The sequence below is a fragment of the Chryseobacterium sp. 14P4.3.2 genome, from assembly GCF_057799275.1.
This window is the reverse complement of record NZ_JBYOKO010000014.1, coordinates 57672-115342: the sequence shown is the minus strand read 5'-3', so window position 1 is coordinate 115342 and position 57671 is coordinate 57672. Positions and strand designations below refer to the sequence as shown.

At 36.0% G+C, this 57671-nt stretch carries 47 protein-coding genes and 1 tRNA gene (2 of these 48 cut by a window edge); 21 read left to right on the top strand and 27 right to left on the bottom strand.

Annotated features, from left to right (window positions below):
- From AC27VX_RS18420 to AC27VX_RS18410, 3 genes are all read right to left on the bottom strand, one after another.
- Positions 1–1281 carry the 5' portion of a TolC family protein gene (locus AC27VX_RS18420; protein ID WP_236855016.1) on the bottom strand. 138 nt of this gene lie to the left of the window's left edge, so only the first 1281 of its 1419 coding nucleotides appear in the window; it begins with the start codon at positions 1279–1281; its stop codon lies off the left edge, out of view.
- A gap of 513 nt (positions 1282–1794) precedes the next feature.
- Complete coding sequence (eco, locus tag AC27VX_RS18415; protein WP_236855017.1) at positions 1795–2283, bottom strand: serine protease inhibitor ecotin; 489 nt, start codon at positions 2281–2283, stop codon at positions 1795–1797.
- 153 nt (positions 2284–2436) lie between these two features.
- Positions 2437–8343 carry an alpha-2-macroglobulin family protein gene (locus AC27VX_RS18410; protein WP_488697172.1) on the bottom strand — a complete coding sequence of 1969 codons (5907 nt, stop codon included), beginning with the start codon at positions 8341–8343 and terminating at the stop codon, positions 2437–2439.
- Between the two features lie 18 nt (positions 8344–8361).
- Here AC27VX_RS18410 and AC27VX_RS18405 point away from each other — a divergent pair, with 18 nt between their 5' ends.
- The 4 genes from AC27VX_RS18405 to AC27VX_RS18390 all read left to right on the top strand — a co-directional run bounded on the left by AC27VX_RS18405 (position 8362) and on the right by AC27VX_RS18390 (position 10980).
- On the top strand, positions 8362–9117 hold the full coding sequence (locus AC27VX_RS18405) for a UbiA prenyltransferase family protein (RefSeq protein ID WP_488697170.1): 756 nt from the start codon (positions 8362–8364) through the stop codon (positions 9115–9117).
- Positions 9118–9120: 3 nt separating this feature from the next.
- Positions 9121–10200 (top strand): DNA replication/repair protein RecF, encoded by a 1080-nt coding sequence (gene recF / locus AC27VX_RS18400; RefSeq protein ID WP_236855021.1) that lies wholly within the window; start codon positions 9121–9123, stop codon positions 10198–10200.
- A 214-nt stretch (positions 10201–10414) separates the two neighbouring features.
- Positions 10415–10708 (top strand): hypothetical protein, encoded by a 294-nt coding sequence (locus AC27VX_RS18395; RefSeq protein ID WP_236855022.1) that lies wholly within the window; start codon positions 10415–10417, stop codon positions 10706–10708.
- Between the two features lie 107 nt (positions 10709–10815).
- On the top strand, positions 10816–10980 hold the full coding sequence (locus AC27VX_RS18390; RefSeq protein WP_410680094.1) for a bacteriocin-like protein: 165 nt from the start codon (positions 10816–10818) through the stop codon (positions 10978–10980).
- Between the two features lie 119 nt (positions 10981–11099).
- On the opposite strand, the gene AC27VX_RS18385 is transcribed toward AC27VX_RS18390, so the two are convergent.
- From AC27VX_RS18385 to AC27VX_RS18375, 3 genes are read right to left on the bottom strand one after another with little or no spacing between them, the layout of a single operon-like run.
- Entirely contained in the window at positions 11100–13130 is a 2031-nt protein-coding gene (locus AC27VX_RS18385; RefSeq protein ID WP_236855023.1) for a site-specific recombinase, read from the bottom strand.
- Positions 13131–13143: 13 nt separating this feature from the next.
- Positions 13144–13788 (bottom strand): monofunctional biosynthetic peptidoglycan transglycosylase, encoded by a 645-nt coding sequence (gene mtgA / locus AC27VX_RS18380; protein ID WP_236855024.1) that lies wholly within the window; start codon positions 13786–13788, stop codon positions 13144–13146.
- Positions 13789–13831: 43 nt separating this feature from the next.
- Positions 13832–14878 carry an ABC transporter substrate-binding protein gene (locus AC27VX_RS18375; protein WP_488697166.1) on the bottom strand — a complete coding sequence of 349 codons (1047 nt, stop codon included), beginning with the start codon at positions 14876–14878 and terminating at the stop codon, positions 13832–13834.
- 59 nt (positions 14879–14937) lie between these two features.
- On the opposite strand from AC27VX_RS18375, the gene AC27VX_RS18370 reads away from it, so the two are divergent.
- Positions 14938–15011: transfer RNA gene (locus AC27VX_RS18370), tRNA-Arg, on the top strand.
- 241 nt (positions 15012–15252) lie between these two features.
- Here the strand turns inward: AC27VX_RS18370 and AC27VX_RS18365 are convergent.
- From AC27VX_RS18365 to AC27VX_RS18340, 6 genes are all read right to left on the bottom strand, one after another.
- A complete protein-coding gene (locus AC27VX_RS18365; protein WP_236855036.1) occupies positions 15253–15522 on the bottom strand; it encodes a hypothetical protein in 270 nt (89 codons plus the stop codon).
- Between the two features lie 420 nt (positions 15523–15942).
- Positions 15943–17436, bottom strand: a complete 1494-nt coding sequence (locus tag AC27VX_RS18360) for a S41 family peptidase (protein ID WP_488697164.1) — start codon at positions 17434–17436, stop codon at positions 15943–15945.
- Positions 17437–17699: 263 nt separating this feature from the next.
- A complete protein-coding gene (locus tag AC27VX_RS18355; RefSeq protein WP_236855038.1) occupies positions 17700–18125 on the bottom strand; it encodes a hypothetical protein in 426 nt (141 codons plus the stop codon).
- 58 nt (positions 18126–18183) lie between these two features.
- On the bottom strand, positions 18184–18621 hold the full coding sequence (locus AC27VX_RS18350; RefSeq protein ID WP_236855039.1) for a hypothetical protein: 438 nt from the start codon (positions 18619–18621) through the stop codon (positions 18184–18186).
- Positions 18618–19223: an RNA polymerase sigma factor gene (locus tag AC27VX_RS18345; protein ID WP_236855040.1), complete on the bottom strand. Its 606-nt coding sequence runs from the start codon at positions 19221–19223 to the stop codon at positions 18618–18620. The genes AC27VX_RS18350 and AC27VX_RS18345 overlap by 4 nt, the downstream gene beginning before the upstream one ends.
- A gap of 701 nt (positions 19224–19924) precedes the next feature.
- On the bottom strand, positions 19925–20416 hold the full coding sequence (locus AC27VX_RS18340) for an ISL3 family transposase (protein WP_488697161.1): 492 nt from the start codon (positions 20414–20416) through the stop codon (positions 19925–19927).
- 18 nt (positions 20417–20434) lie between these two features.
- On the opposite strand from AC27VX_RS18340, the gene AC27VX_RS18335 reads away from it, so the two are divergent.
- The 7 genes from AC27VX_RS18335 (at position 20435) to AC27VX_RS18305 (ending at position 25423) form a co-directional block, all read left to right on the top strand.
- A complete protein-coding gene (locus AC27VX_RS18335; RefSeq protein WP_236855042.1) occupies positions 20435–21004 on the top strand; it encodes an SdpA family antimicrobial peptide system protein in 570 nt (189 codons plus the stop codon).
- 1 nt (position 21005) lies between these two features.
- On the top strand, positions 21006–21896 hold the full coding sequence (locus AC27VX_RS18330; protein WP_488697159.1) for a sporulation-delaying protein SdpB family protein: 891 nt from the start codon (positions 21006–21008) through the stop codon (positions 21894–21896).
- Positions 21883–22086 carry a DUF5808 domain-containing protein gene (locus AC27VX_RS18325; protein ID WP_488697157.1) on the top strand — a complete coding sequence of 68 codons (204 nt, stop codon included), beginning with the start codon at positions 21883–21885 and terminating at the stop codon, positions 22084–22086. Before AC27VX_RS18330 ends, AC27VX_RS18325 begins: the two co-directional genes overlap by 14 nt.
- A gap of 309 nt (positions 22087–22395) precedes the next feature.
- The gene (locus AC27VX_RS18320) at positions 22396–22527 is read left to right on the top strand and encodes a hypothetical protein (RefSeq protein ID WP_262912474.1); all 132 of its coding nucleotides are present in this window, start codon (positions 22396–22398) and stop codon (positions 22525–22527) included.
- Positions 22528–23335: 808 nt separating this feature from the next.
- The gene (locus AC27VX_RS18315; RefSeq protein ID WP_488697155.1) at positions 23336–24289 is read left to right on the top strand and encodes a serine hydrolase domain-containing protein; all 954 of its coding nucleotides are present in this window, start codon (positions 23336–23338) and stop codon (positions 24287–24289) included.
- Positions 24290–24429: 140 nt separating this feature from the next.
- A complete protein-coding gene (locus AC27VX_RS18310) occupies positions 24430–24663 on the top strand; it encodes a hypothetical protein (RefSeq protein WP_488697153.1) in 234 nt (77 codons plus the stop codon).
- A 328-nt stretch (positions 24664–24991) separates the two neighbouring features.
- Positions 24992–25423 carry an SDR family oxidoreductase gene (locus AC27VX_RS18305; RefSeq protein WP_488697152.1) on the top strand — a complete coding sequence of 144 codons (432 nt, stop codon included), beginning with the start codon at positions 24992–24994 and terminating at the stop codon, positions 25421–25423.
- Here AC27VX_RS18305 and AC27VX_RS18300 read toward each other — a convergent pair.
- The 4 genes from AC27VX_RS18300 to AC27VX_RS18285 form a co-directional block, all read right to left on the bottom strand.
- Complete coding sequence (locus AC27VX_RS18300) at positions 25372–26040, bottom strand: carboxymuconolactone decarboxylase family protein (RefSeq protein WP_488697150.1); 669 nt, start codon at positions 26038–26040, stop codon at positions 25372–25374. The genes AC27VX_RS18305 and AC27VX_RS18300 overlap by 52 nt on opposite strands.
- Before the next feature lie 61 nt (positions 26041–26101).
- On the bottom strand, positions 26102–26608 hold the full coding sequence (locus AC27VX_RS18295; RefSeq protein ID WP_488697148.1) for a (R)-mandelonitrile lyase: 507 nt from the start codon (positions 26606–26608) through the stop codon (positions 26102–26104).
- 18 nt (positions 26609–26626) lie between these two features.
- Entirely contained in the window at positions 26627–27823 is a 1197-nt protein-coding gene (locus AC27VX_RS18290; protein ID WP_488697146.1) for an aldo/keto reductase, read from the bottom strand.
- A gap of 29 nt (positions 27824–27852) precedes the next feature.
- Positions 27853–28614: an SDR family NAD(P)-dependent oxidoreductase gene (locus AC27VX_RS18285; RefSeq protein WP_488697144.1), complete on the bottom strand. Its 762-nt coding sequence runs from the start codon at positions 28612–28614 to the stop codon at positions 27853–27855.
- A 207-nt stretch (positions 28615–28821) separates the two neighbouring features.
- Between AC27VX_RS18285 and AC27VX_RS18280 the strand changes: the two genes are divergently transcribed.
- On the top strand, positions 28822–29724 hold the full coding sequence (locus AC27VX_RS18280) for a helix-turn-helix domain-containing protein (RefSeq protein ID WP_488697142.1): 903 nt from the start codon (positions 28822–28824) through the stop codon (positions 29722–29724).
- Between the two features lie 436 nt (positions 29725–30160).
- On the opposite strand, the gene AC27VX_RS18275 is transcribed toward AC27VX_RS18280, so the two are convergent.
- From AC27VX_RS18275 to AC27VX_RS18255, 5 genes are all read right to left on the bottom strand, one after another.
- Entirely contained in the window at positions 30161–30487 is a 327-nt protein-coding gene (locus AC27VX_RS18275) for a helix-turn-helix domain-containing protein (protein WP_300687935.1), read from the bottom strand.
- A gap of 52 nt (positions 30488–30539) precedes the next feature.
- Positions 30540–30965, bottom strand: a complete 426-nt coding sequence (locus AC27VX_RS18270; protein WP_488697140.1) for a transposase — start codon at positions 30963–30965, stop codon at positions 30540–30542.
- 96 nt (positions 30966–31061) lie between these two features.
- A complete protein-coding gene (locus AC27VX_RS18265) occupies positions 31062–37325 on the bottom strand; it encodes a DUF8202 domain-containing protein (RefSeq protein WP_488697138.1) in 6264 nt (2087 codons plus the stop codon).
- Positions 37326–37515: 190 nt separating this feature from the next.
- Entirely contained in the window at positions 37516–38043 is a 528-nt protein-coding gene (locus tag AC27VX_RS18260) for a hypothetical protein (RefSeq protein WP_488697136.1), read from the bottom strand.
- A 525-nt stretch (positions 38044–38568) separates the two neighbouring features.
- Positions 38569–39324: an SDR family oxidoreductase gene (locus tag AC27VX_RS18255; RefSeq protein ID WP_488697134.1), complete on the bottom strand. Its 756-nt coding sequence runs from the start codon at positions 39322–39324 to the stop codon at positions 38569–38571.
- 369 nt (positions 39325–39693) lie between these two features.
- Here AC27VX_RS18255 and AC27VX_RS18250 point away from each other — a divergent pair, with 369 nt between their 5' ends.
- Entirely contained in the window at positions 39694–41286 is a 1593-nt protein-coding gene (locus AC27VX_RS18250; protein ID WP_488697132.1) for a helix-turn-helix domain-containing protein, read from the top strand.
- Positions 41287–41578: 292 nt separating this feature from the next.
- On the opposite strand, the gene AC27VX_RS18245 is transcribed toward AC27VX_RS18250, so the two are convergent.
- Positions 41579–42610, bottom strand: a complete 1032-nt coding sequence (locus tag AC27VX_RS18245) for a LamG-like jellyroll fold domain-containing protein (RefSeq protein ID WP_488697130.1) — start codon at positions 42608–42610, stop codon at positions 41579–41581.
- 133 nt (positions 42611–42743) lie between these two features.
- On the opposite strand from AC27VX_RS18245, the gene AC27VX_RS18240 reads away from it, so the two are divergent.
- Complete coding sequence (locus AC27VX_RS18240) at positions 42744–44732, top strand: tetratricopeptide repeat-containing sensor histidine kinase (protein ID WP_488697128.1); 1989 nt, start codon at positions 42744–42746, stop codon at positions 44730–44732.
- Between the two features lie 4 nt (positions 44733–44736).
- A complete protein-coding gene (locus AC27VX_RS18235) occupies positions 44737–45363 on the top strand; it encodes a response regulator (RefSeq protein ID WP_488697126.1) in 627 nt (208 codons plus the stop codon).
- A 531-nt stretch (positions 45364–45894) separates the two neighbouring features.
- On the opposite strand, the gene AC27VX_RS18230 is transcribed toward AC27VX_RS18235, so the two are convergent.
- The 5 genes from AC27VX_RS18230 to AC27VX_RS18210 form a co-directional block, all read right to left on the bottom strand.
- Positions 45895–46413, bottom strand: coding sequence for a DUF2911 domain-containing protein (locus AC27VX_RS18230; RefSeq protein ID WP_488697124.1), 519 nt, complete (start codon positions 46411–46413; stop codon positions 45895–45897).
- A gap of 34 nt (positions 46414–46447) precedes the next feature.
- Positions 46448–48139, bottom strand: a complete 1692-nt coding sequence (locus tag AC27VX_RS18225; protein ID WP_488697122.1) for a sodium:solute symporter family protein — start codon at positions 48137–48139, stop codon at positions 46448–46450.
- 100 nt (positions 48140–48239) lie between these two features.
- Positions 48240–50744, bottom strand: a complete 2505-nt coding sequence (locus AC27VX_RS18220; RefSeq protein WP_488697120.1) for a PIG-L family deacetylase — start codon at positions 50742–50744, stop codon at positions 48240–48242.
- Between the two features lie 190 nt (positions 50745–50934).
- Complete coding sequence (locus AC27VX_RS18215; protein ID WP_488697118.1) at positions 50935–51606, bottom strand: hypothetical protein; 672 nt, start codon at positions 51604–51606, stop codon at positions 50935–50937.
- Positions 51607–51830: 224 nt separating this feature from the next.
- A complete protein-coding gene (locus AC27VX_RS18210) occupies positions 51831–52373 on the bottom strand; it encodes a hypothetical protein (protein ID WP_488697116.1) in 543 nt (180 codons plus the stop codon).
- 648 nt (positions 52374–53021) lie between these two features.
- On the opposite strand from AC27VX_RS18210, the gene AC27VX_RS18205 reads away from it, so the two are divergent.
- From AC27VX_RS18205 to AC27VX_RS18185, 5 genes are all read left to right on the top strand, one after another.
- Entirely contained in the window at positions 53022–53330 is a 309-nt protein-coding gene (locus AC27VX_RS18205; protein WP_488697114.1) for a helix-turn-helix domain-containing protein, read from the top strand.
- A gap of 97 nt (positions 53331–53427) precedes the next feature.
- Complete coding sequence (locus AC27VX_RS18200) at positions 53428–53604, top strand: DUF3606 domain-containing protein (protein ID WP_488697112.1); 177 nt, start codon at positions 53428–53430, stop codon at positions 53602–53604.
- A 296-nt stretch (positions 53605–53900) separates the two neighbouring features.
- A complete protein-coding gene (locus AC27VX_RS18195; RefSeq protein WP_488697110.1) occupies positions 53901–54068 on the top strand; it encodes a helix-turn-helix transcriptional regulator in 168 nt (55 codons plus the stop codon).
- Positions 54069–54336: 268 nt separating this feature from the next.
- Positions 54337–57456, top strand: coding sequence for an Eco57I restriction-modification methylase domain-containing protein (locus AC27VX_RS18190; RefSeq protein WP_488697108.1), 3120 nt, complete (start codon positions 54337–54339; stop codon positions 57454–57456).
- A gap of 4 nt (positions 57457–57460) precedes the next feature.
- On the top strand, positions 57461–57671 hold the beginning of the coding sequence (locus AC27VX_RS18185; protein WP_488697106.1) for an Eco57I restriction-modification methylase domain-containing protein. 1631 nt of this gene lie beyond the right edge of the window; only the first 211 of its 1842 coding nucleotides appear in the window; the start codon lies at positions 57461–57463; its stop codon lies beyond the right edge, outside the window.

The following is a 57671-nucleotide window of genomic DNA, read 5'->3' as shown; positions in this document are numbered from 1 at the left end:
CTGTGACGATTTGCTCATTCCGTATCTGAATTCTTTTTCAGCCTGTACCAAAGCGCTTTTTGCAAGCTCTTTTTCTTTGGCTTTCAAAGTAATCTGAGCAGAAGCAATGTCATAATTGGTTTGATTGTTAGCCAGATTCAGCGTAAGTTTTTTTAATGCATCTTCTTTCTGGTTCTGCAATACTTCTTTTCCGACTTTAGCGGTTTCTTCCGCATGTTTCCCTTCTTTTCCGTCAAAAAGTTCCCATTTGAATCCAACTCCTGCAGTGACAAATGGGAATACGTTGATATTATTGGGTCTCCAGTCCAGTTTCTTACCTTCATATCCAAGTAATGGCACTGCCGGGACTACATTTTCAGAACTCTTGATACGGTTTCCATAAAGTCCGATATAATAAGCGGAAGCCATCAGCTGTACTTTGGGGATTATCCATGTTCTTTCAGCTTTGATTTTATAATCAGCAGCGGTAATCCCATGTTCAAGGGCGCGGATTTCGGCTCTCTGCTCTATTCCTTTTTCGGAAGACAGCAATTCTACAGGGGATAATACAGGATCAATCATTCTGAGACGCTCTCTGTTGATGCCTGTTAAAATATACAGCTGGGTAAGAAGCAGTTCTTTTTTCCCTTCGTATTCTACTACCTTAGCGTTTAAAGTAGCCTGAGCCAATTCAATTTTCTTGTGATCATAAGGCGTGATCAAGCCATAGCCTAAAGCTTTATCGGCAGTCTTTCTGTTGATATCAAGTCTTTTTGTACTTTCATCCAGCACTTTTTTAGATTGATGAATCAATGCCAGCTGATCATAAGCTTTGGAAATAGCAGCAACAACTTCGTCTTTTGTTTTCTCCAGAAGAATATCTTCAGACTTCTTTTTTTCCTCAATGGCTTTCTTCAGATATTTAACCTTTCCTCCGGAGTACAGAAGCATTTTGGCATCTGCTTTTGCAATACCTGAAAATCCGGATACATTGAAGTTATTGTTAAAAGCACCTTCGGGAATATTGATAAAAGGGGCAAGGTTAATTTCCGGTGATGTAAGTCTTGCCGTCCCGTTAAGATAACCGGCTTTTCCGCTCAGTTCTAAGGTAGGAAGAAAAATATCTTTCAGTTTATGTTCGTCAAGATCGGTAAGTTTATTTTGAGTAATCTGCATTTTGAGATTCGAATCCCGAATCATAGCACTATCCAAAAGCTCCTTAAAACCGGGAGCTGACTGTGCCCAGCCAAAAGCAGGTAAAGCAAAAAAACTAAACGTAAAAATCAATAAATTGTTTTTCATGGTTTATGTTTATAACAAATATAATGCAAAAAATCTTTAAATCCTTAAAGATAATTCTACAAAGCAGTGAATTTAAATTTAGTTTAAAATGTGTTTAAGTATAATCTACTTTAAAATCAAGTTTTAACAAAACTGTTTAAATGTCAATTAAAAATTAAAAAACTTAAAAAAAATATATAACTCTACTTTATTGACTTACTTTTTCAAGTGTTTTTTATCGGAATACAAGGCGATATAAGAGTTTTTATCTAAAAAAAACAAACTATAGTACTTGCTGTTTTCTTCCGATACCCAGTTCCGATCTCTTAGAAAAAAAAGACAAAAACTTCATATTTTTATAATATGATAGAATATAAAGATCCCTTCTGAATGATAAAAATCACCCTCAATAATGAGTGCAGTTTTGCCTTCCTGCTAAAGATATTAAAACCTTAATTGACTTTAAACGCCTGCTTATAAGCAAAAACTCCCCACATTTCACTGTGAGGAGTTTTCTGCTTATAATAAGTAAGCTTATTTTTGAACGGCCTTTTTCATTGTGTTATCAGGTCTTAAAATTCTGTAACGCACTTCAATGTCTTTCGGCACATAAAATACCAATGGCAGTTTGCTGTTGTATCTTACAATTTCAGGTTTTAGGGTAACAAACTTTTTAGTCAGCTTCTTATCAAGGCAGCCCATTAGTGTTCCTGCTGTTTCACCTTTAGATTCTACTTCATAATAGTTATACCCCCATCCCTGAAGATCCTGGCTTTTCATTTCTCCCATTAAGAAGTAATTGTTACAATCCAGCATTTTTTCAGCACCCACAAAAAGTTCAACCTTCAAATCGTTTTCATTTTTTGCAATGGGAAGCTGAATATATACTTGTTTGTAGCCATCCTTTGCTTTTGGGAACATTTCAATCTGCAGTTTTTCAAACTTTTCAGCTTTCTTTTGAGCGAAAGCATTTACACCGGCCAACAATATCAATCCTGTCATTAATGTTTTTGAAAATTTCATCTTTTAATAATTTTTTTAATTTGTATTATCTTAATTCCAAAAACCATTCCAAAATTAAACAATTGTTTGGTTTTTTTTCATTTAATTATATTTTTACTTGAAATCTTTAAACAAAAACTGTAGTAAAATCACTACAGTTTTTATGCTTATCAGTTATTCTGAGACGGTTACATTATTCCCTTTTGTATGGGCATTCATCTGCGGTGCATAGTAATTCTGCATAGTAGTAATCCCGTTGGAGAATTTACCGGATGCATTGGCAACCACATCATATTCAAAAACGTATTTTCCTTTCGGCATATATTGGATATAGAAATTGGTAGATGCATCTTTGGCAGACTGGTAATATCCCAGATTATTCTTCCATTGGTATCCTGACAATGTATCCAGAGGCTCAAATCCTGCTGCACGCATATCTTTAATATGAAGAAATTCCATAGCTCGGTCTGTATTCAGAATCATTCTTACCGTTACTTTGTCACCCACTTTCAATGGTGTTTCAGTTGAGATTTTCTGAAGTTCTTCTCCGTTGGCAGTTTTCACTTTTTTGTAAAGCTCTTTGGTTACGGAAATGTAATTTTCAGAAGATTTTATTTTATCTAAATCCTCATAATACTGCCAGAACAGCCCTCCCTGAACAATTCCGGGACCTGGTTTTGTTACGGTAACAGTTGCCAGATTTTTGTCTACAGTATCTGTTTTCACTGTTGATTTCACATATCCCGTAGCCTGAGTCTGAGCAGCGAGTTCTTTGCCACCCCAAACAATTGTTGCTTTATCACTTTCTGTTCCCGTCCATGATTTTCCTGAATTTAATAGTGTAAAGATCACTTCGGCAGTTCCTCTTGAGCTTCCCCATGAATTGACTTCTTTCTGAGTGACCAGCCAGATCTTCATATCTTCAATGAATTTCTGATCATTAGCTTTAAGGGTATTAAAAGCTTCTAATGCTCCTGCATGGTTCACTATTTTAGAGCCAAACCAGCCCCAATCATTAAGGTTTTGCTTCCAATAGACCCCCTGTGTTTTTGTATCTGTAGAAGTCTCTTTAAGATAGGTCATCAATTTATCAGATACTGCTTTCAGCCCATAGTCATTCATTAATAATGCAGCACGGTGCAGCCCAAAGAAGGTGAAATCTGTGATTTTTGCGGTTTGTGCTTTCTGTTTTATCAGAGTTTTAAGTGTCGCTCCTTTTCCTTTTAAAGGATATTGTTTTTCCCAATAGTTTCGGGTATTAAGATAATCCAGTGTCCAGTTATTCCAGACATTTATTTTCTTCATATCGGCATATTTGCTGATCTCGTTATCTACATACTGGATCAGTTTTGCAACCATATTTTTCTGATCATCACTTTGATAATCTTTTACATTATCTTTTAACCACACATTGATTTTACCCAGATTTTTAAGGATATACAATGATGTCCCGTAAGAACTTGGATAACCCGCATACCACGAGAATCCACCGTCAGGATTCTGCAATTTCTTCAAGTCGTCCCAATCCTGATTAATAGAATTTCTCATCGTATTGGTATCAAACAGCATTGCCAGTTTCTGCATCTGCTCTCCTTCATTTTTACTTTCCAATACCCAAGGTGTTTCTTCTAATAACAATTGCTTAAGCTCCTGATTTTTTTCAAGGCTTGAATTTAATAATCCTTTGTTTTGATATTCTTCGAAAATCGTTTTCATTTTCGGATTGGCCTTAAATATTTCAGAAGCCAGCACATCCGCAAACCATTTGTTGAAGATAACATCGGCAGAATTATTCTGGTCGTTTTTCAAACTTGGAAGCGCAAACATTACTTCCCAGATTGGGTTGGTAGTCAGCTCCAGTGTATTGGAAACATTAGAAACCGTAGCAGATGTATGATCTTTAAGATGATCCAGTACGAATGTTTTCGTTTCTCCTTCTTTTACAAAAACCGGAACAGCATCTGTTACCAGCATTCTGTTTGGCAATACAGCAACAGCCTGTTGTTCACCATCTGAATAAGCTCCGGCTTTTGCCACTACTTTTAAAATGATAGAGGAAATATTATTGGGAACTTTTAACTTCCATGTTAATGCTCCGTTTTCAGTTTCACTTAAATTAAAGTTTTGCATTCCTGACGTTACACCAAATTTTGAAGAGATATTCTCATTGGTAAAAGCATCGAGGATTTGTAATTCTGCGGAACCGTTGAGTTTCTTATCCGTAAGGTTGGATAATTTGGACTGTAAATTCAGTTCATCTCCTTCTCTTAAAAATCGGGGATAATTTGGTGTTACAGAAAATTCTTTCTGGGTTATCACTTCTTTCTCCAAAGTTGCAGCTCTGGCATCTGCGGTATGAGCAAGGAACATTAGTTTCCATTTTGTGAGCGCTTCAGGGGATGTGAATTCAAAGTTTACGTTTCCTTCTACATCGGTTTTCAGATCCGGATAGAAGAATGCGGTTTCGTTCAGGTTTTTACGAACAGCTACTTTTTCCAGGTTTTCTCCAGAAGATCCTGGTGGAGGAGGAGTTTCTACTTTAGGAGCTTTTACAGCTTCAGGAACAACATTCTGCATCACCTCTATTTTATCTTCTGCCACGATACCATTTGTCACCATCATACTCTTTCTTGCCATTGCAACTGGTGGAGCCGGTGAATAACTTGATCTTTTTGTTCCTCCTACTACTACGCCAGCTGCATTTCCACGATAAAATGTAAATGTATTATCTCCATCAAACCAATTGAAAGAAGGAATCTCTACAGAATTTCCGCTGAAATAGTCAAGACTTTGCTGATACCCCCTCTCTTCGAGATAGTTTTGAATATCATATGACACTATTCTTCTAACAGGAGTATACAGCCTATTCCATCTGTAGTTATTTACGGCAAACTTATCCAGAGACATATCGTACATATTGGCAAGCACCTCGGCATTGATTTTCTCTTTATCGTTTCCGGTTACTTTTACGCTCCATTTCTCCTTTACATTAGGCTCAAGCTTGTCCCTGAAGGTGACCGTTTCAATTTTTAAAGGACGTTCTGTATCTTTTATTTTTAAACTTACCGTCTGGGTATTGACATCGTTGAATGCTACGATCTGAAACTGAAGATTCAGTTCGGATACATTTTTATCTTTGGGAATATCAATGGTATATTCCAGAATTCCTTTTTTCAGTGGATGGACTTCTGCAGTTGTTTTTCCCGATCCGTCCTGTACAAAAACATTGACCAGACCGTCAGGAATTGCAGAAAACACATATATTTTGGCCTTCTCTCCTCTTGAAAGTTCATCTTTAGGAGCAATAACGGTAAGGAATGTTTTCTGAGCAGGTTTTAAAGCTCCTTTATCCCAGACACTGAAATACTGGGAAGTTTTTATGGTATCTTTTCCTTCCATATTAAACAGCTCAAGCTGATAATCTCCTGCTTCTAATTTCCCAAGATCCAGGTTATTATCTGCTGATGGCTGCTGCTGTTTTTCAACAAGTATTTTTTCTGTTTTCCAGTTTTTGACCTCATCATTTTTGTCAAACAGATCGTGTGGAAATTTACTTATAAATTCTTCCTTTGAATATTTCGGAAGATCCTGAACCTCTGATTTGAAATTACTACGGAAAATTCTATCCGGCGCTGAAAGTTTTGACAGCTTCACCTGATAAGATTTTTGAAGATTCTGCTCATTGTAGTTTTTGGTTTCAACTTTCAGTTTAAGATTTTCATCAGTGAATACTTCATTCACATCATCTGCTTTTATGTAATGAGAAATAGAAGCCACCTTCAGTTGTGTATTGGCAGAGTGGGTTTCGCCATTAATATCTGTAAGGGAAGCATTAATCTCATAATTATCAATCTGGATTCCTTCTAATTTTTCATCTTTTTTAAGATCCAGCCGAATTGTGAATTCTCCTTTCTCATCGGTTTTAGCCTCTCCCAGAATTGAATTTTCATTTCCGGAATCCTGTGGATATCCTCTGAAGTACATCCATCTTATATTCCGTTTCTTAATTTCATAGTTTACGGTGGTATTGCTTAAGGCTACTCCAGAAAACATTTTAGCCTTTCCTTTAAGCTCTATGGTCTGTCCATACTTATATTCATCTTTTACAGGATCAAACGTCACTTCAAATTTTGGTCTTTTATACTCTTCTACTCTGACATCCTTATATCCACGCGGTTCTCCTACTGTTCTAAGGAAAAAAACACCGTTCAGCTTCCCTTTTGGTAGAATGAAACTGCCATGATAAGAACCAAATGCGTTGGTTGTAAAATCCTGCGAAGATACCTCCTGGTTATTGCCATCATATAAAGCTATTTTTTGCTTCAGTCCGGAAATCACAGATTCTGTTTCCTTTTCAATTTTAGTATTGATTACCTTAAAGTATAGTGTTTGTCCCGGACGATAGATCGCTCTGTCCGTAAAAATCTGTGCAGCAGTTCGGGTTTGTTTATTGGGATTATAATTTTCATCATAGGTTCCGTTGCCATATACCTGCATGATTTGGAAATCATTAGTATCAGGCTGCTGAATCAGAAAAGATCTGTAGTATTCTTTGTTTGCAGTGGCAGGAAACTTAAAACTTCCTTTTTCATCAGTTTTACCCTCTATTTTATTTAAGGTTTTATCGGAGACAAATTCATAAAAGGTAAGCTTTTCATTTGCAAGCGGTTTTCCGTTGTTACTGTTGACCAGTTTCAATTCATTTGAAAGTGTATTTCTATCAGTTTTTGACTGATAAATAATACGGTTTCCGGAAACTAAAAAGTAAAAATTATTGGGTGCCTCGCCATTCTTTGGACCTTCTCCTCCTACTGTATATTCCACGATATAGATTCCGGACGGAAGAGGTTTTATCTCCAGTGACGTTTTGTGAAGCTGGTAGTCTCTAGGATCAGAAAGCTGATAGGTTTCTTTTCTTATCAGATTCTTTTTCACTTTTCCAAAAGTATTGTCATAAGAATTCTGCACATACTGCATCAGCGAAACAAAATTGTCTTTCACTTCATAAATATTCAAAGTAAATGAAGAAACGTTTTTATATTCTGCCACAAAATGAACCGGCAGGTTATTCTGTGTCTGAGATTCATATTTAAAGTTCAGTACCGGGTTGATAATTTCCCTTTCTTTATTTTTAATATTTCCTATGTAGGAAGATTTCGGGTACTGGCTTTTTGCCTGGGCAGCAACAGCAAGTGCTTCTTTAGCCTTATTTTTTATAAGAAGCTCATCCATAATATCTTCTGTTATGATTACTTTATAATCTCCCTCTTCACTGGATTTCAGAAGATTCTGAAGCTGTTCAACCTTATCCTTACAGTTGTTCACCTCACAGTTGCTAACGATCTTCTCCTTCATGAAGTACAACTTAGGGTTCCCGCTATTTTGGGCAATCAGTTCATCATAAATAGTATTGATTTTGGTCCTGTTTTCTGCAGTTTCATTTTTTGTAAAGAGAAAGCCTGATTCTAAAAATTTTATTTTCTGAATAGAATACCAGTCGAATACCGTTGGAAAATAAGCGACATCTTTATCTTCAGAGAAAACTCCTTTATATTTTGCCAGGGAAATCTTTCTCATTTCCTGTTTCTGTGCATCAAGTTCCTGATAAGCTTTAGCCAGATAGTTTTTAAAATCAAGCTGAGTCCAGGTTTCAATCTGTGAGGCATCCTGAGAATTGATATTGGTTCTACCGTTTATCCTCCACAAATTCTGATTGTAATAATCCACCAGGAAATTACTCAGTAATACCTGGTATACCAACCTGTCATCTCCTTTCAGCTTTGCTTCAGTGTCTTTCAGCTTTTTGAAAAATTTTGATACAGAATTATTCTGATCATCATCCGCTGTCTGATTGACAATATTGAATTCTACTTTCAGGGATCGAATGAGCTGAAGTGCATTATTTTCTTTCATAGCTTGGTTTTGTATGGCTAGAATAATGGGAAGATTGAATTTATAAGCTCCCTTCGTCTGGTTTTCATTGATTTTTTTCCACTGGTCATCATAATATTTCTGTGCGAGGACCGTTGAAAAGCTAAGCATTATAAGCAAAAGCATAAAAATCTTGGAAAATATTTTCATATATATTATTTTTGATAAATGAACATCTTAAAAATACTCAAAAAATCGGTCATAGACAGTCAAATTTATGTCTCTTTAATGGGAACTCTTTTTGCAGTATTTTTTATGGAAGAGCAAAACACATTCCGTTTCCCCAGTGTTCTGCTTATTTTCATTACTTATTTCAGTGGTTATCTTTATACTAAATATCAATATACCCGGCATTTTTTCAAAATACTGACTTTAAATGCTATAGCAGGGATCTTCTGTGCTTTTCTGATCATCCATAATCACAATGAGATCAGACTTTTGAAATGGTTTATTATTGTGGTACTGGGACTTCTTTACAACAGTTTCTTTCTGGATATTTATATCAGGAAAATTCCTTTGCTGAAGGTTTTTTATGTAGGACTGGTCTGGGCATTGGTCAACTGCTGGCTTACCCTTCCGGAATTCAGTATTCCTATATTTCTGATCAGCTTTTTCTTTATCACGGCACTTGTTCTTCCTTTTGATATCCGGGATATGAAAAGTGATACTGTAAAGACATTTCCGATGTTTATTGGCGTACAGAACACAAAATATGTTGCTTATGCACTTATTTTCATGAGCAGTCTGATCAGCATTTTTTATCTCAAACCTATATATGCGTTTTCATTTTTTTTGGCTTCCATTATGAGTTATATTTTTATTTATTTCGCTGAAAATAAAAGAGATGACGCTTACTTTTCATTTGGAGTAGAAACTTGTTCTGCACTTCCTTTTTTATTTTTACTAATAATGGAGTATTTTTGACGAATGATTATCAAGAAGCTCTCCCTTTACAATTTCAAAAACCATTCAGAAAAGAAATTTGAATTTTCCCCCCAGATCAACTGTTTCGTAGGTAATAATGGGGTGGGAAAAACCAATATTCTGGATGCTCTGCATTATTTATCTGTAGGGAAAAGTTTTTTGGGTAACACTGATATCAACAACATCAAAAGTGAAGAAGATTTTTTCTCTCTTGATGCTGAAATTCAGAATGAAGACAGTGAAGACATCATCAGAATCACCCAGCCGAAGGAAGCCAAAAAGGTAATCAAAAAGAATGACAAAAGCTATGACAGACTTGCTGATCATATCGGTTACCTGCCAAGCGTCATGATTTCTCCTTATGATTCAAATCTTATTTCGGATTCCGGGGAAAGCAGGCGTAAGTTTCTGGATGCTATGATCTCTCAGACGGATTCCGAATATCTTTTTGATCTTATTCAGTATCAGAAAACCATTCAGCAACGAAATGCCTTACTAAAATATTTTGCTAAAAACAGAAACTGGGACAGGGATTCGCTGGATATTTATGATGAACCTATCACACGTTTTGGAACTAAAATATACAAGAAAAGAAAAGAATTTGTAGAGCAGCTTAACCCCATTGTTCAGAATTTTTATCAGATTATTTCGGGGGGCAAAGAGACTGTAGCTGTTATTTATGAATCTCATTTGTTTGAAAATACATTTGCGGAACTTTTAAGAGAAAGCATTGAAAAAGACCGTATGCTTACTTATACCTCCAAAGGAATTCATAAAGATGATCTACTTTTTGAGATGGATCATGTTCTGATCAAAAAAATAGGTTCACAGGGACAGCAGAAATCCTTTCTTATTTCTTTAAAACTGGCTCAGATGAGCCTTGTAAAAGAGCTTACCAAAAAAACTCCTATTCTTTTATTAGATGATATTTTTGATAAACTTGATGACACCCGCGTATCACAGCTGATCGAACTGGTGAACAAGGAAAGTTTCGGGCAGATATTCATTACAGATACGCATAGAGAACGTACAGAAAGTGTGGTAAAGAAAATCAATGAAGAAAGTATTATTTTTGAGATATGAATTGGATACAAGCTTCGGAAAACGACATTAAAACATTGATTTTAAGACACTTAATTTCTAATTCATGGAATAAATGGGATATCAGACTAACATAGTGAGGTAAAATCAATTTATATAAAAATTGGGTATAAGAAAATTGGAATATAAATAAATAATTTACATTTTTGCACTCCTTTTCAAATCACACAAAACCCAGAACCCACGCAACACAATTATGAAGAAGAAAAAACGTGAATATCAATCCTCCGAACTGGTAAAGTCTTTTGCCAGAATCCACGGATTTGAGGATAAGCTTGTTGCCTTTGAAATCAAAGACTTCCTTGAAGATTATCTGGATGAGAGTTTATTTAACGAAATCAGAAGTGTCAATCTTGAAAAGGGATGTATTATTATTAAAATTAACTCTCCATTACTGAAACATGACTTTACAATGCGTAAGAGTTTCTATCTGAAGAAGTTTCAGGATAAGTTTGGAGATGATAAATTCCGCGACATTCAAATATTATAGAGTTCTCTCTGTTTATCTATGTTACAAATGATTATTTATGAAAAAAAAACACATTATATCCAGTAAAAGTGATATATTTAAGACTCATAAAATAAACTATTTTTAACATGAAAAAAGTACTTACATCAAAAAAATTATCGAGAAAAAACATGAAGGCAATACAAGGTGCGGGACAGATGGTATGCTGTCTTGTGAGCTGTGGGGACCCTGGCCAATGTATCTTTTGGGAACAATTACCTGCAGAATGCCCGGAATTTCCTTATTGCATGTAAAAGATTATAAGCAGCCGGGTTCAAATAAAATGATATTTTAAATTATCTATAGCTGTCTTTGAAAAATAAAAAATGCTCCCGAAAGGAGCATTTTTGCTTCTATATGATAAGTAACACTCTTAATGCTCTTCAGATTTATTAGACATTCTGCTGCTCATCAGATCATCCGCTTTTTTATCCAGTCCGGAACTTAGCGGTATGAAGAACTTCAAAGGGTGTTTTATAAAATACCTGAAAATCTCTTTATAGATTTCACTTACCTGCCCGAAATTCATTTTTCTAGATCTGAATGCCAGAAACATTGACAGACTGAAACTAATCAGGAAGTTAAAGAATCCAATCAGAAATACAGTTACAAAGGAGATCCAGAAAGTATAGGAATCTACTGAAAAGTCTTTTCCGTAAAGCCCCAATGCAAAGTTTCCTGCGGCAAAAGTAATGTGTCTGATATCGAGATCAAGCCCAAAGAACATTCCTACCGGAGCGGTAGCCCCCAGAAAAACTCCAAACCAGAAATTGGAAACGATTCCCGGCCAGTTTTTAGCATAATATTTTGATAATCCTTTGGCAAACTTTTTTCCAAAGAAATTTCTGATCGAAAGGTTTTTGGCAATTCTTTCCGGAATCTGGTAGAACACGGAATTATTCCCGATGTTTCCGGAAATAATCCCGGAAATAAACAGATAGAAACCAGCGATACTGGCATGCAAAATAGCTTTGGATTTAAAAGGGTCAAGATCTTTTAATAATTTATCAGACCGCTCAACGGCCAGGTTCTGAGAGAAAAACACATCCAGTCCATAGATAATAGCAAGTGCGATGGGAAAGGCAAGCAATACATTTCCCACAAATGCAATAAACTGACTTCTGAATAATTTTGATACCAGATGGGCAAATTCAGTATTGTTTCTTTGGCCATTTCCTTCTTCAGAAAGCACCTTAGTCATGGTAGCAGCCGTCATTGCCGGCTGTTTTGTGGCCAATGTGAATCCCATAAGGTAAATCATGACAAATCCCATTGCATAGTTCATTGAGTACAAAAATGCGTGTGAAAAGTCACTTCCCGGAATATATCCGTACAGCATTTTCAGTACGCAGAGTGCCCCTACAATAATCCCACCACCACTTGCTTTGTAAAACATAGTCATATATTCCTTTCTGGTGGAGGTAATATAATGGGTGCCAGCTTCTGCGGTATGATTGGTAATAAGATGAGAAATCAGCCTCGTACTATCGTTGATAAGGTCTGCAATATTATTTTTATGAGATTTATAATTCAGAATATTAAAGACCAACTGCTTGGATTTAACAAGAACATCTTCATCATTATCAATGACCAGGAGCTGTACAATATCAAAAATTCTTTCGGTCTGCTGGCGGATCTTCAGCAACGATTGGTTAATCTTTCCTGAAATACCATATTTAGCTGAGTTTTTAAAAGCAATATTAACAAACTCAAGGCACTGCTCGGTATAGATTTTAATCTGTTTATAACGGCTGTCTTTGGAATGCAGCTGTACATCAGGATCTTTTACAAGGTCATCAGCTAATGTTTCCAGCTCATTTTGCAATGCCAGAAAAGGATTATCAAGATTCCTGTATTGGGGAGCCATTCTCACAACTTCCACTTCCATTGCCATACCCGTAACCCTCCAGGAAAGGATATTCATAGAGAAAATAAGCTCCTTTTTCACATTGGGCCTGATAATAAAATCTGAGGCACCCAGGATATTCAGAAACTCATTTATTTCATTCTCCGGAAGATTATGTAAATATTTTAAATCCTTCTTTGGCCTCATGCTGACATTATCAATCATGTACCATATCGTCTTCTCATTCTCTACAGGAGGAAGAACTTTGTTCAGGATTCTCTTTTTAAGTTCCGGAAAGAAGGCATTTTCCGAAAGAATATTAGCTTCCGTTAAAGAAAGATTAAAAGGTCTTCCTTTAAAAATATTGTGAATATAATGCTTAAAGTTTTCAGCAAAATTCGGATTACTTCTGAGAAAATTGAGTACATCTGTAAAGTCTGCCTTTTTGATGCTTTCTAAAAACTCGGCAAACGGTTCTAAAGAAAGAGTTTCGTTCTTAAAAGAAAAGTATTTTTTAAGAACTGACTCAAAATTTGTGCTGGAATTAAAGAATTTCATTAGTACAAAGATACTATTTCAAACTCACATTCCTCATCTGTCTCATAATCCAATTGTGCTTCTTTCTCAGATAAGGGGAAGGATTTTTGGGATCATACTTCTTAGGATTGGGCAATACAGCGGCAATCCAGGCTGCATCTGAAGCACTTAGCTCTTTAGATGATTTTCCAAAATAATATTGGGCTGCCGCTTCTACACCGAATACGCCCTGCCCCATTTCAATGGAATTCAAGTATCTTTCAAGGATAACATCTTTACCCCATACTTTTTCGATAATAAAGGTATAGACCGCTTCCAATCCTTTTCTTACCCAGCTTCTTCCCTGCCATAGAAAGACATTCTTTGCAGTTTGCTGTGAAATGGTGCTTCCTCCTCTGACTTTTTTTCCTTTCTCATTATATTTCATGGCTTTTTCAATGGCTGTATAATCGAAACCGTCATGATCAAAGAACTTCTGATCTTCAGAGGCTATTACTGCTTTTTTCACATTATTTCCCATTTCATCGTAGGAAATATAATCTCTGTGCAGTTTTCCGTATTCAAAAAGCCCTCCTATCTGGGTAATGGTAATGGGTGGATTAAAAAATCTACCCCAGATAATAAAAACTACATTCAGAACAAGAATGATAAAGATAAGCTGTTTAATTTTTTTCCACATAACTTTATAAAAAGGAAAGGCAAAAATAAGCAAATAGTCCGAGTTACTGCAACTCTTTCATATAGGTAAGCTGATATTCAGGCAAAAGCTCGGGGTGAAAGATCTTTATGTAATCTTTAAGGATCAAATCAGCCCTTACCACTCCACTTTCAAAGAAGTCATTAGCTTTCAGTTTTTCTCTTCCTGCAATGGTATATATTTTCCCTTTATTGAAAACATCCAGCTTTCCATAGAAAGGGTTCATTCCCAGCATTTCTTTTTTAGAGGTATGGCTTCCGGCATTCACCCAGTACTGAACACCACCAGCTTTTGCATACACTTCTTCAAAACTCATTGTCAGTGCTTTTTCATCCTTATTGTCTTTCATGATGTAATTCGCATTGGCATCTGAAATATAATGGGCTACAGAGGTATTTCCTCCTGGAAGATACCAAACATCACCATACATTTCGTTAGCCAATACAACCGGTCTGTCTTTTGCGGTTGAAGCTAATTTTTTCAGATCATTATAATTTTTTTCAACTTCCTGATATTTAGCTTCAGATTCTTTTTCTTTCCCTAAAAATTCACCAAAAAGTTTTATGTAAGCCGTTTTTTCCATTGGCTTCTGCTCCATATACTCATCCAGGAATACGACCTGAATCCCGTTATTCTTCAACAGCTGGTAAGTATTCTCAAAGCTTGCAATATAATTGGTAAAGATAGCATCCGGTTTCATAGAAATTATTTTTTCTACATCATACTTCTGGTCACTTCCTACATTCTCAATTTTTCCTTCTTTCAGAAGATTCTGAATTTTATCCGAATACATATATTCCGGACTTGACACTCCTATGATCAGATTTTCGGCTCCAAGTTCAGAAATATATCCTGCCATACTTGCATTCAAAAGAATTATTTTTCTGAATGGCGTCTGATTTTTTTCGAAATTATAGGTGAAATTTCCCGATTTTAGCTCGAGAACTCCATCATGTTCCTTAAACTGGGTACGACTTGATATGTTAGTCCAATCTGAGGACGAAATTTTTGGTTCTCTTTTACAGGCAATTAGCAAAAATACCGTGAATAAAAGTAAAATTTTCTGTTTCATCTTCCAAAGAACGGAAAAAAGTGGTATATTTGCAACCGTTAAACAACAAGATAACACAAGGCCTCGTGGCGCAACTGAATAGCGCATCTGATTACGGCTCAGAAGGTTACAGGTTTGAATCCTGTCGAGGTCACAAATAGTCAAATGACGCCAACTGAAGACAGTTGGCGTCATTTGACTATAATCTTTTTGAGATTATTCAATTTTTCAAAGTCTTTCTACAGCAATTCTAATTTCTTTGAATAATGTTTACTTTTCTCCAGAACCTCACTCCACATCAGATAAGCCATTTTCAAAGTAATTCAGTATTGAAAACAAGATTGGATTTTAGTTTTTGATCAATGTGTCGTTATTAGGTACGTATAGGATTTTTTTTATTTTACCTCATCTTCAAATTCTAAAAAATCTTCATGAAGACCTTGGATCATCTGTCCTGTGGATTCAAAATTTTCATCGATCTTCATCAGTATCCAGCTTACTTTATCTCGTTCAGCTTCCTGGGTTCCTTCATCTAACAGTCCAACGACATTGTAAATAATACCTTTAGGGTAAGACGTTAGAAAACTTAATAATTCTTCCTCTCCAACGATGTCTTTTAACGTATTATATTTTTCCTCTACTTCATCATCAAAGTCAGTGGCCATTGCGATATTGTCGTCTGCAGATTTTGCGATGTTGAATAGAGACCTAAGTATGAGAAATCTAGCAAAAACTGTGGTATCCCTTCTGTGACTTTGCTGAAGGCCCAAGTGGACGGATTTTTGACACCTGCATTACACAGTCTAATGACTCGGTTTTCATATTCTTCTTTTTGTAAGTCTGTGAATGTAGATTTTATAGGCTCTTTATATTTTTTGTCATCGGCATAATGCTGACTATAATAATAAGAACACATCTTGATATTACCAGTCTTCGCCACCTTCATCCGTTATTAGAAATGATGATAGCATCACCATCTTGAAGTGGAATGCATCCCAACATAATCAGTAATAACAATATCACATCAACTGTAAGCAAAATTCCCGCTGGCTCCGCCGTATCCTATTTCTTCATCTCTACAATGGTCAGGGATTAATGTGAAGCGAATCATTATCAAGAAGTTTCTTTGTAAATTCAAGTTCCGGGTCACGAGATTCTATCCTGTCCTTTATAGTGGGAGTTATATAGTAATTTGGGATTACTCCGCGGTCTTTGAATTTATAATCTTTTACAGCCATCATATATTTCATCAGTGGAATACCAATTTGCAATTTTGAATTTGGCAGCGTTAAGTTAGGTACCGAACCGGAAAAATTACCATAATAACCACCACCACTTTCCTCTCCGATGAAAACGGCAGAAGTATAGCTATGCAGCATTGAAAGGCATTCAGCAGTAGTGGAAAAACAGTCGCCATCAATAAGGATATACAATTGGCCTGAGAAATAGGGTAAACTATTTTTCTGCATTCCCACGTTGGGATGGTCGATCACATCATAAGTTCCTGCTTCATTCATTTTGATGGCTTCCTCAGGAATTTTCAGATCCGGTTCATCTGTATATTTGGTAAAATCAAATTCAGGTTTATTGATAGTTAAAGCACTGTAGTACAGAAAATCATGATCTGTAAAATATGAATACAGTATTTTGCCATATGCATCTGTACCTCCCAAGTTACCCCTCAGATCAAGAATTAGGTTTTTAATGTCTTTAGACTTAATAGTTTCAAAAGAAGATTTCATCAACTCAACAAAATCCATATTATTCTTCCTGTAATCTGCTTTATTAAAACTTGCGATTTTCAGATAAGCAGTGGAAGAATTAAGAACGTTGAATTTTGCTGGTAACTGCTCAATACCAGGATATTTGTCTTTACGAATTTTTAGAAGATTTTGATACTCTATTCCTTTTAAAGTGGTAATTTTTGTTTTCTTCCCTTGAAACGGAATATATTTTATTTTATAAGTATTTCTATACCCTTGAATATTGTATAAATATTGAGTCAATAAACCCGTACTTTCCAGACGCTTGTATTTATTGGTCTGGTTGTTGCCATCCGAAGTGCAGATCTTTAAGACGTCTCCGATAAAAGAGGAAACGGGTTGATTGTTGATCGAAATGACTTCTGCTCCCAATAATTCCTTATCGTTTAGAGTAGAATAATTTTTTTGAACATACATTTTACCTTTTGAAATAAAAGCTTGAAAAGGTATGGTACAGTCGCTTTTTTTCAGGAGGTCTTGTGTCTTTTCTGTGGGATAAACATCCATATGTCCGTCCTGCAACTGCATTACGATTTTACTGATGAACAGGAAAAATTTCCTTTCAGATATTTTCTTCTGAAGCTTTTTTTCGGATGAATCAAATAAAGAATCCGTATATCTTTTTGGATGATATCTGTTCATTCCCGGATATCCCTCTTCAAGAGCAGCTCTCAGTACTTTAAAATCCTGTTTCAGTTTTTCAGGAGCAATCATCGTTTCTCTTTCTTTGGTTTGTCCAAAGGAATACATACTTAATATTATCAACCCTATTGTCAGTATATTTTTTAATCGTATTGATTTTAAGATAGTGTTCATATTTTTTATACTTAATTTTTAATTAGTGGAGGAAGGCGTTTTTATATTATGTCAAATTCTGCATTTCACAGAAATGTTTCGCAAAAAGCAGGGTGAAATTCTATGTTTGTGTATTTATGATGTTCTGTTTTAATTTTTTTTGCCAATAACAAGCCTCTTCAATACAGTAAATCGATTGAATTGAAATATGGGGAAGGCAAAAAATTAAATTAGAACGATGATAGATTGAATAGTATTGCTAAACAATAGAATCTATTACAATACTAGGATTGATCCGTCATCTTTAAAAAGAAAAAATAGGAAATAAAACTCACGGCTAAACAAAATGCCAAAATAGCTACGGAATGCATACCTAACGGAAGTGTATAATTTATAATGGTAAATGCAAAGCCTAATCCGGCAAAAATGGCTACCCATTTTATAGTACTTTTCCTGCTCCCTTTTTCACTCTTTTGTAAAATAGAATTGATGATGGTTTCAGAAAGACCACTCGTAATTAGTTTATTTTTCAGCCTGTAATCCATCCAAAATTTGATGAGGCTTAAAATAGTAAAGGAAATTAAAGCAATCCCAATGAGTAGTCCTATCATGACCAAAATGTCTTTATCTATTGCCTGGGCAACATTATTGGAGGAAATACTCCCCGATTCTGAGAGGTTATATATGCTGGTTAATAACAATATTTTCATTTTAGTAATTTTAGTTGTAGTACATTAGACCAGTCAATTCTTATAATGTTGCAACAAATCAAGAAAATTTCATCTGCCGGTCAAAATTTCTTTTCATATCCATATATAAAAAACTGATTATAAAAACAGTAGGTATTAAAATCAGTAAAAAATTCAAGATAGAAATTGCTCCAAAAACAGTTGGAAAATAGTGATTGATCACAAAAATCAAAGTACACAAGAGTATCATTGAAATGCAGGACAATAAAGCGATAAAATATTTGTCTAACGACAAATATTTCCTCTGGGGTAATTGCTTAATAACAAGATCTGCAACATCAAAGTCAAACACAGGATTTGGTATCTCCTTTATTTCAGTAAATAATAATTGATAAAACTCGACTTCACTTTGACATTTTTGACATTGAAGAATATGCTTAGTAATCACATTATCGCAGTCAGCTTTGTTCAAGACATATTGTTGAATTTCGATTTCACTTAAGTGCATATTCTTCATAACTCTTCTCTTTTTCTAGTTAATAACAGACTTATTTTCAATGTTTTTCTAGCTCTAAACAAATAATTCTTGACTGTTCCTTCCGGAAGTTGTGTAATCTGTGATATTTCACTGTAACTTAATTCTTCCTGATGATAAAGATTAAGGAGAACTTTGTAAATGGGGGGAAGCTTTTCTATTTCTGTCGTCAAAATTTCTGAAAGTTCTTTTTGAAAAATTTGTTTTTCGGTTTCGTTATCCGAATTGATCTGCTGAGCTAACTTTTCCAAAACTTCCTCCTGCGTTTCATCCGAAAAATTATAATCCAACAATATCATCTTTTTCTTCTCCAGATAGTTTAGGCATGTATTATAAGCTATTTGGCCAATCCATGTAGAAAGTTTTGATTGAAATTTAAACTGTTTCAGATTCTTAAATGTTTTTAAATAAATATCCTGAGAAATATCTTTTCTGTCCTCAGTATTGGAAATCATTTTGAAAACGATTTGTGCTACCAACCTTTCCGTATTTCTTATAATTATGGAAAACGCAGAATGATCACCATCCAATACTTTTTCAAGCAGATATCTGTCGCTGGTTTTACTTCCATTATTATGATCCATATAATTCTTTATACAAGTAATTAGACAGACAATACATAAAATTGTTGCAGATTATTTTTTAAAATTTTACAAATAGTAATTATATTTTCTAATTTACATTTTTTTTCTAAATATAAATTGCTTAAATCTTGTAAAAGCAATAGCTTTTCAAACATCGGAAATTCTGAATCTTCTGCAACAAATAAATTATGATAACAATATATTTTAATGTACCAAGTTTCATTTTTACATAAATCCTATTAACTACATACAAATTAAATATTATTATTAAAATCATCTTAAAAAGAGAGAAACTAATCGAAGTAAAATAAAGTCAAACGATTCCAATTTCGATTGTTTCAAATATTTAAAATCATCTTGCAAAGAAATCGTAACTATAAAAAATTAAATTCTAAATTAGGAATTGCTAATTCCTGTTTAATTTGGCTCAAACGAATTAAATCATCGACAAAAGAGTTTGAATAGACGCTCGTCAAGGTCACTTAAGGAGACAACTATTTGATAGTTGTCTCTCTTTTTTTATGCATAAAAATCTCTATATCAAACTTTTACAGCCTGATATTTTATGGTTTGAATTTTTTGATGTAAAATCCCTAGCCCATCTGAAACAGACAGTCTAAAAGTGCTATATCAGAGATTTCATCGGTATTGAAGCGTAGTTTGAAATCCCATTAAGGTGGATCAGGTGCAAAAGTTGGGGGCTACGCAAAAAGTTTGGTTAATCTGAATAAAAAAAATGATCTGTCCTTCACCCCTCTGAGCTGCATCCTAAAGTTTTTGATTTTAGCATTGAAAGATTCAGCCGCTGCGTTAGTGCTTCTTTTATCAAAATAATTTAGAATATCTCTGTAATGGTGCATTATGGTCTTTCTTAAGGTGGAAAAAGAGGTAAAACCTGCTTCTTCAACATTTCTAAACCAATGCGCAAGTTTAGTCATAGCCACAGATTTTGTAATAGGCTGATTATAGATCTTTCTAAGGCCATCGGTTAATCCATACGCTTTTTCCAGATCAGGATATTGAGCAAAAAGGATGGAAGCTCTTTGCCTCTGGGACAGCGTCCATTTTTCCCGGCTCTTGTAAAGCAGATACCTGCTTCTTGCCAGAAGCTGTTTGCGGGAATCTCCATTTTCAAATACTTCCGTCTTTAAAATTTGCTCTTCAGAGGCTTCTTCAAGAGTCTTATTTTCCATTTCAAGGGCTTCCTAACGATGTTGGATCAGATGCAAAAGTTGGGGGCTAAGCAAAAAGGTTTCTTTTTTGTGTGTATATTTATTTTTAAGATATCGTCTGTCTATTTTGGTAACAGTCCTTTAAATAAAAGTAAAGAAACAAAAAAGAAATATATTTCATTTTTTCCACAGGGATGGGCTTTTTTTACAAAAGAACCAAGAGATCCCTTAATTTACTTGTTCTCTTTTTCAAATAATAAATTTGATAATGTTATTGATAAAAATTTTTCTCTAAATACTTTTTTAGGAGCTTCTAGAAAAAGTAGGATAATAAATGTAGAACTTCAAAAGATAGTTAATAAAATTATTACTGACTCGATAGAATATAGATCTGAAGAATTTTTAGGAATTAATGAATTAAAGAAAAATGTTATAAATAGAAATAATAATTTCACTAAAGTTTATATTGATAAGAAGTATATACCCGATATAAATAATGGAAAATATTTAATAGTTATCGAGGAGCCGCTTCCTTGGGCTTTACTTAGTAAAACTTCTAATTATAAAGCTAAATTTAAAATATATCCAATTCAAGTAGTAAAGAATTAAAATGAGAGAAGTTATTAATTATTTGGAAAATAATTTGATATTTAATCAAAAAATAATTTTAGCTAGATGCTTTCTAGCATTTGGAGCTCTCCTTATACTTTTTTTTAATGATTCATATGAGCTTTCTAATATAGATATAGGATTATTAGCTGATAGGATAGAAAATAATTTTTCTTTAAATTTTAGTATTTTTTCTTTCTTTTCTCCTCCTATTGCTAAAACAATATGCATCTTTATTTTATTATTTGTTTTTACAGGTTATCTACCTCAACTATCTTGTTTTTTACAAGCTTGGGTACATTTAAGTATTTGCAATTCATTTGTAATTGTTGAAGGGGGAGATCAGATTGCTTCAAATCTTTCATTATTGTTAATACCAGTTTGTTTATTTGACGCAAGAATTAATCAATGGAATAAAGAGAAACTTAATCCCTCTCTTTATTTAAAAAACAGAAATGTTTTTTTTGGAGTATATTATTTCTTAATAAGATTACAGGTTGCTGTTATATATCTTCATTCTGGAGTAGGTAAATTATACAAAGAAGATTGGAGAGATGGGACATGTCTTTATTATTGGCTTAATAATAATATTTTTGGAGCTCCAGATTTTATTTTAAAATTTGTAAATTTACTTACTTTAAGTTCATTTGCTCCAATTATTTCATGGTCTATAATTTTTTTAGAATTAGGATTATTTGCATGTATATTAGCTACAAATAAAAGAATATTAATGCTTTTCTTTTTTCTAGGAATTTTATTTCATTTTAGTATATTTATATTACATGGTCTTATTTCTTTTATGTTTCCAATGATAGGAGCATTAATACTATATTTAGATAAAAATAACTATGTATTTAATTATTTAAAAACATTATATTATGAACGAAGATAATGAAGATAATGAAGATAACTGGAAATTTGGAATCTTTTATTATAATAAAGATGATAAAAGGCTCTTTCCTCCTAAAAGGAATAAATTTTTAGGTTGGACTGTTAATTTTGCTAATCCTTATTCTATTTTAGCAATGATTCTTGCAATTGCATTGGTAATATTAGTGGCGGAAACTTTAAAAAAAATGTAATTTTTTTTAAATGACTTTTACAGATTTATGAAAACTATCTTTATAGATCATGATGGCTTCAAACCAAAAATAGTAAAAATTATTCTATTTTTGGTTTGAAGCCAATTTATCACAAATTATATTTTACTTTCATACCAATATATCCCAGATGCAAATCTGGCGTTAGCACCGAACCACGTATAAATCAAGCATAATATTAAGTCTATCGGTTGGTTCAATACAGAGCTTACAAGTGGTATTTTTCCAATCGATGTTTGGCTATCGGCATTAGGGTTTATTCATTTAGATGCCATTAAAAACGGTGTGTTTATGAAAGCCCTGAACAATAAAGAAAGTCTTACCCTATTATTGGTAGATTTGGCAAATTCCTACAATAGAAGTTTCCCAGATAATGACGGAAGCTTCCCTTTGAAATGTGCTTCTTTTATCAAAATAATTTAGAATATCTCTGTAATGGTGCATTATGGTCTTTCTTCAAAATAAATATGAAGTTCAGCAGAATGTTCTTCTGCTTTGAGGATATCAAAGTGTTCAACTAGAAATTCTGGAAGTAAAAATTTAAGAAGGTTGTAATCGCTTAGCATAAGACAAAGATACCACCACTAAACATTCCCCCCAACTTTTGAGACTGATCCAAATCGGATCAGGTGCAAAAGTTGGGGGCTAAGCAAAAAGTTTGGTTAATCTGAATAGGAAAAACGATCTGTCCTTTATATTCTACAGTAATGAACTCTTAGCATTTGATAAACGTTTTTTATAATTTTTCTACTTCAATTTTTGGAATATTACTTTACTTAGAATGTTCTTCTACTTGATCCAAGGAAATTTCTTCATAAGCTCTCAATAAAGCATTAGCAGCTATTCTTTCATTCCAATATCACCCTTCAATTACCTATGAAAGTAGATTTTTCGAGTCTACATAGGCATATCATAGTACCATAGAATCGTTGGAATGGCAATCAATAGACTTCAATATTCCGTAATATAGAATATGAGAATTTTTTTGACTTTTAATCAACATCTTTTAGTATCAAATTATTTGTTAATTTTAAACTATTGAAAACCAGTATTATTTAAAAAATATTAAACTTAACACTGTCCTTGTTGCTGCCTTTTGTTTCAATTCACAAAACCTAAAAAGCATATGAAACTTAAAATAAATTGTTTCCTTTTAATTGTAATCTTATCAATATCCAACAGTTATGGACAAATACGGTCAATAAGCGGAAAAATAATTAATAAAGAATCTATGAACAGATTCTTGCAAAGACAGGTTGATAGTCTAAATATGCCTGGACTTTCCATAGCCTTTATTAATAATGGTAAAATTGTGTATAGCAACGAATACGGTTATGCTGATATTGAGAACAAGATAAAAGTAAAATCTAATACCATTTTTGAAGCGGCTTCTCTCAGCAAGACAGCTTTCGCTTATTTTATACTTAAATTGGTGGATAAAGGCATTCTAAACCTGGATACTCCCCTATACACCTACCTAAGAAATAAAGATCTTGAATATGATGAAAGATATAAGCTTATTACAGCCAGAATGGTGCTTTCCCACACTACAGGCATGCCTAACTGGAGACAAGGCAATTTGGAGCTGAAATTTACTCCTGGGACAGAGTTTTCGTATTCAGGAGAAGCTTACCAATATTTAGTGGCTGTTGTTGGTCATTTAATGAATAAAACCCCGAAGGAACTCGATCAGGAATTTTACAATCAAGTAGGCAAGCCACTTAAAATGAAGCATGCTTATTATTATTGGAATGATTATATAAGCGAACACAGAGCCGCGGGGTATAAAGAAGATAAAGGGGTCAATAAAAAACAGGAAATAAACAAAATGGAAGATTTTGGAGCGGCCGGATCGCTCAGGACGAATGCAATTGACTATGCCAATTTTATGATTGGTATAATGAACGGAAAAGGACTTTCTAAGAATATGATTAAAGAAATGTTTAAAGAACAGACAAAAGTACCCGACTGGAAAAGTACAGATGCTTGGGGACTTGGGATAAGTATGAAGAAAACAAAATATGGAATGCGGTATATGCACAGTGGAGACAATGGTGATTTTACGGCTTATTTCATCATGAATAGGGAGAAAAAGGCAGGGTTTATCTTCCTTACTAATTGCGAGAAGGCCAGAGCTCTATTTCAAAAGCTTGAACCTTACTTTATAGAAGGAAGTATTAACTAATCCCATGAAATGCAGGTGCGAGCAAAACCTGCTTTATTTTTTTTAAAGGGATTTTCCCGTAAAGTGTGTAATTAAAAAATATTGAATTTAAGGTTTAATGATATGTTGTAAATCTCTCCTTCTTCTAATGTACTGTATTGATGAAGATCTATAACGGTGAGCCATTCCATGATAAAATCTTTAAATTTATTTTAATTGCCCAGGCCTGTATTTCAAGGATTACAGGTTTCAGAATTTTTCCTTTTGGGGTTAAAGAATATTCAACGGCCGGTGGTATAGCAGCGAAGACCATACGCTTTATTCTTCTTCTTTCTTACAACATTTTAAGGTCCTTATCAGCGGACGAAGGACCCATAAAGGCAAAGAAGAAATGAAGGAAATTGAAGCTGTTGCGGCAGACGTGCAAGAATCCTCTTTATTCAGAATGACGTTACCAGGGAAGCTTAGGTAAAGGCGATGATAGAAAAGATTGTAGAAACCTCCGGTAGTCTCGATTACGCTGTAAACAATGCCGGGCTATTTAACGAAAGACCTTTGACAATTGAGATGCGAACTGCTTTAAAGCAATGATAGATACTAATATTTTAGGTGTTTATTATTGCTTAAAATATGAAATAGTATAAATGCTGAAACAGGGCAAAAGTACAATCGTAAACCCTCCATCGTTTGGCTTAACGGCATTATTCCATTTACCGGAACTTATTGTGCTATAAACACGCCGTAGTCGGATTGACAAAATCGGCAGCGCCCGATCATGCTCAACAGGGCATTCGTGTAAATGGTATGGTGCAAGGGGCAGCAAGAACAGCAATTATTACCAAAAATCCGGAGGGCGAAGCTGAAAATTATAATGAAGAACGAATTACTGCCATATTCCCAATGTACCTTGTAGCCAATCCCAGCGAAATTACATGGCTTTTAGCCGATGAAGCTAGCCTTGTTACCGGGCATATTTTGAGCATTTCTAGGGGTATTACCAGGCGAAATAAAAAAATAGTCAGTGTCAGTGTGGCTCTAATAGTGATTTTTGTGACGATCAATAAGATTATCACATCTTCTATCATTCCCGATCTAGTCTGTTTTTACTTTGTAGATATGGTATTTGACAATATTTTTTTTGCAAGATCGGCCTGATGCCTGCTGATACATTTTCCTACGATGTTAAAAGCCTCTATTAACTGATTTTCCGTTAGACCTGTATTCATCCCCATGCTGATATGAGACTGCAACTGCGATTCTACTCCGGTCATTGAAGCCAAAGCGGAAATTGTCACCAATTCCCTTTGCTGATAGGTAAGGACATCGCTCTCGAAAATATCGGCAAACAGATGTTCTTTCAAAAAAGCATCAATACGAGGTGCGAACTCCCCAAAACCGGGAGCTGGTTTTGACTGCGGAATTTTGGTTAATGTTTCCAAAACTTTTCTCCCCTGTTCGTACTTATCAGCTGTATCGTTTTCAATTACAATCTGCTTACCTAAACTATCAATAATACCTTTTGATTTCCTTTCGTCTAGGATTATTTTAAACGTATTGAGAGCATTCAGGCTTCTTGGAAAGCCACAATAAGCATAAAGTTGTACTAATACCTCTTTTATTTCATTGATAGTAATCCCTGCATCCAGTCCATTATTTAGCTGACCTTTTAGCTTTTCCAGATCGCCCGTTGCCGTTAATGCTGAAATGCTTACAATACTTTGCTGTTGGGTACTTAGTATATTTTCGTTAACTGTTCGATATTGTGCGTTCATGGTGCTGATATTTAGGATTAAACAAAAAAATAATAAATATTTAAGTAATATATTCATTGAACTATTTTTTATTCACCTCCTGATATTCCACATCGGTTACGGGCTTGAGCCAGGTTACATTTTCTTCGCCCTGATAGTTCGTAATGGCAATATGTACCATCTTGGTATTTGCCGACGCGCCGTGCCAATGCTCCACATTTTCAGGAATGTTGATTACATCACCTTTTTTTATAGGCTTTGCAGGTTTTCCTTTTTCCTGATACCAGCCCTTACCCTCCGTAACAATCAATATCTGTCCTTTTGGGTGGGTATGCCAAAGTGTTCTTGCACCCGGCTCAAAGGTTACACTACCCAATGCGAAATCGTTGTTCTTGTCCTTGGCCAATAATGGGTGTATAAAAGCATCGCCGGTAAACCAGTCCTTTGGGGCAGCATTACCTTTTGAAAAAATTGAAGTGTTTTGTGTTGTCATAATACTTTTTTGATTTTTGTGATTACTACAGGAATATAAAGCAAAAATGATGCTTACACCGATAATTAATCTTGATATATTTTTAATATAATTCATATTTATTTTTTGAAATTACTATTTGCTTTCCACCTGCTTCTGCTCTGAGGCAGGGTAACGGTCGCCAATGATAGGAATTTTTGCCACTGCTGTTTCAAGCTCATTCCATTCCTGTTGTGAAAAAGTAAAATCCAACGTTCTTAGGTTTTCTTCCAGGTGCGCTAGTTTGGTCGTTCCCGGAATAGGAACAATATATGGGGCTTTTTGCAGCAACCACCCCAATGCTACCTGGCTGCTAGTAATGCCTCTTGTACGTCCGAACTCGTTGAGTTCTTCCACAATTCTAAGATTGGACCGTATCGCTTCCGGTGTAAACCGTGGCAGGATATTACGATTATCATTACCGGAATTAAAACTGGTGTACTCGTTAATGGCTCCAGTCAGAAAACCACGGTTCAAAGGACTGTACGGTACAAAACCGATACCCAATTCTTCACATACGGGCAATACTTCTTTTTCCACCTCACGCCACATCAAATGGTATTCGCTCTGTATAGCAGTAACAGGCTGTACGGCGTGTACCTTGCGAATAGTTGCCGCTCCGACCTCACAAAGTCCAAAATGTTTCACTTTCCCCTCAGTAATCAGGTCTTTAACCGTTCCTGCTACATCCTCAATGGGTATATTAGGATCAGGACGGTGCTGGTACAGCAATTCTATCACATCAATATTCAGGCGTTTCAACGATGCTTCTACCATTTCACGGATACGTTCAGGTCGGCTGTTTGCTCCGGCGGGCATTTCGTTGATTTTGTTTCCGGTATAATTGAACCCGAATTTTGTGGTAATGGCAATCTTATCCTTGAAGCCGCTCAATGCTTTGCCTGCCAGTTCTTCGTTGAAAAAAGGTCCGTAAGTTTCTGCGGTATCAAAAAGGGTAATGCCACGTTCCACTACCTGATGAGCAAGTTTTATCATTGCTTTTTCATCGGGATGGGTACCGCGATGGTAATTCATTCCCATTACACCAAAGCCCAATGCCGAAACTTCCATTGCGGCAGAGCCCTTTCCTAAAGTACGGCGCACAGTAATAGCAGGCATATTGTTTTCATTTTGACTATCATTTGAAGATGTTGCTTTCTTTTCTGTACAGCCTGGTACCAATATGGCAGGAACACAGGCTGCTGCTCCTAAAAGGACCGAACTCTTTAAGAAGTCCCGGCGATTGAACGGTGTACTATTTTTAATGTTCTGAAGTTCTTTTTCATTTTTCATATTGTTATTTTTATGTGTTCATTGGTGGACTATTGAATACTATAACCGCCATCTACGACCAAAGTATGGCCAACTATCAGGCTTGCCGCATCACTGTACAGGAATACCACAGCACTGGCTATCTCTTCCGGCCTTCCCAGACGACCGACTGGAACAGCTGCTAACATTGCATCCAGCGCATCCTGCTGACCACCCGCCATCATTTTATCGGCCATTGGCGTGTGGATCAGTCCCGGGCAGATTGAATTGATTCGGATTCCAGTAGACGCATATTCTAAGGCAGCACTTTTGGTAAGCCCAATTACACCGTGCTTGGCTGCGTGGTACGTTCCTCTCTGTGCCCCGCCTAAAATGCCACCAATGGAAGAACAGTTCACAATAGCCCCGTTACCCTGTTTACGCATGTGCTGCAATTCGTATTTCATACAGCTCCATACTCCCCGCAGATTAACCCCTGTAACCCTGTCAAAATCTTCACTCGTCTGATCCGCCGCGTCCGCCAGTTCATTTTGAATTCCCGCATTGTTATAGGCTGCATCGAGTCTTCCGAATGTTGCCACTGTTTTATCAACCATTGCCTTTACCTGCCCATCATCTGAAACATCACAGACAATTGCGAGAGTTTTATAACCTTCTGCTGCCAACTGCTCTGCTGCCAGGCTCACCAAATCTTTATCATAATCGGCTAACGCTACCGATGCGCCAGCCTCGGCGAATGCTTTTGCAGTGGCAAACCCGATCCCCTGTGCCGCTCCTGTAATTAGAACAACTTTATCTTCCATCAGTTTCATAATCAATTCTTTGTTTAATATCAAAATTCTGTTGTTACCGTGATTTTTATCACGCTATAACTTTACAGTACAAAGTTCCTACCTTATGGATATAAATTACTTATACAAACCACGGATTGTGCTACCATTTTCACTGATTTGCACCGATTTAGCAATAGGGGGAAAAATAAACGGTAAATTTGTATTGGTTTTTTAAGTGTAAATAGAATGGACGAAATTTTAAGAATTAATACAGTAAGCCAGCACGATACTTTTTATCATAAGGAAAATTTGCATCCATTGGTAAGCATTATGGATTTTGACGGTAGAGTGCCGGAAATCTATGCGTCCAAAATGAATTTTGGTTTTTATGCCGTGTATCTGAAGGAAGTGATGTGCGGCGATATGAAATACGGTAAGCATACCTATGACTATCAGGACCGGACATTAGTTTTTGTTGCCCCCGGACAAATCATCAACGTGGATATTAACAAGGATTATAAACCGCAGGGCTACGCTTTGCTGTTTCATCCCGATTTGATACGTGGTACATCTTTGGGCAGGCACATAGATGATTATACGTTCTTTTCTTACCAATCCAGTGAAGCGCTACACTTATCTGAAAGAGAAAGAAAAATTGTTTTAGACTGTTTTGATAAAATCAGCTATGAATTGGAACGTGGGATGGACAAACATAGCAAAATGCTGATTGTTGACAATATTGAATTATTCTTAAACTATTGCATACGTTTTTATGACCGTCAATTCATTTCAAGAAATGATGCCAATACTGATCTATTAGCTAAGTTTGAAAGACTGCTAAGTGAGTATTTCCAATCGGATAAACCACAAACAATAGGCCTGCCTTCTGTTGCGTGGAGTGCTGAACGGCTCCATCTTTCCAGTAATTATTTCGGTGATCTCATAAAAAAGGAAACGGGAAAAACGGCACTGGAATATATCCAATTAAAGATCATGGATCTGGCTAAGCAGAAGATACTGGATACCAATAAAACGATCAACGAGATTGCTTACGAATTAGGGTTTAAATACCCAGCGCACTTTACAAGGTCTTTTAAGAAGAACACAGGTACCACACCTAATGAATATAGAAATGTGAACTTGAATTAATACTTAGCCCTGCATACTACAGTTGGTATGGCGGAGCATAAAGAAAATAAAGCTGCACTTATATATTCGGGAGTTAGGTTAGATGTTAAGGGTGAGGGCAAAGAGCATAATACTGTTGAGGTACTAAATTTATGCACTCATTTGGACTCAACAAATCATTAAAAAACGAGTTTGGATACCCTGCTGTCAGGTTCACCAACAGCCAAATGGCGCCAACTGTCTTCAGTTAGCGCCATTTTTAAGTATAAAAAACTATAGACAAAAAAGTTATACAGCCATGCTCTCCCCCATTTTCAAATAGGTCTTAAATACTTTCTCCGTGTTTCATTAATATTATGATGGATGTTTATCAACAGGTGTCACAATTGTTGAGTATCCAAATGCAAGATATCAGGAAAGTCTTCACAACCACCTAAAGATACTGGCTATTTACACATTACAAAAATATTTTCCTCCATTTGGTCATTGAATTTTTGCTTAATCCAAAGTGTTTGGCTACCTGGGAATTATTCATCTTATGTGTTTTCTGATAATCCAGGATCTGTATAATATCAGATTTGTTGTATGAACGGTGTTTTTGGTTTTGTTTACTGGTCTCTTTAGCCTTTGCGCCGAAAATTTTTTTATTGAGTTCTAAAATATCAATTACCGACAGGTATTTTTTTCTTAATAGTTTTTCACATTCCTCCTTCTTATGAGGAAAGCTCCGAATAATAATATCAGAATAGATTCGATGATAGTTTGGCTGACTGTATTTTTCCATCTTTAGTGCATGTTAGTTCAATTTATTGTTTTCAATACGGTATCTTCTGATTTTATACCGTACTGTATTTACTTATCCATCTATTTAAGGTACTGTTGGGTATCCCATATTCATCTACGATCTGCCGTCTGGTTTTCTCTCCCGCTTTCATGAGTTCGAGTATAAATGCGATAATCTCCTGTGTATAAATGCTTTTTCTGAATTTCGGCAATTTTGATCCCTCTGTTCCATGAGTTACTGCCGAAGGAGGTGCATACAATATCAGATGCTGGGAATAAATCCTGAAGAAATCATATTCAAGAAGTTTACTCCACCGCATCAGAATGTTGGTAGGAAGGTCTTCCTGCAAATACATTGCATTCACTTCATTTTCTGTACAGTCCAAAAAGCGACATATACGTTGCAGATCTATTTTATTTTCCGAAACTCTAAAATGGATCAGTTTGCCAATATGAATATTTTTGAAATTTGTAATCATTTTTTTAATTAATTAAAAACAGCCTTGCGAAGAAACCCCAACAAGGCTGTTGTGATGTATAAAGCCTTCTATGAAAAGCCTCTTGGTTTTGTCAATTTAGTCCGGACAGGTCTGTGTGGATATACAGTGCCATGCCATAAAGGCATCTCCCTCTTTCACAGTATACATTTTCATACACTTGTTTGTGGTATCATATACCATCATTCCCTCCACGAAATTGACAGCCGGAATACCTGCCGGATTTCCTGATGCATCAAATGCTACCCTGTTAGGTACGAAGCCTTTGGTTTTCGCTTCCAAGGCAATCCAGCCCCCTTTACGTACCATCGGCCAGTTATCAGAGCCTGCTCCGGCTCTGCCAAGTGCAGTTATCCCTACCTTTGTGTCTAATACAGCACCGGTCATAATACCCGGCTTGTAGCAAAGAGATGCACTTGTTTTTGCACATAGATCAAGAATAGCTATATAAGTATATTTAAGATCCTGAGTCCCAGCAACAGAAGTACCGTCTCCCTTAGATCCATACGAATTGAGACCTATGAAACCAAATTTTGTTGAGTTCATTTTAAAGTTGATGGCGTGCTGGCCTCCATCTTTTATAGCGATCACCTTATCATTTGGATTAAGCTCATTTGCACCAGTACCGTTACCAGGCATATAGGTCGGGTTAATACCCAACTGATCCACCACACCTAAATGACCTTGTGAACTGCGTCCCCATCCCCATTGTTTTCCATCGGTGGTCAGTACATTGATAGAGGGAAGATTATTCACATTATCAGCCGGTGAAATCCAGGCGATGTTACCACCTAAAGTATTACTGCCTGAGGTAGCGGTCACTTCTGTCCAATTCAGTCTCATGGCGTTATCACCAAGCCCCAACTGTCGTTGTGTATTATTACCCATAGCATAGAGCTTGCCATTGGTTGCCAGAAAATAGTAAGAACTCTGTCCTTCAGTATTTCCCTCGGTCATCCCTATCATTTTTGGAGTTACTCCTGTGGGAACACTGATTTCTGTTGCGTAATTGGATGTTACCCCGGCAGTATTATCATTATGAAAAGTATTAAGACCCCAGGTATAAAGTCTGCCATCAGAGGTTAAAGCGAACTTGGTACTCCTGATACCACGCACTGCAACAACGTTGTCCAGCGTTTGGGTAGCAGAAGTCATGACACGATGCCATATTAAACCATTAGCGGTATTAACTGCCATGTTGTCTCCATAAACAGAACCCACTGTACCTGGGTTGTAAATCCAAGCCGCCCCGCTACAGGTTACTAAAGCTATTGTTTCTTGATTACCAATCATCATTTTTACGTTGGTAGGACTCACTCCAGGAGGCAACCCGTCTGCTTTATTATTAACAGTCTGTTTACCCAGTGTAAAGTTATTTGGGGTTTTGTAAGTACCAGTACCGGTGCCCATACTGCTATTTCCCCAAACATAAAGTCCATCGGTCGTCAATAAAAGCATCACATTAGCTAGTGCAGCTTTTAACGGTGTCCCAGTATAGTTGAATCCGGCTCCTGTAGATCCTGCAGTTGGAAGTGTTGTACCCGGATCAATTTTGGTTGGTGTCAGAAGGTTTAATACAACATTAGTATTTGCAGTAGATACATTTGGCGATGTGTTTGGTCCCCAGATATAATACGAACCGTCTTTTTGTTTTACTATGGTCGTCGTTTCATCTGCGATGATGTTATCATACTCTATGGTATTAGGATCTGTGGCATTAAGGTAGGTATTGTCATTACAACCTGTTGTACAGGATACCTCATTTACTGCTGCATAGGTAATATACCTGTTTGTATTTCCAGAGTCAAAGTTATAGCTGTGTACCCATTTTCCGGTGACAACATCATAAGTCCCAGCAACAGACACTACATTGGTTGTAAACGCTGCGTCATCTGCGATGATCATTTTTACCTGATCTCCACTTCCAAAACCTCCTCCATAAGAGGAAAGGTCTGCCCCGAAGTACATGGTACCGCTGGTATTAGTACGCTGTGCCAGCCATATTCTTGATATACGTGAACCACCTGTATAGCCATTTACTGTAATGCTGCTTAGCGTAGTTGACGTAAGATTGTTATCTCCTAATAAGAAATACGTTTTATCATTGGCCAAGCTGGTTCGTGAAGAAGTATTGTTCGGATTTACAAAATCATTAATGGTTGCCACGGTAAGTATAGTACCGGCATTCACAGATTTAGAAACTTTCTGCTCAAAAAGCCCGATGTCTTCCCTTGCTACACCAAATACATTATTGTTGTAAGCCGTGTTGGTTCCTCCGTTCCATACCATATTGCCGTCAGCATCCAGATAATGGTCTGTATTCACACGCCCCATCGTAATACCGTATTTAATGGCTAGATAAGACTCTACTTTTCTTCTTTCAGTTGTTGTAAGATTCCCATTACCATAAACAATGGTTTCTCCTAAATTCCCTACGAAACCTCCGTTATCACTGCCATTAGCTGCCCCACCTATTGTATATTGGGTAGAACCGAAAGCGTGACCTCCGTTTAAGAATCCGATGGCCGTATGCACTCCACTCATGGAAACTATATTTCCATTAATCCCCTTACCTGTTGTTGTATTGAAAAGATTATGGTACACAATACTTGGAATTGTTGTCGACCTTGCCCCTCCCGGATTCGCCAGGTATCTGTAAGTTTGACCTGCATTCATTCTTTCTGATCTATCATCATAATTGTCTCCAAAACCATCCCAATAATTGATTCCCCCTGTTAATTTGGAATTATCAAGCAGGGAACTGAAAATCCTTGCATTACTACCAGGATTGGACAGCCCTTCTTTTGTCAGAATAAAAATATCATAGCTGTTATTGTTAAGGGTTCTTACAGAAGTATTTCCTATAGTTTGGGTATTTGCTGTAAAATTAACCCCCGGATTAAAGTTGAAATAATTGGATGCACCTACTTTATATTTTGGTAATGCATTAGTACCCAACTGTGCAGAAGTGGTTCCTGAGAACAAATCTGTCCATGCTGTAATATCTGTACCATCTCCTGTATTGGCAGCATTTTTATCTGCTCTGTACCAATAAGTAAGATTATTAACCACTCCTCCCGGTGCATTTCCGAAACCTGCAAAGGTGAAGAACTCTCCATTACCCAATGTAACATTAGCGGTATTATATACCACACCATTTACAGTAACTTCTGCAGTCATTGGTGTAAAGGTATCCGTTACATCAAAAACGGCATCAGAAGATTGCACCAAATAAAGGTTTTTCACCCCTTTTGGCCATGCTACGGTTACAGTTCCCACCGTATTTGTATTTTGTACTTTCCAGATCGATTCAAAACGATAATTGGTTGTACCATTAGAACCTGACGTATAACCTAATGGAATCATTAAGTTTTGCTTAAGACCATTATCTCCTGTCATCAGGTATTGCAAATCGTTGTCTATTCCTGTACCATTGGCAGCATTAGTGTCCGCAAATCCTATTGTGGAAATGACAAGGTTTTGTCCGTCATTTACACTTCCTGACTGCTTTTGATGTAATACCGTAAGATTATCTTTTGCAATACCGAAGATATTATTGTTATAACCGGTATTATTAGTAATATCCCAAACTACAGCACTGGTTGTAGAAAGATAATCTTCACTTAAGGTTGTACCATTCTTTACAGCAAGGTAAGAATTTACTCTTGATTGTTCGTTAGCTGTAAGTGCTCTTTTGTACCACATGACTTCCATGATGTCACCAGGAAAAGCACCCGGAGAATCCCAACCGGCATAACCTATTCTCAGGTGTTTTCCAAGTACATTAAAGGTATTTGTTGTACTACCCAAATTAAAGGTTTCATAGATTCCGTCCAGCCCAAGTCGTCTTTCTCCTCTTCCCGAATTAAGTGCCTGATCTTGAATGGCAGAGAATACTGAACTTTTATTTGTCGTGAAAGCGTTAGCAGCACTCATCGTGTTACTATTTGCCTGAGCTCCACCATTTCCAAAATATTTGTATATATGAGGCATTCCTGAATTAATGGAAATGCCTGGTTCAGATGCGTTCGTATCGTCGTCAATTCCCGTAATACGACCTGTTCCATTCGCAGAAGTGGGTCTTACTGCCGAGAAAACAGATACCGAACTTCTCATTGACGGATCCAAATAATTATTAGTCGAGTTGAGCTGACTATTTGTATTATAAAAGAATTTTGAAGCAGAATATCCTGTAGTATATGGGTTGAAATTGTGCGCTCTATCTGCAGGAGAAAGCGTTATTCCTCCAACATTCGGAATGTTATCTGCATTGACAGAATTGTCCTTCCAGGCAGTACCAATAGTTCCGGCATCGTCTGATTTTACCCAGAAATCTGCTCCACTTACACCTCCCGGTCCCGGAGCAGTAACGGAAACGGTTAGATCACTTGTACTGCTGCAACTACCTGTAGTAACCGTCCATCGGAAAATATAGCTGCCGGAGGAAGTAAGCCCGGTAACATTGGTATTGTATGCTGACGGCGTCGCAATCACCGGATCAGCCGCACCGGCTGGCTTTGATATTAACGTCCATGCACCCGCAGCTACTCCCGGATTATTGGCATTGAACGCAGTTTGGGTAGTTCCTATCAAAGTCTGGGCAGATCCTGCATTGGCACCCACCTGAGCGGATACGAATACAGAGAATGTTCCTTCTAAAGATGTTCCTGAGCAGGCATATTCTTTATCTAAAAACATACCCACACTTGGGTTATAGGTATCTGCTTTTATTTTAAATACATATTCACCCTGCATATTAAGATTGGAAATCGTAGTGGATGTATTGGTAAATAATATACTAGTATAAGGTTCGAATACAGGATCAGCTGCACCTGCAGGTTTCGAGACTAATGTTAACCTGTAACGTCCATCAAAATCCTGAAAATAACTGGTGTTTACAATACCTTTGTACACTGCAGGCAATGGAATGGTTGCTGTTACAATACCTGAACCTGGGTAACATACCGTAGTGGTAGGTACTGTTACGTTAGGACGGGCGCCGTCCGAAATATGGATATAATAGGTTTGTGTAGATGAGCAGGCACCTGCATTGCTTCTGGTGATCGTAAACCTGTAAGTTCCTACACGCCACCCTCCTGCAGGAGGTGTTACAGTAGCAGTTCTTGTCGCTGTACCAGCCCCTCCGTTCACTATAGCAGGGGCCCCTCCCGGTGGAGTAATACCTGATAAAGTGACACTTGTATTGATTGTAGCGGGATTATCGGCCGGATCAATGGTATAATAAAATGTGATGGGTGTAGACTGTCCAGCATAACCACACTTAACTTCTCCTCCGGAGTTCCCACTATTATAAATCATCATTTGTTCCGGTCTTGAAGAGGTCAGGAAATTTACAGTATTAGACTGTAATCCGGTAAAGGTATAAGTTAATTCCGGTGTCGTGAAAGTCCCACTGGTATTCGTAATAGTTAAAGTAAATTTGTAGGTCCCTACTACATTAACACCGGTAATATATATATTATCATCATGAATATCCGAATAGGCAATATTTCCTCCTGCCGGCTGGCTGGTAACATTCATGGTAATCGTTGTGCCAAAATTTCCTGAAGACCCCGGCGTGGGAGCATAGGCATGAGAAAACTTAGGGGATGTACTCTGGAGTGCAACATAATGACTTGCACCACTGGAAATACATCTGGAAGTTGACACGGTAGGCAGCAGTTGCGGATTTGGAATAAAACGTACAATAGCCGTATCCTCATACCAACAGTTTGGATTATTGATAGAGGTAATTCTGAGTGTTACCACATAAGCCGGGTCAATATCATGATTGGCTTTATTGATAAGACTAAAAGTGGTTGTTGCCGATGTTGTAGAGCTAAACTGAGAATTTTGGTTCGTTTTTATACTGCTGCGCTCCCATCTGTAAATATTATAGGCACTCCACGATGCGGTATATCCGTTGGGTACAACCCCATTCAGGGTAACGGCTCCCGTGGTTGCATTCACATTGGTAATATCCGGTCCTGCTGTAAAGGCAGACACGTCTCCCGGCGCAGTAATGGTCACCTGAGAAGTAGCCGTTCCGGAAGGACTACAACTTTGTGCCACCTGAAATACATAATTTCCCGGTGATGTCATTCCGGTAACATTAGGGGTCAGGGAATTTACGTTACCAATCACCGGGTCGGGTGCGCCGGAAGGCTTGGACACGAGTGTCCAGGACGGTGTACCGCCCGTACTGCCCGATGAACTTCCCTGCAGGGTGTAGGATGTGCCGCATATCGTGGCATTTCCTCCTGCGTTTACGCTGCATTGTGCGTAAAGTATCATATTACCCAGAAAGAGCAATAGGACTAAAAAGATAGTCTTTGTTTTCATTGTTAATAAATTTTTAATAGGTTTTCAACACTATGTGTTTGTGTTTCTTTATAAAGATTTTGAAAAATCAGAATAGGCTTGCATGGATGCCTGCCTTGTCATTCCGATTATATTTAGAAAGAACAGAAGCTAGAAAAATGGGATTTCCATTATGTAATGGTGGTTAAAAGTTTTTTAGGCTGAGGATTGATTACGGCTTCCAGAAAGTCCAGGCTGTACCATTGTATACTGCAAGATGCTTTTTAACGGTATCATAGACCATCATTCCTGGTGCCGGATTGATAATGGCAAGATGCGGACTGGCTACTTTTGGAAGGATCATCGCCTTATTTGCATCTTCCAGAACAAGAATCCCTTCTGTAGAAGTAAGAGTTCCGATGCTTGTTTTTGCCGTGGCCTTTTCCGTTTTGTCTGTTCCCTGAATGCTAATATCTGCTGTTCCGATCGTAGCAGAGGTACCATCATCTTCACTTAGATTGACCCATTGGCCGACATTTTTCAGGTATTTTACTTTATGATCTGTGGTGTCATAAATTAAAGTTCCCTCTACAGACATCCCGGTTTTGTTCTCAGTATAAGGTAGAATAAACCCTCTGTTTTCCGTATTGGAAAATTCAACAGATACCGAAGTATTGGTAACATTTGTTTTTCCTATTGCTACCTGTGCGTTACTGGTACAGGCTGCAAACACAATTAGAATTTGTAGTGTTTTTTTCATTATGTTTTTGATTTGTTTTTGAGGTGCGGGAAATTTTCCATTAAAAATTTTGCGATGATTAAGTCATCAGCATTTGATGCAATATTATCATTACATGAAAAGCTCTACAAGGGTAAGACCCTAAGAATTCGGAAAAATTTTGTATATTATTCTTTATTTTACAAATAAACACCAATGACAATCAGCAAATTAAAAAAGCATCCATATAAAGATCTTTTCATGTATGAAATTAATTTAAAAACCATAAAAGAAGAATTTATATCATAATACCGCAAAATATAATGACTAAAATTATCATTTGAATCCTGAAATTCATTGAGGACGGAGGATATTGAAACCGAAAGCACATCTCCGGCAGCAATTCCGAACTATTCTATTGTTAAAAATCGGAGTACACCTTAAAAGTTGTACTCCAATTACCTGATCTGTCTCGTTATTTTATGTTCAAACCACTCATAAAATTATGATTCCGAAAAGGCGATACATTTAAAAAATAATATGTATTCTAGTCTGAAAAATCACAAGCTATCTTGTAGTATACCCTCCATTGGCAAAGATGGTCTGCCCGGTGATCCACCAGCCGTCTGAAACCAGGAATTCTATCAGCGGAGCAATATCTTTAATATCCGTAAGACCGCCAAGGGCAGATGCAGATTTATGATAAGCTACGGCATCCTCACTTTCCTGACCATAGAAAAAAGGAGTATCCATAGGTCCCGGAGCAACTGCTGTTACAGAAATACCCCGTTCACCAAATTCTTTAGAAGCGGCTCTGGTAAAATGTTCCACGGGAGCTTTCATTCCTGCATATGTAGAGTATAAACCTGTATAGGCTGCCAGCAGCGAGGTAACAATAGTACATATTTTCCCATTGTTATTTAGCTTTTTACCTGCTTCCTGAATGAAGAAATACGCCACTTTGGAGTTAATTTCGCTCATACTGTCATATTCTGCTTCGGTAGTCTCCGAAAAAGGCTTTTTCAGGACTTTCCCTACCGTATTAATTGCAATATCAATTCCTCCGAACTTTTCAATACCGGCATCAAAAAGTTCCGTGATCTTTTCTACTTTTGTAAGATCTGCCTGCACCAGAATCGCTTCTGCTCCTAAAGCCTGTACATCTGCCATTGTTTTTTCAGCATCAGACTTTGTACTTTCACTGTTGTAATGAATGACCAGTTTGGCTCCTTTTCCGGCCAGATTACGACTTAGTAAACCACCGAGGTTTTTGGCTCCTCCGGCAATTAATACTACTTTTCCATGTACATTGTGTGTTTTCATACTCTTGAATTTTTTAATTATATTATGGTTTGTTTTACTATTCATTATTTTTTAGAAGATAGATCTCCTCTCTTCGCAAAGAGAGAAGACCATGTACATCACTGTATTTTCAGAATCTATTCGAAACATTTCTTATCAGCAGGTTTTCCGGCAATATTAAACCGGTGCTGGATATTATGCAAGATCAACTAAGAAGAAATTCGGAAAACACAGTAGCTATCAAAGCCTGTTTTACAAATAATTAATATTAAAAATCAATTCAATACATAAATCATCATTCGTTTTTAGAAGAAAATTCAAGCTTCCCATGTTGGTATTTGTAATTTTTAAAGGAATTTCTTTTTTAAATTTGTTTAAATAATAACCGACATGGCAAAATTCTACTGTTTGATTTTCATTTTATTTTTCTTTCCCGTTCTTATTCCGGCTCAGAACAGCCTGCCTACAAAGCAACAAATCAATAACCTATACAATGCAGTAGACGACACCACTACAGACAAAGAAATAAGTGAGATTGAGAAGATTATAGAGCTCGCAAAAAAAGCTAATTATAAAGATGGAATCGGAAGAGGAAATATCATGCTGATTTATATTTATTATCATCGTTCTGACTCCAAAAAGATACTGGAGCTGATTAAAAATACTGAAGAACTGGATTTAAATAATAACCTGATAATTGCATCTCTTTATATCTATAAATCATTCGTAAATAAAGACATGGGTATAGAAAAAGAAGAGTTTCAAAATATAAAGGATGGCTTAAAATATGCAAAAAGAATAGAAGATACAAATGAAAGACATTTATTAACAGCCAATTTTTATAATAGATTTTCAGTTTTTTATGATTATAAAAAGCCTGATTCACTTATTTATTATTTAAAAAAAGAACTTGTCGAGCTTCAACACATAAATGAGAAAGATGCAAAACTAAAATCCAAAAAATATGAAAAAATTGCACTTAATAATCTCAATATTGGTAATTTTTACTTGGGGGTTGCTAAACCTCAACGTCTGGATTTGGCAGAACCTTATTACTTAAAAATCTATAACTATAAAACAACGCAGCCTGATATTTTTGAAAAAATGGATATGCCTATTTTATGCGGTACTGGCAGGTTTTATTTGGAGAAACATGATTATAAAAAGTCGATTGAGCTCGGCAATGAGGTTTTAAGGCGGGAAAAATATAAGAATAATCCGAATTACAGACTATTTGCCTATATGCTGCTTGCTGATTCCAATGAAGAATCAAAAAATCCATCGGAGCAGGCCAAGTATACTCTTTTGTATGCAAAACTGAAGGATAGTCTGAACAATGCCGCTAAAAAAGAAGTCGGTAAACAATTTGACCGACTTGTAACAGCAACTGAGGCAAAAAAAGATAAAGAGTATATCTCTAACGTCAGAATTTTACTTTTAATTGCCGGATGTTTTATTATTCTTTTAGCTTTGTTCATCTGGCTTTACTGGAAAAGAAAAAATAAAATGGTTCACAAAAAATATGAGGAACTGATCGCTAAAATAAGCATTGAACAGAAAGAACTTCAGGTAAAATCTTTAAAAACCGAGGACCATACAGAAGCCAAAACCTTGGTCAGCATTACCGATGAAACAACCAAAGTACTGCTTGCCAGACTTGAAAAATTTGAACTCTCTGAAAAATACCTCAGAAAAGACATCAGCCTGACCTGGATGGCCAATCACTTTAACACCAATACCAAATATCTTTCAGAAATTATAAAAACCTATAGGGATAAAAATTTCACCACCTATATTAACGGACTTCGGATCGGCTATATCACTAAAAAACTGTACGAGAACCCTATCTATCGTGAGTATAAAATCAATTATCTTGCTGAAGAATGCGGCTACACCACTCCACAGGTTTTTGTAACTGCCTTTAAAAAAGAAACGGGTTTCACTCCTTCCTATTTTTTAGAACAGCTTAAAGTTTCAGTTTAAAATAGGCCCAATATACCAACTCCGATTGTTTCAAATACCTAAACTATAGTGCAAAAAATTTAGCATCTAAGAAAATTATCTGCTAAAAATGAGCTTTGCAATTCTTGTTTAATGTGGCTCAATCGAATTGAATAAGACCAATCATTTAATGCTTATATTAAAAGAAGATGTGAGTATGCCCCAAAAGAAAGTCATACCCGTACAATAGTAGATCGAATTGCCAGGAAATAGAATAATTGAAGTGACCTTTATATTCTAAATTCCCTGCAAAAAAAGTGAATTTTTACCGTCTTTATTTTTTAATGATTTTTATGGTCTCCACACCTTCTCCGGTTTTTACTCTAATCCAATAGGAGGCTGGAGTAAGAGATGACAAGTTAATTTCTGCTGCAAAGCTGTTTATTTTTTGTGTTATAACAGTTTGCCCTAGAAAGTTAATCACTTCAACATTTAAAATAGGTTGCCCGGATGTCAGGAACAACTTGTTTGTAGCAGGATTAGGAAAGAATTTAAAACTCGTTTTTTCTACTGTGGATACATTTAAATAAGTAGTACAAGTAATTCCGGTATTTATAACACTATTTCCAACCCAGTTAGATGAGTTTCCGTTTAAAGCAAAGCCATTAAGAGCTCCATTATAATTATTTCCGCTGCTGTCTTGCAAAGTTGTTACGGAAGCATTATTCGCATTAGCGATGCCCTGATTAAATTTATAATACGCCATTAATCCTGTTTCCGGACCCGGCAGTTCACAGTTCATATGGTTTGTTATTTCTCCTGGAGACAAAGCTCTATTCCATATTCTGACTTCGTCCATAGTTCCTGTAAAACTATTTACAGCATCATTAAAAGCGCCTAATCTAACCATATTTCCCCCCTCAACCGGGTCAACATCAGTATTGGTAGATACCAGTTGTCCATCTTTGTATAATTTCAGTGTAGCCGCAGCAGCATCATAAGTTACTGCAACGTGATACCACGTATTAATAGACAATGGCACACTGTCTTCTACAGCAAACCAATCACCGTTATGCCCTGCAGAAAGTTTACCGGAATTATTGGGTATCCAGAAAGCATGCAACCCATCTGAATCACCACCAGAGATAATATTGTTTTGGGTGTTTAAACTTTTCACATAAATCCAAGCTTCTTTGGTATAACTTACAGGCAAAATGTTTCCACAGTTTACATAATCGTTTACGCCATCAAAATCCAGCGCCGTTCCCTGCTGAGAAAATCCAAATTGGAAAATCATTAAAAAACAGGCAATCCAAATTTTTTGAAAATTTAGTTTGAAAGGCATTAAAAGTATTTTACTTTTCATAATAATAATTTTTATTAATTACATCACAAAATTGTATCATTCTCCTGGAGATTCATACAAGGGTAAACCCCTGAATTAAAGATTGTATAATTTTCAACATTAGAAATTGATACATTTGTAAAAAAATATAGGTATGCCTGCGATTAAGAAAATCATATTCTTATTCATTACTTTTTTCACATTGTCATGTAGAGAAAAAAAGGAAAATTTTTATTTTGAAAAAGTAACTCCGCCACAAGAAGAGCCTACAAAAGTTTGGTTAAGAAAAAATGAAAACTATAACGCAGATAAAGAACGTTACCTGAAAGTTTTTCTGGACTACTATCAAAGTAAAATGGTTGAAAATGATTATTCGGACGCTTCCAAAATTCTGGATTTAGTGACTACAAAATTTGTTTATTTTTATGATTTTGACCCTCGTCTTACCAAAGTTGTAAAAGAATTTGATGAAAAGTATAGGAGCAAATTACCACCCATAAAAACAATATACATTGATAGTTATTATGGCAATTTAGAATTTGACAGAGACCACCTAAACAATGCTAAGGATTACTTTTTAAAAATTACAGCTTTAGAGCCAAATGATTATAAAAGTTGTTACAAAATATCCCGTGCCTATTATGATTTATCATATACTTATTTTGTTTTAGGGGATTTAAAAAACAGCATAGAAGCGAATGAAAAATCAAGGACCTACTCCATAAGAATCAGAGATCGGGAAAGTATTGCTTCTGTAGAGTCGAATTACGTCAATATTTACAAAGCAAATGGTTCTTATGAAAAGGCAGTCGCAAGTGCGGATGAAGTGATAAAGATCTCTAAAGAAATCGGGAACACCTATGATTATTTTATGGGCAAGTATAACAAATGTTCTGTGTATGGTTTCTTTAATAAGCATCAGCTGAAAAATAAATACATCCACGAAACTTACAAAGAATATATAGCCAGCCAATATAATAATGATGTCCTTCTGCTTTGTATTTCCGATTACGAAATAGAAGCTTTAATTGAAGAAAAGAAATTAAGCGAGGCCAACATAGTTTTAAACAGAATAAAACCTATTGCAGAAAAAAATACTTCTCAAAATTGGCAAAAGGATTACCAGGCCACATTAGCTTTATATCAAATTACCAGAGATGTAAAAACGTGTAACACAAAATATATAGAAAATTCATTACCCAATTTGCTTGAGCATAAAAACTACGAAAGAGCCAACTTATTCTACAGTGTTTTATTAGAAAAAGCAATTCAAAGCAGAGATCTGGACAAGGTTCTTTTTTATAATAATGAAGTTTACCGTACAAAGGACAGCCTATCGAGCGCAAAAAGCAAGCTGATCAACTTAGAACTCGCCGCAAAATATGAAACTAAAGAAAAAGAGCAGGAAATTAAACTGCAACAAGAAACCATTATCAATAAAAATGCTGTTATTGTGGCTTTAATACTCGTTTTTATTGCATTGTTATTAGCCATCATTATTTATTATTTAAAACAAAAACAAAAGAAACTGTCTTTAGAAAAAGAACGATCATTGCTATTTACCAAAAATCTTCTGGATAAAACCGAGGAAGAGCGCAAAAGAATTGCATCTGATCTGCATGATAGTGTGAGCCATGAATTATTGTCACTTAAGCATTCGTTTGAGGTAAGCCAACTTCAACTAAACGAAAAAGTAGACAGCATTATTAATGATATCAGAGCAATCAGCAGAAATTTGCATCCTGTTCTTTTTGAAAAAATAGGACTCGAAGCCAGTTTAGATCAATTCATAGAACGCATCCAGAATACTCATCTTTTTATGGTCTCCTCCGACATCAATTATCAGGATGGTCTCACGACTGAAAAAGAATTGCAAATCTATAGAATTGTACAGGAAGCGGTTTCAAATATTATAAAATACGCAGATGCTATCGCGGCAAAAGTCATTTTAACTGAAAACAAAGACGCTGTTATTTTAGAAATCATTGATAATGGAAAAGGGTTTAATGTAAAGGAAACTCTGGAAAAAAAGGATGCTTTTGGTTTACACAATATACTAGAAAGAAGCAAAGCAATTGGTGGACAAGCCTATATCACATCAACCGATAAAGGCACAAAAATAGTGGTACAAATAAAAAAATAATACAATGAAAATTCTAGTTGCAGACGATCATCCTTTAACGCTGAATGGAACTGTTTCTTACCTTACTAATTTGGGGTATAGCGTAGTGAGTGCCTGCTCCAACGGAACGGCAGCACTTAATTACATTCAGGTTTATTTGCCGGATGTAGCTGTTTTAGATTTAAACATGCCAGGGTTGGATGGCTTGGAGGTGGCCAAAAAAGTAATGGAAAATAAATGGCGTACTAAAGTTGTCATCCTCACCATGCACAATGAAATCGGCGTTCTGAACAAAGCCAAAGAATTTGAAGTAGATGGCTATATTTTAAAAGAAAAAGCGTGTCCTGATTTAGAAAAATGTATGAAAGAAATTGCTTTAGGAAAGAAATATTATTCCGGAGCCTTACTTCAAAATTACACGATAGAACATACAGATGACCTTAGTAAACTCAACCTATTAACTCTTTCTGAAAGAAAAATAATAGAATTAATAGCAGCTCAAAAAACCAGTAAGCAAATTGCAGAACTTCTTTTCCTGTCCGAAAAAACCGTAGAAGGACACCGTACCCGAATTATCGAAAAACTGGGCATCCCAAAAGAAAAAAATGCACTACTGATTTGGGCAATACAAAATTATAAAAAATCATTGTAGACGTAAAAAAAATTATTAAAAATGAAAGATCTTTTTCGCCAAATTATAAACCTTACAGGAACATTATTTTTTGTTCCAAGCATGGATGCGTTGGATGGATTTTCGGTGTACATTATTTAGATTTAGAAACCTATAATTTACCTTTAATCTGAGTTAAACAAAGCAAATCATCTATAAAAGTGTCTGAAGATAATCCTGTCTGGTCACTTAAGGAGACCATTATTTATTAGCCTCCTCTTTTCCACAAACGTAAATAATTAAATATCAAATTATTTACGATCCGTTTATGGTAAATTATAATTCACAGCGTGGGTGGTGAATTTGACTGGAATTTACATCTATTAAAGGGACAGGCTGCCAAGCATCCGCGGAGAAAATTTTCCCGACTGGCTATCAACAGTCCATTTCCTTTTCTTCAGGATCATGAGATATCCTGAAGTGATCAACGACCGCCTCGCAACTCTGCACAACAGAAATTAAAACAAAAAAAATCCCGGATTAACCGGGATTTTAATTTTCTGAGATTCAGATTTATTTGATCTCTACAGGCACTGAGATTTTATCCCAATCCATTGTGAATCCATTATTGTTTATTTTATACACTAAAGTTTCCTGTGTTGCCGGTAAAGCCTTTGTTTTTACATCAACACGTAAAGCATCTTTAGCTTCCTCGTATTTATAGGCACCCCATTGTTTGGGCTCTTTGTTAAAAATTGCAGTCCAGGTTCCGGTTTTTTTAGGGATTAAGAAAAAGCTGTATTTACCTGCAGGAAGTTTTTTACCCTGAACGGTAATGTCTTTATCCGTTTCGAAAGTAGTGGCTTCATTGGCACCGGCACGCCAAACTTTATCATAAGGTACTAAATCACCCCAGATGGTACGACCTTTTACAGAAGGGCTGCTATAGGCGATGGTAATGGTGGCATCTTTAATTTTTCCCGTTGCAGTAGCCGGAGGGCTGGCAGGTTTTTTAGTATCCTGTGCAAAGGCATTCAGGGAGAGTGTCATTGTCGCAACAAGTACAGCAGCAGATTTAATGATAGTTTTCATACTATTTTTATTTGTTTGTTTTTGTTATTATTTGTTACGAATTTACTGCTTTCTGCTTATAAAACAGTAATATGATTGTCGAAAATATAATAACTGCTGCTGCCCCGATTACATTAAGCCAAAGGAAAGAAACGATATCAAACTGATAAACGGCAATAACCGTAATTTCTGATAAAATTGCCGCAATAAATACATTCGCGCCGTCGACTTTTTTATAGTAAAATGCAACAAGAAAAATCCCCAATATCGGACCATAGAAAAGAGAACCCAATACATTCACCGCTTCAATAAGGGAACCCATTTGAGTGGCAAACATGGCTACGCCGATTGAGAAAATTCCCCAGGCTAACGTATGCAGGCGGCTATACCTCAATTCGGTTGCATCATCAGGAATATCTTTTCTAAATATCAAATGAACATCTTTTAGTGAACAGGCGGCAAGGGAATTCAGCGCTGCGGAAATGGAACCCCAGCTGGCCAGAAAAATGACGGCAAACAGTAAACCGATCATTCCTACAGGCAACGTATTTTTCACGAAATACAGGAAAATATAATTGGTATCTGTTTTCTCTGCATTATAGTTTGAATGATTGATAGCTTCCTCTACCCTGCCGTGCAGAGCTTTTACCTGAGTTTGCGTGTTTTTAAAATCCTGAATTGTTTTTTTAAGTTGGGGAGAATGAGTTTCTTTCAGCTTTAGGATTTCTTTCGATTCTGCATTAAATTTTATCTGCAAATCCTGATGTTCTTTTTCAAAAACCGCGGCCTGTTCAGGTTGTGTTTCCTTTAAATGTTGATAAGAGCGTTCGTTAAAATAAATTGGAGCCGGTTTTAGAGAAAAGAATGCGAAAAGCAAAGCACCAATCAGGAGAATCGCAAACTGCATCGGAATCTTAACCAATCCGTTCAACAGCAAGCCCATTTTTGCATTGGTATTATCTTTGGCAGTAATATACCTCCCGACCTGACTCTGGTCGGTACCGAAGTAAGAAAGTGCCAGAAAAAAACCACCAATCAGCCCACTCCAGATATTATATTTGTCTTTCCAATCGAATTCTGTGGTGATTACATTAAGCTTTCCCGATTTCCCTGCCAGATAAAGCGCATCCTTAAAACCTATGCCATTCGGCATATTCTCAATAAGCAGATACCCCGCAAAAGCCATGGTTCCCAGAATAATAAGAAACTGTAATTTTTGGGTGTGAGCGATCGCTTTTGCACCGCCAACGTAGGTATAAATCAATAAAATACCACCCGTTAAAACATTGGTTAAATAAATATTCCAGTTTAAAACACTTGACAAGATGATACTCGGAGCGTAGATACTGATTCCTGTTGACAGGCCTCTGGAAAAAAGAAAAAGCAGTGATGTGAGCACCCTCGTTTTTTTATCAAAACGGTTTTCCAGATATTCATAGGCGGTGTACACATTTAAGCGCTGAAAAATCGGGATGAAAGTGATACAGATCACAATCATCGCCAAAGGCAGACCAAAGTAATACTGAACGAAACGCATGCCGTCCGTATAAGCCTGACCCGGTGCCGAAAGAAATGTAATGGCACTGGCCTGGGTGGCCATAATTCCTATCAGAACAATGTACCAGGGCATTTTATTATCTGCTTTCAGGTAGGATTCGTTGCTTTTTTGGCCCCGGCCGATCAATACGCCGTACACCACCACTGCAACCAGTGTAACAATGAGAACTGTCCAATCTATATTACTCATGCCCAGAATTTAGTAAACCCATAATAAAATGCGATCTGCAATACTAATGCAATGGCTAATAGTATGTACCAGATATTCCAATTTTTAAGTTTATTGTTCATCAGTTTTTCTGTGCAGATAAAAAGTTAAAAAATAAACGTGCCGCCCCAACATTTCCCGCAGGCAGCTGTCTGAAAAATGCCAACGGGGTATAAATAAAATTACCCTTCCCGTATCGGGCATATAAAGTAGATCCCTGCAAAGGCTCTTCACCTGTATCGTGCATTTCAAAAAGCGGTTCATACGCCGCATCCCATTGAGCGGGGAAATAGGCGCCACGCTCCTGTACCCAGCCTTTAAAATCATCCATAGTAATTTTGTTCGGAAAGTTCAGTAATTTATGATTTGGATTTAAAAATTTGACTGCAGCATTTTCTTCAGTAACCCGCTTATTGGCAATACTGAAATTGTACATTCCCAATTGGTCAACGGTGGTATCCTGATTGGTGTTATACTGCATCACCAGATTACCTCCGGATTTCACATAAGACCATAAAAAAGGCATCCAGCGGCCGAGCTTTTTCTCTGTATTGTTGGCACGAACACCCAATACGATGGCATCATACTGCGACAGCTTGTTTTGACTGGCATTTCCACCGTTTTCATCTAATTTGCCATAAAAATCTTCGTCTTTCAAAACATCTACCTGAATACCGGCAATGCGCAGGAACTCAGGAATGAAATCGCCCGCGCCTTCTATATACCCCACTTTTTTTATCTTCGCCTGAATATCGCCTTTCATTACAGTTACCGTTGCAGGCGAGAAATATTGTAAGGAGGGTAAATGCGGGTACTGAATTAATACTTGCTTTTTATTATAAGTGACTCCATCTGCCACAAAATTGGCATCCAGCTGCAAGCGGGATGAAGGTATTGCAGCAAGCTTAGTTTTTGGAATAACGTAATCTATGGTCGTATCTTTTCCATTGAGCGAGCTTATATTGGCACTGCCTAATCGTTCTCCGTTATACATCAGGTTTAGAATACCGTTATTGTACGGTTTGTTAGAATTAGCCTTAACATTTAAACTCAGATGTAAATCTTCATTTTCTTTAACCAAATAAAGGGCTTGTGTAAATTTCAGTTCCAGTGCAGGGACAATACGCAGGGCTTCGACTACATCACCACGCACCGGGTCTAATTTCTTGAAAGATAATGGAAGTTTAACCTGAAAACTTTCAGAACCGATTTTTAAACCAAGTAAGACATTGAGTGGTGATTCTGCCTCTGGCAAGCCGATTAAAGTATCATTGGGAACAGAGAAAGTGGCTGCATCTTTGGGAGATTTTGCCAACCAGTAAGGTTCTGTGAGTGCTGCATCTGCAGGAATCTGAATGTCATGCTGAATGGTAATTAAAGAATCTTTTGATAGTTTTCTATTGAAGCTTTCTGACTGGCTTAACCATTGTACATTGTCTAAAACCACAGGATTGGCAGCTCTTGAAATCAGGTTTAATCTGAAATTGTAATGATCCCCGGCGACCGCTTCAGCCTGATTGGTCACTACCTCGCCCATAAAGCCGGCACAGCTTAAAATAATATTGTCGAGAGACTTGATTTTATCTTTTTTCAGGTCCGCATCTTTTAGAGCCATGACCTTTTTTCGCAAAGCGAGCAAGGCAGGTAAACTGAGGTCAGGATTATTGAAATTGAAAGCGGAAATAATTTTATCTAATGACTGGTCAATATCAGCACTTCCTTGTGAAGTCCAGGTTTTAGTTATCCCATCAAAAAGGTTTGCTTTTGCGGTCTCGCCAAGAACATGGCTAAAATATTCAGTTTTGATCCCGGCTACAGACTGGGTTCCTGCCCCCTGGCTTTTATGCAGACTTCTGCTTAATCCTGCCAGTTCACCATAGCCCATTCCCAATTGCGCATCATATTGCCCAACGGTAACTTTCAGTTGATCTTCAGCGGTCGTATTAACTCCACCAAATCTGAAAGTATTCCACAATACGCGTTTTGGCTGCCATACATTAACGTATTTCAGTTGATCCGGGAAAGCTGTTTTATCGCCTGCCAGCTTAAAGGCTTTTTCCGCCACCACAGCCGAAGCCGCATGTTGTCCGTGGCCTGCCGCAGCAGTAGGAGGAAAACGACAAATGATCACATCAGGACGGAATTTTCGGATGACCCAAACGACATCCGCAGTAATACTGTCTGCATCCCATTGCTTAAAGGTATCGGTTGTATTTTTAGAGAACCCGAAATCAATCGCCCGGGTAAAAAACTGTTGGGCACCGTCTAACTTTCTTGCCTCTAAAAGCTCATGGGTTCTGATTAAACCCAATGCAGCCCCCTGCTCTGTACCTAATAAATTCTGACCACCATCACCTCTGGTTAAAGACAAATACCCCGTTTCTACATTTTGGTCGTTGATTAACCAGGAGAGTAATCCTGTATTTTCATCATCGGGATGAGCCGCAAGGTATAAAACTTTAGGCAGTTGTTTAAGGGTTTTGAGCTCACGGTAGATTTCAGATGATTTGGAAGGCCGAACCTGCTGGGCCGAACAAAAAACCGTATACAATCCAAGGATAAATACAGTGCTTACTTTTTTGAACATTTAAATTTGCTTTGCGAGACAAATATAAGTAAATCGTTTTTCTTTCAACCTTAAAAGAATCAGACTGTGAATTTCACAAAAAAATTGGTTTAAACTTTTTTATGAACCCACTAAAGTCTTAAAAAATCAAGGATTTCTATTATTCTCGCAGATGCCGCAAATTGAAAACCTATACAATGCAAACAGGTTGTTATGTTTTTTTAATTGTATTCCGTGTAAGATAGATATAATTAAACATACAAAATGTGGCTGCCGCGCCAAATGTATGCCATAAAAAGTGTGTTCCGAACCTCAGCCATTCCCATTTGTCAACAATGCGGAAAGTCAATGCGAGCGCAAACGACAATAAAGCAAAACCTACCCATTTGCCAGCTTTCCATTGGGTATAAATCAGATAACTTAGTACCGAAAAAAGCACAAATGAAGCCATGATTGCATAATTTACGTTGATAAAAAGAGAAGCGTTATCTATCGAAATCCAGTTTCTCAAAGCAAACATGAGTATCAGATACACGAGAACCATTACCACCGCATAGTACCATCTGATGCTCTGCGCTAAAAAATAAAATCCGGCAGACAGACACAGCAGCATAATGGGCAGCCAGTCCATCATGATAAATACCGGCCATTGTCTGAATGAATGGTAAACGGTTCCCCCTATGGCACCAATATATAATAAAAGTAAGCAGTAGGTTAAAAAAGGATATTCCTTAAAATTCCCCTTTATTTTAAGGGTCCAAAAAATGGCTATGGCTAAAAATAACAGAGCCGTTATTGCATTTAACGGCTCAGGGAAAAACTGCGCCATATCTGTTTCTTTATATAACATGCCTCCGTCCGGAGGTATTGGGTTTATTGGCATTGTCTATCTTTTATCATATTTACAGGTATGCTTTAGCGTGTAAAATACAAACAAAAGCCATTTTTCTAAACATTAGTAAACTTGTATACTAATACACTTCTAAATATAGAAAAAATCCCAGAAAACTGGGATTTTTTCTATGGTTTAAGTTTGATCAATTCAAAAGTCACCCCATTTGATATTTTTTTCCTCTGCCATATCCCCATTTAACTCAGCTTAATCTCTCAATTTGTATTGCCCATCTTCTTTTCTCCCTTTCTTTGAAGAATAAGGTGCGCGGCATCCAGCATTTTAACCGTATGAATATAAGGCATAACGATATTCCTTTCCGGTAGGTTGTCATAGACGCCCATTGAGAAATAGACGATTCCGGACAGAAAATAATCAAATTCCCTGATGCTGTACTCCCTGAATGCCTTTTTGAAAACCAGCAGAGGATTCCGGTATTCCTTCTCCGAAAGCAAACCAAGAACCAACGGGGAAATCTTTTCCGGTCGGGTATTAACTGTCCATTTCCTTTCCTTGAGCATAATGAGATATCCTGCCCAAATCAATGACCGCATCGACTGGTGAAACTGAAAGATCACCGCAGGATCTTCATGGATCCGGCTATTCCGCTTTACTGCATAATTTATAATGCTGCTAAGCCTTTCCTTGGAAACATCCAGCTCATTGAACTGAAAGAACGTTTCCATCAGCTGTAATCTTGATTGCTTTTTAGGCACTGCCCAATATGGGGACTCGAAGTCTGGTCTGGTCTTTTTCATGCGTTTGTATTTTGTAATAAATTTCTGTTCAACATTCGTGGATGGTATTGGTTTCAGCACAGTTCTTCATGCACCATGAAAGTTCACGCTCCCCATACAGAATGAGCTTTATTGTCATTCTTTTGTGCTCAATAGGATTGTTTTCTGTTACAATATTTTTACTGTTGTAAAAAGGAAGGAAGCCCTGCCAATGCCGGACTTCCCGCCCTACAAGACAAAAAATAAAAACTTATGATAGAATTTGTGCTTTTCAGAAAGCCCTTAGGCCGCAACGGATTGTACACTCCATTGTAACATACATGATACTTGATGTAGTAAAGCGGGCTTAGAAAAGATGATTGTAGAACAGCAGAACAGCATGAAAATAAAAACGGCATGGGACTCTACAATATCCGCTTTTGAGGTACTGGTATACCCTGCACACAGATAAGAGAACCCACGCCTAGGTCGTGAGCTTCCTGCTTATCATCTTGCGTGCATAAAAATTACCAGTTTTCAAAAGCAAGGTTCTAAGCAATAGCTTCTAATATTCTTTGAAGTATCGCAAAGCTACATTTATTGTAGCTTATTTTACAAATGTAATAAAAAAAACAATACAATAACATATATGTGTTGATGAAAAATTTTAGAAAGCCCAAAATTTACTGAATGTATAAATGGGAAATAGAAGAATTAAAATTTCAAATTGGAAAACTTATTCAATTATATAGGTTAAAAAGGGGACTTTCACAGTTTCAGCTTGGAAATGAGCTCAATATTTCAAGTAACCATGTTGGTAGAATTGAAAGAGCTGAAACGAATCCAACCATTGAAAGTCTTATTCTATTTTGTAATTTTCTTGAAATTGATCTATTACATTTATTTACAAAACTCAATGAAAAAGAATTAAAGAAGATTGAAAGTGAAATTGATGATCGGCAAAAAGAATTTAAAAATCAAAATAAGAGAAAATCCTAACGAAAGTTGGGATTTTTTTTGTTTTTACGGAAACCCGTAAGGATATGGTCTAAAGCCTGTTTACCTTTGGTCTTATTAACCAAAAAAATTATTTATTATGAGCGATGATTTAAGTAAAAAAAGACCGCAAGACGCAACTAAAGTAAATGTACATGAGAGTTGGGAACTAGAATATTGGTCAAAAAAATTTGGTGTTACCAAAGAACAATTGAAAAATGCAGTTAAGGCTGTTGGAGTTTCTGCCGCCGCAGTTCAGAAGCATCTTGGGAAATAATGGAAGTTTTCAATAAGAGAATTTTTATTTCTAAAATAAATCCTGACTCTCGTCAGGATTTATTATGATGAAACCCCGCTCTCCGAAGTCTCCTGACTTTGGAGCAAACTTAAAGGAAGTAATCCTCTTACTTACTAGCTCAAAGTCGGGAGACTTTGCAGCGGGAAAAATAGGAGGCTAATCAAACAGCCTATCATATATTAACTCATTCATTAATAAGCAAATGTACCAATGAAGATATTGAACTTAGAAATAAAATAACTCAAAGATTAATTGATTTAAGAGAGTATACCGGATTGAACCAAAGTGATTTTGCCAAGCTTCATGACATTGACAGACAACAAGTAAACAGATGGGAAAGTTTTGAAAGTGAACGAGGAGTTACAATTTACACTATAAAAAGATTCTGTAATCTCCTAAAAATTACATTACAAGATTTTTTTAATGATCCATTATTCAAATAAATCCTAACGAAAATTGGGATCTTATACTATAAAATTCTTATTAATATAACAATGCTTCTCTCACTCTATTTATGTTCTTATTGTTAAATTATAATGGAAAAAATCATCAAATTGATTTTGCTAATCACTATTTCGGATGTAGTAGATTTTTATTACAATAAAAATAATACTACAGAAATATTATTTAACTATTTTTGACGAAAATTTATACAAAACTATTAAAAAAACATTTTTGATTTCTGTTTTGTAGGATAAAGTAGTAGATTATATGCCACTAGAAAATCAACATATACCTGATTCTGAAATACGTAAGATAAAACTTGCCGAACTCATTGAAGAATATAATAGTTTCAAAAATCAAGGAAGACTAGATTTAACTTCCGAAGAAACCATTAGAACTTGGTTAAATAATCTTTTATATATTTTTGATTGGGATGTTAGAGATACTTCTCAAATTCTTCAAGAGAAAGTATTATCAAAAACAGAAAAAGAAAAATTAAAAGAGATTGGTTCTCAAAACACAAGACCAGATTACACATTCAAAATAGCAAAACAAAAGTTAACTTTTCTTGATGCAAAAGATATTAATATAAGTATTTTAACTAATAAAGATGCTGCATTTCAGATTAAATCTTATGGATGGTCAATTTTAGCACCTTGTGCTTTTATTTCCAATTTTGAGGAATTTGCAATCTATGATTGTACATATATGCCAGAACAAGGTCAAGACCCAATAATTGGTAGGCTATATTTTACAATTGATACCTATATAGAAAATTTCGAAATTCTTGAAATGCATTTACTTAAGGAGAATATCTATAAAGGAAAGCTTAATGAGATTTATTCAGCGACCTTAAGAGATAATCGTTATATTGAAAAAATATCTCCTGACTTAAAGTTCGCACAACAATTATCTAGTTTTAGATTATCACTGGCTTCAAATATATTAAATAAGAACATAGCTCATATTGGAGATAATTCGGAAAATCTTAGCTACATCGTTCAGGTGATTATTAATCGAATTTTATTTATCAGAGTATGCGAAGCAAGAAAGATTGAAGAAGATGGACTCCTACTTTCATATAAGGAACAGGGATTTTGGGATATTTTTAAAGACTCTTCATATCTTGAATTTTACACACGTTACGATGGCCCTTTATTCGACAGAATAAATTCCATACACGAAATCTTGATAGATAATGAAGTGTTTGATGAATTGCTACAACATTTGTATTATCCATCACCCTATCGTTTCGATGTCATCCCAACAAAACTTTTAAGTGATATTTACGAAATATTTTTATCAAAAAAGTTACATATTGATAACGGCGAGGTTAAAGATGAAATAAAAAGCGAATATCTGAAAACCAGAGGCGCAATAAGCACTCCTCAATATATTGTTCAAGAAATTATTAAAAGAACTATCCCTTCAAATAAACTTTTAGATAATGGCATACAAAATTTTCTTTCTACAAAAGTTTTAGATATTGCTTGCGGTAGTGGAGTTTTTGCTATCGAAGCATATGATTATTTAGAAGATATATTTAAACAATTATATATTTCAACACAACATCCGGATTTTGAAAAATATTTTATAAATCAGGACGAATCTGTTATTATTAATTTAATGGGTAAAAAAGCAATTCTAGATAATTGTATTTTTGGTGTTGATATTGACGCAGAAGCTGTTGAAGTAGCAAAAATGTCATTATCACTTAAAATTGTTGATTCATCTGATCATGCAGAAGTATATAATGAAATAGGATTATTCGGAGATAGAATATTAAATGGTGTAGGAAATAATATTAAATGTGGAAACTCCCTCGTTGAATCAGATATTTTAGAAATTTTCCCACGTATATCAGAATATCCAGAAGAGCTTATAAAAACTAACTTATTTGATTGGAACAGTAGTTCTGGTTTTCAGGAAGTTTTTCAAGCCAAAGAAGGCTTTGACTATATAATTGGTAATCCTCCCTATGTAGAAGTAAAACACTATAATGTAGATTTGCCTTTTATGCATTCGTACATTAAGCGTAAATATCCTTCCGCAAAGAATGGTAAAGTTGATCTTGCTATTCCTTTTATAGAAAAGTCAATCAAATTACTTAATCCACAAGGAAGATTGGGATTCATTGTTCAAAAACGATTCTTTAAAACAGATTATGGTAAAAAGATTAGAGAATTCATAACAAATTCTAAATTATTATCATCAATAGTAGATTTTGAAACAACATCTATTTTCAAGGATAGAATTACATATGTTTCTATTCTATTATTAGACAATGCTGCACCGGAAAATTTTAGCTTTAAATTATTTCAGGAAGCTGTAGAAAATCTCCCAAGTGCTTTAAGAGATTCTGAAACGCCTGATGTAGCTCCTGATAATTATATCTTTTTACCAGCTAATGCTGTTTCTGAAACACCTTGGAGCTTTGCTGATCCTGAACTTATTTCAATTAAGACAAGACTAGCTGAAAACGTGGGAACATTAGGAGATTATGCAACTGTGAGAGTTGGTATTCAAGCCTTATGGAATGAAGCTTATCATATAAGACCCATTTCAATTGAAAATGGTATTATCACTTGTAGAAGCCATTTAGAAAATAATTTTCCAATTGAATTAGATGCCTGTTGTGCATTATTACCAAATGAAAGCTTCTACCCTTATCGTGATGATAGGCCTGAAACATTTTGTATATTTCCGTATCGTGTAATAGATGGGGTTTCTTACGAAATTCTTTTCAATGAATTTTATGAACGATTTCCTTTAGCTGGAGCTTATCTCAGAAGAATAGAGGCAACCATAAAAAATAACGTAGAAACTTTTGAAGGAGAAAAATGGCATTTATATACTCGAGCAAATAACATCGCAAGGAACTTTCCAAAAGTTTATATCCCAATGACTGCACTTGATACTTATGCAGCTATTACTTTCTCTGATAGACACTATTGCGACAATGCCAATGTTAATTATATAGAATTGCCTGAAATTAATGAAGTTAATCTCTACGCACTTTCTGCAATAATTAATTCTAAAGTATATTCCGTTTTAGCTCGTTCTATTGCTAACCCACAATCAAATGGATATTTTAAATTTAATAAGCAGTTTTTAGAACCTGTACCTTTTCCGGGGGGAAATTTTAGCGAAAATACAAGATTAAAAACGGAGTTGTTCAATATATCAAGAAGAATTCAGGAATTACAAGGACAGTATAAAAGTTCTTCTCCAAATCAAAAAAGAGGTTTTGCAGTTCTACTTAATCTACAATGGGAACAGTTAGATATGATTTGTTATGAATTATATGGACTAAATGCAGAGGAACAAGCATTTTTCAATGCAAAAGGAAGAAATATTGACAGGATTGAACTGCTAAACAATAACTAATAAAATGACTAAAGATTTAAAAAATATTATTAATAAATTCAGTGACAACGCAAATACATTAAATAAAATTCTTGTATCTATTTTTATAAAATCTAATGAATTAAATATTCAAAAAAATGATCTGATTAAATCATTAATAATTCAACCTGACTCAGAACTATATATCTACTTAGAGTTTTCAAAAACCACTTTCTCTTTTGATGAGTTAATTGAAG

What these genes read in the sequence shown, in the direction of transcription:
- eco (WP_236855017.1), bottom strand. Translation starts at nt 2,283, where the DNA reads ATGAAATTTTCAAAAACATTAATGACAGGATTGATATTGTTGGCCGGT.
- AC27VX_RS18410 (WP_488697172.1), bottom strand. Translation starts at nt 8,343, where the DNA reads ATGAAAATATTTTCCAAGATTTTTATGCTTTTGCTTATAATGCTTAGC.
- AC27VX_RS18405 (WP_488697170.1), top strand. Translation starts at nt 8,362, where the DNA reads ATGAACATCTTAAAAATACTCAAAAAATCGGTCATAGACAGTCAAATT.
- recF (WP_236855021.1), top strand. Translation starts at nt 9,121, where the DNA reads ATGATTATCAAGAAGCTCTCCCTTTACAATTTCAAAAACCATTCAGAA.
- AC27VX_RS18395 (WP_236855022.1), top strand. Translation starts at nt 10,415, where the DNA reads ATGAAGAAGAAAAAACGTGAATATCAATCCTCCGAACTGGTAAAGTCT.
- AC27VX_RS18390 (WP_410680094.1), top strand. Translation starts at nt 10,816, where the DNA reads ATGAAAAAAGTACTTACATCAAAAAAATTATCGAGAAAAAACATGAAG.
- AC27VX_RS18385 (WP_236855023.1), bottom strand. Translation starts at nt 13,130, where the DNA reads ATGAAATTCTTTAATTCCAGCACAAATTTTGAGTCAGTTCTTAAAAAA.
- mtgA (WP_236855024.1), bottom strand. Translation starts at nt 13,788, where the DNA reads ATGTGGAAAAAAATTAAACAGCTTATCTTTATCATTCTTGTTCTGAAT.
- AC27VX_RS18375 (WP_488697166.1), bottom strand. Translation starts at nt 14,878, where the DNA reads ATGAAACAGAAAATTTTACTTTTATTCACGGTATTTTTGCTAATTGCC.
- AC27VX_RS18365 (WP_236855036.1), bottom strand. Translation starts at nt 15,522, where the DNA reads ATGGCCACTGACTTTGATGATGAAGTAGAGGAAAAATATAATACGTTA.
- AC27VX_RS18360 (WP_488697164.1), bottom strand. Translation starts at nt 17,436, where the DNA reads ATGAACACTATCTTAAAATCAATACGATTAAAAAATATACTGACAATA.
- AC27VX_RS18355 (WP_236855038.1), bottom strand. Translation starts at nt 18,125, where the DNA reads ATGAAAATATTGTTATTAACCAGCATATATAACCTCTCAGAATCGGGG.
- AC27VX_RS18350 (WP_236855039.1), bottom strand. Translation starts at nt 18,621, where the DNA reads ATGAAGAATATGCACTTAAGTGAAATCGAAATTCAACAATATGTCTTG.
- AC27VX_RS18345 (WP_236855040.1), bottom strand. Translation starts at nt 19,223, where the DNA reads ATGGATCATAATAATGGAAGTAAAACCAGCGACAGATATCTGCTTGAA.
- AC27VX_RS18340 (WP_488697161.1), bottom strand. Translation starts at nt 20,416, where the DNA reads ATGGAAAATAAGACTCTTGAAGAAGCCTCTGAAGAGCAAATTTTAAAG.
- AC27VX_RS18335 (WP_236855042.1), top strand. Translation starts at nt 20,435, where the DNA reads ATGTTGGATCAGATGCAAAAGTTGGGGGCTAAGCAAAAAGGTTTCTTT.
- AC27VX_RS18330 (WP_488697159.1), top strand. Translation starts at nt 21,006, where the DNA reads ATGAGAGAAGTTATTAATTATTTGGAAAATAATTTGATATTTAATCAA.
- AC27VX_RS18325 (WP_488697157.1), top strand. Translation starts at nt 21,883, where the DNA reads ATGAACGAAGATAATGAAGATAATGAAGATAACTGGAAATTTGGAATC.
- AC27VX_RS18320 (WP_262912474.1), top strand. Translation starts at nt 22,396, where the DNA reads ATGAAAGCCCTGAACAATAAAGAAAGTCTTACCCTATTATTGGTAGAT.
- AC27VX_RS18315 (WP_488697155.1), top strand. Translation starts at nt 23,336, where the DNA reads ATGAACAGATTCTTGCAAAGACAGGTTGATAGTCTAAATATGCCTGGA.
- AC27VX_RS18310 (WP_488697153.1), top strand. Translation starts at nt 24,430, where the DNA reads ATGAAGATCTATAACGGTGAGCCATTCCATGATAAAATCTTTAAATTT.
- AC27VX_RS18300 (WP_488697150.1), bottom strand. Translation starts at nt 26,040, where the DNA reads ATGAACGCACAATATCGAACAGTTAACGAAAATATACTAAGTACCCAA.
- AC27VX_RS18295 (WP_488697148.1), bottom strand. Translation starts at nt 26,608, where the DNA reads ATGAATTATATTAAAAATATATCAAGATTAATTATCGGTGTAAGCATC.
- AC27VX_RS18290 (WP_488697146.1), bottom strand. Translation starts at nt 27,823, where the DNA reads ATGAAAAATGAAAAAGAACTTCAGAACATTAAAAATAGTACACCGTTC.
- AC27VX_RS18285 (WP_488697144.1), bottom strand. Translation starts at nt 28,614, where the DNA reads ATGAAACTGATGGAAGATAAAGTTGTTCTAATTACAGGAGCGGCACAG.
- AC27VX_RS18280 (WP_488697142.1), top strand. Translation starts at nt 28,822, where the DNA reads ATGGACGAAATTTTAAGAATTAATACAGTAAGCCAGCACGATACTTTT.
- AC27VX_RS18275 (WP_300687935.1), bottom strand. Translation starts at nt 30,487, where the DNA reads ATGGAAAAATACAGTCAGCCAAACTATCATCGAATCTATTCTGATATT.
- AC27VX_RS18270 (WP_488697140.1), bottom strand. Translation starts at nt 30,965, where the DNA reads ATGATTACAAATTTCAAAAATATTCATATTGGCAAACTGATCCATTTT.
- AC27VX_RS18265 (WP_488697138.1), bottom strand. Translation starts at nt 37,325, where the DNA reads ATGAAAACAAAGACTATCTTTTTAGTCCTATTGCTCTTTCTGGGTAAT.
- AC27VX_RS18260 (WP_488697136.1), bottom strand. Translation starts at nt 38,043, where the DNA reads ATGAAAAAAACACTACAAATTCTAATTGTGTTTGCAGCCTGTACCAGT.
- AC27VX_RS18255 (WP_488697134.1), bottom strand. Translation starts at nt 39,324, where the DNA reads ATGAAAACACACAATGTACATGGAAAAGTAGTATTAATTGCCGGAGGA.
- AC27VX_RS18250 (WP_488697132.1), top strand. Translation starts at nt 39,694, where the DNA reads ATGGCAAAATTCTACTGTTTGATTTTCATTTTATTTTTCTTTCCCGTT.
- AC27VX_RS18245 (WP_488697130.1), bottom strand. Translation starts at nt 42,610, where the DNA reads ATGAAAAGTAAAATACTTTTAATGCCTTTCAAACTAAATTTTCAAAAA.
- AC27VX_RS18240 (WP_488697128.1), top strand. Translation starts at nt 42,744, where the DNA reads ATGCCTGCGATTAAGAAAATCATATTCTTATTCATTACTTTTTTCACA.
- AC27VX_RS18235 (WP_488697126.1), top strand. Translation starts at nt 44,737, where the DNA reads ATGAAAATTCTAGTTGCAGACGATCATCCTTTAACGCTGAATGGAACT.
- AC27VX_RS18230 (WP_488697124.1), bottom strand. Translation starts at nt 46,413, where the DNA reads ATGAAAACTATCATTAAATCTGCTGCTGTACTTGTTGCGACAATGACA.
- AC27VX_RS18225 (WP_488697122.1), bottom strand. Translation starts at nt 48,139, where the DNA reads ATGAGTAATATAGATTGGACAGTTCTCATTGTTACACTGGTTGCAGTG.
- AC27VX_RS18220 (WP_488697120.1), bottom strand. Translation starts at nt 50,744, where the DNA reads ATGTTCAAAAAAGTAAGCACTGTATTTATCCTTGGATTGTATACGGTT.
- AC27VX_RS18215 (WP_488697118.1), bottom strand. Translation starts at nt 51,606, where the DNA reads ATGCCAATAAACCCAATACCTCCGGACGGAGGCATGTTATATAAAGAA.
- AC27VX_RS18210 (WP_488697116.1), bottom strand. Translation starts at nt 52,373, where the DNA reads ATGAAAAAGACCAGACCAGACTTCGAGTCCCCATATTGGGCAGTGCCT.
- AC27VX_RS18205 (WP_488697114.1), top strand. Translation starts at nt 53,022, where the DNA reads ATGTATAAATGGGAAATAGAAGAATTAAAATTTCAAATTGGAAAACTT.
- AC27VX_RS18200 (WP_488697112.1), top strand. Translation starts at nt 53,428, where the DNA reads ATGAGCGATGATTTAAGTAAAAAAAGACCGCAAGACGCAACTAAAGTA.
- AC27VX_RS18190 (WP_488697108.1), top strand. Translation starts at nt 54,337, where the DNA reads ATGCCACTAGAAAATCAACATATACCTGATTCTGAAATACGTAAGATA.